The 57,671-nt window shown below is 44.6% G+C and carries 38 protein-coding genes, 4 tRNA genes, 6 rRNA genes and 1 riboswitch (2 of these 49 cut by a window edge); of the genes, 38 read left to right on the top strand and 10 right to left on the bottom strand.

All coding sequences use genetic code 11. The features are described from left to right. Positions 1–612 carry the 5' portion of a DUF481 domain-containing protein gene (locus tag OCV24_RS12655; RefSeq protein WP_077679893.1) on the bottom strand. The gene continues 330 nt to the left of window position 1, outside the view, so only the first 612 of its 942 coding nucleotides appear in the window; the start codon lies at positions 610–612; the stop codon falls past the left edge of the window. A gap of 106 nt (positions 613–718) precedes the next feature. On the opposite strand from OCV24_RS12655, the gene OCV24_RS12650 reads away from it, so the two are divergent. Beyond that, positions 719–2,110, top strand: a complete 1,392-nt coding sequence (locus OCV24_RS12650) for a replicative DNA helicase (RefSeq protein WP_017055716.1) — start codon at positions 719–721, stop codon at positions 2,108–2,110. 6 nt (positions 2,111–2,116) lie between these two features. Continuing rightward, positions 2,117–3,202 carry an alanine racemase gene (gene alr, locus OCV24_RS12645; RefSeq protein ID WP_150878986.1) on the top strand — a complete coding sequence of 362 codons (1,086 nt, stop codon included), beginning with the start codon at positions 2,117–2,119 and terminating at the stop codon, positions 3,200–3,202. A gap of 111 nt (positions 3,203–3,313) precedes the next feature. On the opposite strand, the gene OCV24_RS12640 is transcribed toward alr, so the two are convergent. Next, positions 3,314–3,733: a secondary thiamine-phosphate synthase enzyme YjbQ gene (locus OCV24_RS12640; RefSeq protein ID WP_102507964.1), complete on the bottom strand. Its 420-nt coding sequence runs from the start codon at positions 3,731–3,733 to the stop codon at positions 3,314–3,316. 326 nt (positions 3,734–4,059) lie between these two features. On the opposite strand from OCV24_RS12640, the gene pgi reads away from it, so the two are divergent. Beyond that, positions 4,060–5,712, top strand: coding sequence for a glucose-6-phosphate isomerase (gene pgi / locus OCV24_RS12635; protein ID WP_046225112.1), 1,653 nt, complete (start codon positions 4,060–4,062; stop codon positions 5,710–5,712). Between the two features lie 158 nt (positions 5,713–5,870). Here pgi and OCV24_RS12630 read toward each other — a convergent pair whose 3' ends face one another. Further along, positions 5,871–6,332, bottom strand: a complete 462-nt coding sequence (locus OCV24_RS12630; protein WP_017055720.1) for a chemotaxis protein CheX — start codon at positions 6,330–6,332, stop codon at positions 5,871–5,873. Positions 6,333–6,349: 17 nt separating this feature from the next. Then, on the bottom strand, positions 6,350–6,808 hold the full coding sequence (zur, locus tag OCV24_RS12625) for a zinc uptake transcriptional repressor Zur (protein ID WP_029626897.1): 459 nt from the start codon (positions 6,806–6,808) through the stop codon (positions 6,350–6,352). Between the two features lie 314 nt (positions 6,809–7,122). On the opposite strand from zur, the gene dusA reads away from it, so the two are divergent. The 18 genes from dusA (at position 7,123) to OCV24_RS12535 (ending at position 27,419) form a co-directional block, all read left to right on the top strand. Further along, positions 7,123–8,103: a tRNA dihydrouridine(20/20a) synthase DusA gene (gene dusA, locus OCV24_RS12620; protein WP_077679897.1), complete on the top strand. Its 981-nt coding sequence runs from the start codon at positions 7,123–7,125 to the stop codon at positions 8,101–8,103. Positions 8,104–8,351: 248 nt separating this feature from the next. After that, entirely contained in the window at positions 8,352–8,573 is a 222-nt protein-coding gene (gene pspG / locus OCV24_RS12615) for an envelope stress response protein PspG (RefSeq protein ID WP_046225110.1), read from the top strand. Positions 8,574–8,707: 134 nt separating this feature from the next. Next, positions 8,708–9,376, top strand: coding sequence for a TIGR04219 family outer membrane beta-barrel protein (locus OCV24_RS12610; RefSeq protein WP_150878984.1), 669 nt, complete (start codon positions 8,708–8,710; stop codon positions 9,374–9,376). A gap of 189 nt (positions 9,377–9,565) precedes the next feature. After that, the gene (locus OCV24_RS12605) at positions 9,566–9,796 is read left to right on the top strand and encodes a hypothetical protein (RefSeq protein WP_017055752.1); all 231 of its coding nucleotides are present in this window, start codon (positions 9,566–9,568) and stop codon (positions 9,794–9,796) included. 122 nt (positions 9,797–9,918) lie between these two features. Next, on the top strand, positions 9,919–11,784 hold the full coding sequence (locus tag OCV24_RS12600; RefSeq protein WP_150878982.1) for an assimilatory sulfite reductase (NADPH) flavoprotein subunit: 1,866 nt from the start codon (positions 9,919–9,921) through the stop codon (positions 11,782–11,784). Next, on the top strand, positions 11,784–13,511 hold the full coding sequence (cysI, locus tag OCV24_RS12595; RefSeq protein WP_150878980.1) for an assimilatory sulfite reductase (NADPH) hemoprotein subunit: 1,728 nt from the start codon (positions 11,784–11,786) through the stop codon (positions 13,509–13,511). Before OCV24_RS12600 ends, cysI begins: the two co-directional genes overlap by 1 nt. Further along, positions 13,504–14,280, top strand: a complete 777-nt coding sequence (locus OCV24_RS12590; RefSeq protein WP_150878978.1) for a phosphoadenylyl-sulfate reductase — start codon at positions 13,504–13,506, stop codon at positions 14,278–14,280. Before cysI ends, OCV24_RS12590 begins: the two co-directional genes overlap by 8 nt. Positions 14,281–14,956: 676 nt before the next feature. Then, a 16S ribosomal RNA gene (locus tag OCV24_RS12585) occupies positions 14,957–16,509 on the top strand. Positions 16,510–16,978: 469 nt separating this feature from the next. Continuing rightward, positions 16,979–19,871, top strand: a 23S ribosomal RNA gene (locus OCV24_RS12580). Between the two features lie 137 nt (positions 19,872–20,008). Beyond that, positions 20,009–20,124: ribosomal RNA gene (rrf, locus tag OCV24_RS12575) — 5S ribosomal RNA — on the top strand. 458 nt (positions 20,125–20,582) lie between these two features. Next, a 16S ribosomal RNA gene (locus OCV24_RS12570) occupies positions 20,583–22,135 on the top strand. A gap of 67 nt (positions 22,136–22,202) precedes the next feature. Next, a tRNA-Ile gene (locus OCV24_RS12565) sits at positions 22,203–22,279 on the top strand. Positions 22,280–22,293: 14 nt separating this feature from the next. Beyond that, positions 22,294–22,369, top strand: a tRNA-Ala gene (locus OCV24_RS12560). A 335-nt stretch (positions 22,370–22,704) separates the two neighbouring features. Beyond that, positions 22,705–25,597: ribosomal RNA gene (locus tag OCV24_RS12555) — 23S ribosomal RNA — on the top strand. 137 nt (positions 25,598–25,734) lie between these two features. Beyond that, positions 25,735–25,850, top strand: a 5S ribosomal RNA gene (rrf, locus tag OCV24_RS12550). Together the 16S, 23S and 5S rRNA genes with 4 tRNA genes alongside form the textbook arrangement of a ribosomal RNA operon. Positions 25,851–25,917: 67 nt before the next feature. After that, positions 25,918–25,994 (top strand) — tRNA-Asp (locus OCV24_RS12545). A 60-nt stretch (positions 25,995–26,054) separates the two neighbouring features. Next, positions 26,055–26,131: transfer RNA gene (locus OCV24_RS12540), tRNA-Trp, on the top strand. 264 nt (positions 26,132–26,395) lie between these two features. Continuing rightward, a protein-coding gene (locus OCV24_RS12535; protein ID WP_102505982.1) for an IS630 family transposase occupies positions 26,396–27,419 on the top strand; the annotation gives its coding sequence in 2 pieces (ribosomal slippage) (positions 26,396–26,842 and positions 26,844–27,419; 1,023 coding nt in all). Positions 27,420–28,030: 611 nt separating this feature from the next. Here OCV24_RS12535 and OCV24_RS12530 read toward each other — a convergent pair. Next, a complete protein-coding gene (locus OCV24_RS12530) occupies positions 28,031–29,311 on the bottom strand; it encodes a cation:proton antiporter (RefSeq protein WP_077679902.1) in 1,281 nt (426 codons plus the stop codon). 168 nt (positions 29,312–29,479) lie between these two features. Between OCV24_RS12530 and metH the strand changes: the two genes are divergently transcribed. Beyond that, complete coding sequence (gene metH, locus OCV24_RS12525) at positions 29,480–33,157, top strand: methionine synthase (RefSeq protein WP_150878712.1); 3,678 nt, start codon at positions 29,480–29,482, stop codon at positions 33,155–33,157. Positions 33,158–33,273: 116 nt separating this feature from the next. Here metH and lysC read toward each other — a convergent pair whose 3' ends face one another. Next, positions 33,274–34,641 carry a lysine-sensitive aspartokinase 3 gene (gene lysC, locus OCV24_RS12520; protein ID WP_136981040.1) on the bottom strand — a complete coding sequence of 456 codons (1,368 nt, stop codon included), beginning with the start codon at positions 34,639–34,641 and terminating at the stop codon, positions 33,274–33,276. Positions 34,642–34,750: 109 nt separating this feature from the next. Then, positions 34,751–34,928: riboswitch (Lysine riboswitch) on the bottom strand. A 176-nt stretch (positions 34,929–35,104) separates the two neighbouring features. Between lysC and OCV24_RS12515 the strand changes: the two genes are divergently transcribed. Beyond that, positions 35,105–36,250, top strand: coding sequence for a pyridoxal-phosphate-dependent aminotransferase family protein (locus OCV24_RS12515; RefSeq protein ID WP_136998448.1), 1,146 nt, complete (start codon positions 35,105–35,107; stop codon positions 36,248–36,250). 256 nt (positions 36,251–36,506) lie between these two features. Here the strand turns inward: OCV24_RS12515 and OCV24_RS12510 are convergent, their stop codons facing one another. From OCV24_RS12510 to OCV24_RS12495, 4 genes are all read right to left on the bottom strand, one after another. Beyond that, complete coding sequence (locus tag OCV24_RS12510) at positions 36,507–38,273, bottom strand: PglL family O-oligosaccharyltransferase (RefSeq protein ID WP_150878710.1); 1,767 nt, start codon at positions 38,271–38,273, stop codon at positions 36,507–36,509. 96 nt (positions 38,274–38,369) lie between these two features. Next, positions 38,370–41,201, bottom strand: coding sequence for an excinuclease ABC subunit UvrA (gene uvrA, locus OCV24_RS12505; RefSeq protein WP_150878708.1), 2,832 nt, complete (start codon positions 41,199–41,201; stop codon positions 38,370–38,372). A gap of 149 nt (positions 41,202–41,350) precedes the next feature. Continuing rightward, the gene (gene galU, locus OCV24_RS12500) at positions 41,351–42,223 is read right to left on the bottom strand and encodes a UTP--glucose-1-phosphate uridylyltransferase GalU (RefSeq protein WP_150878706.1); all 873 of its coding nucleotides are present in this window, start codon (positions 42,221–42,223) and stop codon (positions 41,351–41,353) included. Between the two features lie 157 nt (positions 42,224–42,380). Beyond that, positions 42,381–43,028 (bottom strand): LuxR C-terminal-related transcriptional regulator, encoded by a 648-nt coding sequence (locus OCV24_RS12495; protein ID WP_137025924.1) that lies wholly within the window; start codon positions 43,026–43,028, stop codon positions 42,381–42,383. Positions 43,029–43,306: 278 nt separating this feature from the next. Between OCV24_RS12495 and OCV24_RS12490 the strand changes: the two genes are divergently transcribed. The 15 genes from OCV24_RS12490 to OCV24_RS12420 form a co-directional block, all read left to right on the top strand. Continuing rightward, on the top strand, positions 43,307–43,870 hold the full coding sequence (locus OCV24_RS12490; protein WP_017055929.1) for a single-stranded DNA-binding protein: 564 nt from the start codon (positions 43,307–43,309) through the stop codon (positions 43,868–43,870). Positions 43,871–44,045: 175 nt separating this feature from the next. Further along, a complete protein-coding gene (gene csrD / locus OCV24_RS12485) occupies positions 44,046–46,061 on the top strand; it encodes an RNase E specificity factor CsrD (protein ID WP_046224489.1) in 2,016 nt (671 codons plus the stop codon). A 2-nt stretch (positions 46,062–46,063) separates the two neighbouring features. After that, entirely contained in the window at positions 46,064–47,506 is a 1,443-nt protein-coding gene (locus OCV24_RS12480; protein ID WP_150878704.1) for an MSHA biogenesis protein MshI, read from the top strand. Continuing rightward, the gene (gene pilO / locus OCV24_RS12475; protein WP_150878702.1) at positions 47,506–48,153 is read left to right on the top strand and encodes a type 4a pilus biogenesis protein PilO; all 648 of its coding nucleotides are present in this window, start codon (positions 47,506–47,508) and stop codon (positions 48,151–48,153) included. The genes OCV24_RS12480 and pilO overlap by 1 nt, the downstream gene beginning before the upstream one ends. Continuing rightward, a complete protein-coding gene (locus tag OCV24_RS12470) occupies positions 48,146–48,478 on the top strand; it encodes a hypothetical protein (protein ID WP_017055933.1) in 333 nt (110 codons plus the stop codon). Before pilO ends, OCV24_RS12470 begins: the two co-directional genes overlap by 8 nt. A 15-nt stretch (positions 48,479–48,493) precedes the next feature. Continuing rightward, positions 48,494–50,131 (top strand): pilus (MSHA type) biogenesis protein MshL, encoded by a 1,638-nt coding sequence (gene mshL, locus OCV24_RS12465; protein ID WP_046224491.1) that lies wholly within the window; start codon positions 48,494–48,496, stop codon positions 50,129–50,131. A 53-nt stretch (positions 50,132–50,184) separates the two neighbouring features. Then, entirely contained in the window at positions 50,185–51,024 is an 840-nt protein-coding gene (locus OCV24_RS12460; RefSeq protein WP_102507125.1) for an ExeA family protein, read from the top strand. Positions 51,025–51,026: 2 nt separating this feature from the next. Then, a complete protein-coding gene (locus OCV24_RS12455; protein WP_150878700.1) occupies positions 51,027–52,184 on the top strand; it encodes a tetratricopeptide repeat protein in 1,158 nt (385 codons plus the stop codon). Beyond that, entirely contained in the window at positions 52,174–53,898 is a 1,725-nt protein-coding gene (locus OCV24_RS12450; protein ID WP_017055937.1) for a GspE/PulE family protein, read from the top strand. The genes OCV24_RS12455 and OCV24_RS12450 overlap by 11 nt, the downstream gene beginning before the upstream one ends. A 12-nt stretch (positions 53,899–53,910) precedes the next feature. Continuing rightward, entirely contained in the window at positions 53,911–55,134 is a 1,224-nt protein-coding gene (locus OCV24_RS12445) for a type II secretion system F family protein (RefSeq protein ID WP_150878698.1), read from the top strand. A gap of 3 nt (positions 55,135–55,137) precedes the next feature. After that, positions 55,138–55,593, top strand: coding sequence for an MSHA biogenesis protein MshF (locus OCV24_RS12440; protein WP_150878696.1), 456 nt, complete (start codon positions 55,138–55,140; stop codon positions 55,591–55,593). A gap of 79 nt (positions 55,594–55,672) precedes the next feature. After that, positions 55,673–56,248 (top strand): prepilin-type N-terminal cleavage/methylation domain-containing protein, encoded by a 576-nt coding sequence (locus OCV24_RS12435; protein ID WP_150878694.1) that lies wholly within the window; start codon positions 55,673–55,675, stop codon positions 56,246–56,248. A 37-nt stretch (positions 56,249–56,285) separates the two neighbouring features. Next, complete coding sequence (locus tag OCV24_RS12430) at positions 56,286–56,759, top strand: type II secretion system protein (protein ID WP_150878692.1); 474 nt, start codon at positions 56,286–56,288, stop codon at positions 56,757–56,759. Between the two features lie 144 nt (positions 56,760–56,903). After that, on the top strand, positions 56,904–57,422 hold the full coding sequence (locus OCV24_RS12425) for a prepilin-type N-terminal cleavage/methylation domain-containing protein (RefSeq protein WP_150878690.1): 519 nt from the start codon (positions 56,904–56,906) through the stop codon (positions 57,420–57,422). After that, positions 57,419–57,671, top strand: partial view of a type IV pilus modification PilV family protein gene (locus OCV24_RS12420; protein WP_102507117.1) — the start only. 317 nt of this gene lie beyond the right edge of the window; only the first 253 of its 570 coding nucleotides appear in the window; its start codon is at positions 57,419–57,421; its stop codon lies beyond the right edge, outside the window. Before OCV24_RS12425 ends, OCV24_RS12420 begins: the two co-directional genes overlap by 4 nt.

Raw genomic sequence — 57,671 nt, 5'->3', positions numbered from 1 at the left:
TTCCACTTCTAATATAAATTCTTCTGTATTTGAAAATTGATAACCAAGGCCACTCGAAACGGTGTAGTCTTTAAAGTACGCGCTGTATCGAGAGTCGACGCCTTTAAAGCTGCCGTAAAGATAGGTTTTAGGGCTTAATTTGTAGTCGCTTTGAGCTGAGTACGTCGATTGCCTTTTATCCTCTTCACCATCTTTGTAGAGGTTGTAGTATTTCCATTCACCACTGGTTCTATGGCGCCCGGAGGTGTACTCACCATTAAGGCGAGCATTAAGCGAGCGGGATTCTGAGTTACCATTATGTGATTGGTAACCAAATTCAACTTCGGTTTTCAGTGGATTAGGCAGTTCTGTATCACTCGGTACGATATCCATATCTTCTTCGGGTGCCGGTGCAACGACAAGCGGTTCAGTGGTAGCTTCTGGTACTACTATAGAGTCGAGTATTGCATCAACAGAGGGTTTAGCATCATCAGCTAAAGCCAACGGAGTGCTCAAGAGACCTGTGCTCAGAAGGCCAGTGCTCAGAGCCAATAATTTGGACACGCATACCCCAGTTATACAGTGAATTAATGGAAAGATCGTAATGCTACCCTTGGTGGTTTCAGTCAGCAATAGGTAAATTTTTCTGGAAGAATAAAACAAACCTGTAGGATCGGATTACAAATGAATGTTCTTGGGTATAATGAGCGATCATTATTAGTTATTGAGTGTAGTCATAGTGGATAGCAAAAGTCAGAAATCAGCCAACGATCCGGTGGATGCCATCAAAGTCCCACCACATTCATTAGAAGCTGAGCAATCTGTTATTGGCGGCTTGTTACTGGACAACGAGCGCTGGGACACGGTTGCTGAAAAAGTGGTGAGTAAGGACTTTTATAGTCGTCCTCACCGTCTGATCTTTGAGGCAGTAAAAGATATCCTTGAAGAAAGTTCTCCTTTGGATCTTATTACACTCTCTGAACATTTAGAGTTGCGTGAGCAACTGGAAGATGTCGGTGGCTTCGCTTACTTAGCTGACCTTGCTAAAAATACACCAAGTGCAGCAAACATTAATGCTTATGCGGATATCGTGGCACAGCGTGCTCTGGTGCGCAGCCTGATTGGTGTGGCGAATGAGATTGCTGATTCAGGTTATGACCCACAAGGGCGTACATCAGAAGAGCTAGTAGATCTGGCTGAGAGTAAAGTTTTTGCTATTGCCGAAGGTCGTACAAGCGAAAATGAAGGCCCACAAAACGTTGATAACATTCTAGAGAAGACGCTAGAACGTATCGAGATTCTATATAAAACGCCACAAGATGGTGTGACGGGTGTCGATACAGGTTTTAACGACCTCAATAAGAAGACGGCAGGCCTACAGGGTTCTGACTTAATTATTGTCGCTGCACGTCCATCGATGGGTAAAACCACGTTTGCGATGAACTTGTGTGAAAACGCGGCGATGAAGCAAGACAAACCTGTTTTAATCTTCTCGCTAGAGATGCCAGCAGAACAGCTGATGATGCGTATGTTAGCGTCACTTTCTCGCGTAGACCAAACTAAGATCCGTACTGGTCAGTTAGATGATGAAGATTGGGCGCGTATTTCATCGAGTATGGGTATTCTGATGGACAAAAAGAATATGTATATCGATGATAGCTCGGGCCTAACCCCAACAGAAGTGCGTTCGCGTGCTCGACGTATCGCTCGTGAGCATGATGGTCTCTCTATGATCATGATAGATTACCTGCAATTAATGCGTGTACCTTCATTATCTGATAACCGTACTCTTGAAATCGCCGAGATTTCGCGTTCATTGAAAGCGCTCGCGAAGGAATTGAACGTTCCGGTTGTGGCTCTTTCTCAGCTTAACCGTTCCCTAGAGCAACGCGCTGATAAGCGCCCTGTAAACTCGGATTTGCGTGAATCAGGTTCGATTGAGCAAGATGCCGATTTAATCATGTTTATCTATCGTGATGAGGTTTATAACCCAGACAGTTCACTAAAAGGCATCGCTGAGATTATCCTTGGTAAGCAACGTAACGGTCCGATCGGTTCCGTGCGTCTGACCTTCCAAGGGCAACACTCTCGTTTTGATAACTATGCAGGCCCTGCATTTGATGATGAGTAATCGTTAATGACTTATATGAAAGCAGCGACAGCGAGTATTGACCTAGGTGCATTAGAGCACAATCTCCAACTGATTAAGTCTAAAGCACCTAACTGTAAAGTGATGTCAGTGGTAAAGGCTAATGGTTATGGGCATGGCTTATTGAACATCGCTAAACACTCTAAGAACTCTGATGCTTTCGGGGTCGCTCGTATTGAAGAAGCCTTACAACTTCGTGCTGGTGGTATTGTTCGGCCTGTGCTGTTACTTGAGGGCTTTTACTCTTCGGGTGATTTACCGGTATTGGTGGCCAATAACATCCAAACAGTGGTGCATTGTGAAGAGCAACTCAGCGCTTTAGAAAACACAGCGTTAGAATCACCTGTTGTGGTATGGCTTAAAGTCGATAGTGGTATGCATCGCTTGGGGGTTCGTTCTGAACAATATCAAGATTTCGTTGATCGCCTGCATCAATGTCCGAATGTGGCTAAGCCGTTGCGTTATATGAGCCACTTTGGTTGTGCTGACGAGTTAGACAAAGCCACGACACAGCAACAGACTCAATTATTCCTGTCTTTGACTGAAGGCTGTGAGGGCGAACGCTCTCTTGCGAACTCTGCAGGTTTATTAGCCTGGCCAGATAGCCACTTAGATTGGGTGCGTCCTGGAATAATCTCTTACGGCGTATCACCGTTCGCAGATAAGTCTGCACAAGAGCTTGGTTTTCAGCCTGTGATGACTCTGACGTCTCACTTGATCGCTGTTCGTGATGTTAAAACCGGGGAAAGTGTTGGTTATGGCGGCAACTGGATCAGTGAACGAGACACTAAAGTAGGGGTTATCGCGATAGGTTACGGTGATGGTTACCCTCGCACTGCACCTAACGGTACTCCGGTGTTTGTGAACGGTAGAAAAGTACCGATTGCAGGTCGAGTGTCAATGGACATGCTAACGGTTGATCTTGGCCCAGATGCTACTGATAAAGTGGGTGACGAAGTGACGCTATGGGGGAAAGGCTTACCTTCAGAAGAGGTGGCAGAACATATTGGTACCATTGCTTACGAGCTGGTCACAAAGCTGACCCCGCGTGTCGCAATGGAATACGTAAAGTAAAGATGTTCAAGCCTTTCTGATTATTTAAGGGTGGCACATAACTGTGCCACCCTTTTTATTTACTGGTGATTCTCTGGTTATCAATCGATCTTTATGGCTGAACGCTTACGGTTATTCGCCTTGGATTGTAGCAATGACAGTGCGGCTCCCACCACAATCTCGATGTTCACCTAAGTAAATACCCTGCCATATTCCTAAAGCTAAACGACCGTTGGTGATGGGAATTGTTACACTGGTGCCAAGTGTCGATGCTTTAATGTGGGCAGGCATATCATCATCGCCTTCATAAGTGTGTCTATAGTAGGGCGCGCGCTCGGGAACAAACTTATTGAAATGCGATTCCATATCGCCACGCACCGTTGGGTCTGCGTTTTCGTTTAGCGTGAGGCTGGCAGAGGTATGTTGAATAAAGAGATGTAATAAACCAACGGATAGAGAGCCAATATCGTGTATCTGTTGTTCAATTTCATCAGTAATGAGATGAAATCCACGCTTTCGCGCATTTAGGTGTATAGTCTTCTGAATCCACATACGCCATCCTTTATAATGTATTTGGAAAAAAAGTGGTTTAACGCTATCTTTTGAACTTGAATTTATCAGGTATCGCTCACATTTAATTATGTTAGAGCTAAAGTTTGTACCGATCTTTCTATCAGGAATTCGAATCCTGATTTATCTCAAGGTACCGCTCTTCATATACGGCATAATACGTCGTGAAAAAAAATTACAAAGAATCTTTCGGTGGTGATGCGGTTTGGTCATCACTGAAAAATATAAACTTTCGCCTAATCGGGGATTCTATTCATCACTTAAGTGACGTTTAGAATAAAACCTACAGTAACATCGGGATAGATACCATGTTGAAAAATATCAACCCAACGCAAACACAAGCGTGGAAAGCGCTAACGGCACATTTTGAGTCAGCTCAAGATATGGATATGAAAGAGCTGTTTGCTCAAGATGCAAAGCGTTTCGAGAACTTTTCTACTCGTTTCGGTTCTGACATCTTAGTGGACTACTCTAAGAACCTAATCGATGCTGAGACTATGCAGCACCTATTTGCTCTTGCAAACGAGACTGAAGTAAAGTCTGCAATTGAAGCGATGTTTGGCGGTGATGCAATCAACAAGACTGAAGGTCGTTCAGTACTTCACACTGCTCTACGTAACCGCAGTGATAAGCCAGTAATGGTTGATGGCAAAGACGTAATGCCAGCAGTGAACGCAGTACTAGCAAAAATGGAGCTGTTCACACACCGCATCGTTTCTGGTGAGTGGAAAGGTTACACAGGTAAAGAAATCACGGATGTAGTCAACATCGGTATCGGCGGTTCGGACCTTGGCCCGTACATGGTGACTGAAGCGCTAACGCCATACAAAACTCGTCTTAACATGCACTTTGTTTCTAACGTAGATGGCACTCACATTGTTGAGACGCTTAAGCCTCTAAACCCAGAAACAACGCTATTCCTAGTGGCATCTAAAACATTCACCACTCAAGAAACCATGACGAACGCGCACTCTGCACGTGATTGGTTCTTGGCTGAAGCGGGTGACAACGCACACGTTGCTAAACACTTCGCAGCACTATCAACAAACGCAACAGCGGTCGCTGAGTTTGGTATTGATACTGACAACATGTTCGAATTCTGGGACTGGGTTGGTGGTCGTTACTCACTATGGTCTGCAATCGGTCTTTCTATCTCACTGTCTGTTGGCTTCGATAACTTCGTTGAGCTACTAGAAGGTGCTCACGAGATGGATAACCACTTTGCTTCAACTGAGTTTGAAAGTAACATTCCAGTCATCCTTGCGCTTATCGGTATTTGGTACAACAACTTCCACGGCGCTGAGTCAGAAGCTATCCTACCTTACGATCAATACATGCACCGTTTTGCTGCTTACTTCCAGCAAGGTAACATGGAATCGAACGGTAAGTTTGTAGACCGTGAAGGTAACCCAGTAGAGTACCAAACCGGTCCTATCATCTGGGGTGAGCCGGGTACAAACGGCCAGCACGCGTTCTACCAACTGATTCACCAAGGCACTAAGCTGATCCCATCAGACTTTATTGCGCCTGCTATCAGCCACAACCCAGCCTCTGATCACCATCAGAAGCTGATGTCTAACTTCTTTGCTCAAACTGAAGCACTAGCATTCGGTAAGACAAAAGAGACAGTAGAAGCTGAATTCCTAGCGGCAGGCAAAACGGCTGAAGAAGTGGCAGAACTGGTACCTTTCAAAGTGTTTGAAGGTAACCGCCCAACAAACTCAATTCTTGTTAAGCAAATCAACCCTCGCTCTTTAGGTAACCTAATTGCGATGTACGAGCACAAGATCTTTGTTCAAGGCGTTATCTGGAACATCTTCAGCTTCGACCAATGGGGCGTAGAACTTGGTAAGCAACTAGCAAACCAAATTCTTCCAGAGCTTGCTGACGATGCTCAAGTAACGTCTCACGACAGCTCAACGAACGGCCTAATCAACGCATTTAAAGCGCTTAAAGCTTAATTGAGTTGATCGCCTAAAAAGAAACGCCAACCTTCGGGTTGGCGTTTTTGTATCTGTCGCTCTAACAATGGCTAAATCGCAGGTAACAAAAAAGGCTGCCATATCTGTCAGCCTTTTAAATACAGCGTCAGCCTTCTAAATATTTGCAGTGATTGTCTCTATTCGAAACAGATCTCGATGAAGGCATTACCCCATTGAGACGTGAAAGGCATGATGATGATTGCGCCTTCACATTTGTGACGAATAGTATGACCTTTACCTGCAACCACGATTGGCGTTGCCATGTCGAAGTCGAAGCCGCTTTCTGCAAGAATTCGTTTTGCGCCGCCAGTCACCATGTTAGTGATTTCACCGACCATATCGGTTACTTCTTCATTTAGGCCGTTTGGTCGTTCACCCAACATGTTTTCCATGATTTCTAGGGCAAGGCCTTCATCAAAGGTGATCGACATTGAGCCTCGAGATTGTGGGCCAACCATACCGATTAAACCAGAGACATCACCACGAGCGATTTCATCTTTTTTAACTCTTGGCTTTTGTGGTTTCAATTCTAGAGAAGCCATCGTTTTTAGTACATTCATTAGAGAAGCTAAAAACGGGTTTACAAATTCAGCGCGCATAATGTTCTTCTATAATCTTATTGTTTCATATCAGAGGAGCAAGTTTGGCAAATGCCATGAGATTCAATAACGTGATTCGTTAATTGAAAGCCATGCTTCTCAGCGTTATTAGCGAGTTGATTGATAAGAGCATCGTCTTGTAGCTCAATCACAGTGCCACATTTGTCGCAGATTAATAGCTGTGAGAAATGCTTGTTGGCATTACAAGAGCAACAACATATAAAGCTATTGGTAGACTCAACTCGGTGAATGAAACCTTGTTCCAACAAAAAATCTAAAGCGCGGTAAACTGTGGGCGGTTTGGCTTGTGGTTCGCTCACCTTTAATTGCTCTAACAATTCGTATGCACTGGAGGCTTTTTTATTAGAGAGGATGAGCTCAAACACTCGCTTTCTTTGCGGAGTTAATCTAACCCCTCGAGATGCGCATAGCCCTTCAACTTGCTCTATTAATGTGTGGTCCAAATTTTTCACCATTCAATCGGACATTCCTGTTCAAATTCTATTTCTAGATAACTTTACTTGGGAGCCAATGATTTCTATTAAAGTCAGGTACAGAGCGTATTGTGACCCACGACTTTGAATAAGACAAGGTAACTCAAAATGACTGTGTGACTCAAGGCATAACTGATTAGTGAGGCTGAATTAGAGGCCTGGTGAATAGGTTTAAATAAGAAAATGTGAAGTAAAGTTCATATAGCACAATTAGGACATAGCATTTACAATAGCCGACTTTGCTTTTTGCTGGGTGTTCCAGCAGATTTTTTGACTCGCTATCAGGTTACTTTGCCATGACACACTCATGTAAGTTGTCTGTCGCTCCAATGCTCGATTGGACCGACCGCCACTGCCGTTATTTTCACCGTTTGCTTTCTCAGCAGACTCTTTTGTACACGGAAATGGTAACAACGGGCGCGATCTTACATGGTAAGGGCGACTTTCTAGAATATAACGAGCAAGAACATCCCCTTGCACTTCAACTGGGTGGTTCAAACCCGGTTGATTTAGCGGCTTGTGCCAAGCTTGCTGGTGATCGCGGCTATGATGAGGTTAATCTCAACGTAGGTTGTCCTTCAGACCGAGTTCAAAATGGCCGCTTTGGTGCTTGCTTGATGGCTGAGCCAGAGCTGGTGGCAGATTGTGTGTCGGCGATGAAAGAAGTCACTGATATTCCAATCACGGTGAAAACGCGTATTGGTATCGATGACCAAGACTCTTATGAGTTTCTCGCTAAGTTTGTGTCGACCGTTTCTGAAAAAGGCGGCTGTGAGCAATTTACTATCCATGCACGTAAAGCGTGGTTGAGTGGTCTTAGCCCGAAAGAAAACCGTGAGATCCCACCTCTAGATTACGATCGTGCATACCAAATTAAGAAAGATTTCTCGGATCTAGTGATTGCTGTGAATGGTGGTATTACGACTCTTGAGCAAACGAAAGAGCACTTGCAGCACCTTGATGGTGTGATGATTGGCCGTGAGGCATACCATAGTCCGTTTATCTTGGCCGAAGTAGACCAACAGATCTTTGGTTTAGATACGCCAATTAAAAAGCGCTCACAAGTGGTTGAAGAGATGTATCCGTACATCGAGCGTGAACTTTCATACGGCGCAAGTCTAGGGCACATTTCTCGTCATATGCTTGGTTTGTTCCAAAGCATGCCGGGTGCAAGACAATGGCGTCGCTACATCAGTGAAAACGCACATAAGAAAGGTGCAGGTATCGAAGTGATGCAGACAGCATTGGCTAAGATCCCTAAAGAGCTAAACGTATAATCTCCCTCGAGGTTAAAAGTTCGAGCTTAAAAGCCCAAGGTTAGAAACTTAAGGTTAAAAACTTAAGGCTAAATTCGCCACTAGAGGCTAAATTTACCATTGATAGTTTCTTTAAAAGCCACGCATTTAGATGTGTGGCTTTTTATTTTATTGATTAATAAAGATTTTTTTGGTTTTTTAAACTTGGTATAGAAGCTGCAATATTCAAAAGTAAGAAAGATAGGTCATCAATTCAATAGGAGACCATTATGTTTGAATTAATCTTTGTTCTTATTTTTGTCGCAACATTACTCGTTACTGGTATTACGTTTATGACGGTCTTAGCGGCAACGGGGGTTGCATTACTCGTTATGTTGGTACTCGGTATGATAGGTGTCGTGTTTAAACTCTTGCCTTGGTTGATTGTGATTGCAATCGGTGTGTGGTTTTTCAAAAACTTTGTACACAGTTCTAGTCAAAGGCGTTACTAAAGTCATGGTGCCGTCAAACTTTTGCTCGCCAGCGGTTTATCGTTTTAGTCTTTAGGATGTGTGGTAAAATTTCTCCAATAATCGATGAATGTGCATACAATTAGCACAATGATATGAAATTGGAGCTACCTCAAATGAATAAAATGCCATTAATTGCTTTAGTGGGAATGCTACCTTTAAGTTCGGCAGTACTCGCTGAAGAAGGGTTTTCTTACACGGCTAAAGTCGGTGCCGATATGTGGTGGGGAAGTACCAAGCTAAACGAAGTTAGACAAAATGATGATGTTCATTCTCCTTCGTTATATTTCGCATTTGAGCACAATGCCCCAATGCTACCAAACGCGAGTGTCCGCTATACTTCTGTCGATGCGGATTTATTGGCCTTCGATAAGTACGACTATACCTTTTACTACACATTGTTAGATCACAAACTGATGAACTTTGATGCAGGTGTGACGTTTACTCAGTATTCAAACTCGAATTACATCGAACCGAAAACCGGTGGTGCTCAAACAAGCTTTGATGAGTTGACTTGGAGTTTCTACGGTAACGCAGAGATCAACGTTCCTGACACCAACTTCGATATCATTGGTACGATGGAGTTCGGTGATAGCAGTGGCATCAAGAGTACTGATTTGATGGCTGGCGGTCAGTACCGAATCTCAGTGGCAGAAACTGAGATAGCACTGCGTGGTGGTTACCGTGTTATCGATTTAGACTCGGATGAGTTCTTTAGCTCTCAACTAGGCAAGAGCTTTGTCATGGTCGATGGTTGGTTCGCTGGTGCAGAAGTACGCTTCTAGGTTATTTAAGCGCATTTAAAACAAATTTTAAGAACGTCACTTTATTAAGTGGCGTTTTTTATATCTATTGATTATATCTTTCTGGAATTAGTTAGCACATTCATCACTTTCGACCATCCTTATACAGAGACCTAATTAGCGTCTATTCTCATAAGGTCTATGTTGTGAGGTCAAAGCAAGGGATAGAATATGACACTCAATGAATTACGAAATTTATATCGAGAGAACCTGTTAGTCGAAGCGGTTATAGAGCCCTCGATTCAAGAGGGGGCTTGGGTTGTGGAGTTTCGCCATATGGGAGGTGGCTTTGTTTTGCTTACCGATGTTCATGGTGAGGAGTGCCATTATGCTGATTTAGATTTAGCATCAAAGTCGGCAATGGCCGTTGGTTTTCAGCAAGTTCGTATTGAAAACCAGTAGCGAATTTACGGTTCAATCGCTTTTTACTTCCAAAAAGTTATAAAACATACTTTTCTATTCTTTCTTGTTATTAAAGGGAGTGGTTAATCTATCGTCACGCAATGATTAGGGATGTCGTGACCATGTCTTTAAATAAGAAAGAGTCTTCACAAAATAATAATGCACAGTCTGGGGCTAATGAGCTACCTGGGCTAGCTGCACCACTTAATGACCAACAATTGGGTCATCTTCAGCAAACTGTTTCTGAACTGTCTTCACAGCAACTGGCATGGGTCAGTGGCTATCTTTGGGGGGTGAGCCAAGCACAGCCTGTGGGCGCCGCTGCACCTATTGCTCAAGCAGCCGCAGCTGTGGCCGCAAAACCTGCGGGTAAGTTAAGTGTTATCTTTGCTTCTCAAACGGGTAATGCGAAAGGTGTTGCTGAATCGCTTGAGGCTGAAGCGAAAGCGTTAGGTATTGCTGTCGAGCTTTTCGATGCCAGTGACTATAAAGGTAAAAACCTAGCCAAAGAGACACACGTGATTTTTGTGGCTTCCACTAATGGTGAAGGTGAAGCCCCTGATAACGCGATTGAGTTGCATGAATTCCTTCAATCGAAGAAAGCACCCAAATTATCGAATCTACAATACGGTGTGATTGGTTTAGGTGATTCAAGCTATGAGTTCTTCTGCCAAACCGGGAAAGATTTCGATAACTTCCTCGCTAAGCTTGGTGCTAAATCATTTGTTGACCGTCTTGATTGTGATGTTGATTACGAAGAGTCAGCAACGGAATGGCGAGCTAAAGCATTAGAGCAAGTAAAAGAGACATTATCGACAGGCACAGAAGCCGATGTCGTTCAATTACCAGTTGGTCAAGTAGCCGCGGGTCATTCGCAATACACCAAACAAAACCCATACACAGCGACATTACTGACGAGTCAAAAGATCACGGGTCGCGACTCGGGTAAAGATGTTCGTCATATCGAGATTGATCTTGATGAGTCAGGTATCACTTACCTGCCGGGTGATGCACTGGGAGTGTGGTACGAAAACAGTTCAGAGCTTGCGAATCAGATCCTTTCTAAGGTTGGGTTGTCGGGTATCGAAAGTGTTGATGTCGATGGTGAAAACTTATCTGTCCATAGCGCACTCGTCAGTAAATTCGAGATTACGACGTCAAACCCTCAACTTGTGACTCAGTTTGCTGAGCTGTCGGGTAGTAAGAAGTTAATCAAGCTGGTGGAAGATAAAGATAAGCTTCGCGAATACTCTGGTAACACTCAAATTGTCGATGTATTAGCAGAAAAAAGAACCAATCTATCAGCTAATGAGTTGATCGGCCTTTTACGTAAGTTAACGCCACGTCTCTATTCTATTGCATCAAGCCAAGCAGAAGTGGATGAAGAAGTTCACTTGACGGTTGGTCTGGTTGAATACCAAAAAGGTGAAGAGTCTCGTCTGGGGGGCGCCTCTAGTTTCCTAGCTCAGCGCTTGGAAGAAGGCGGTGAAGTGAAGGTGTTTGTTGAGAACAACAATAACTTTAAGCTGCCACAAGACGACAGCACACCTATTATCATGGTCGGCCCGGGTACTGGTATCGCGCCATTCCGCAGTTTCCTTCAAGAGCGTGAAAACAATGATGCTGAAGGCAAAAGCTGGTTGTTCTTCGGTGACCGTACTTTTACTCAAGATTTCTTATACCAAGTTGAATGGCAGAAGTACCTTAAATCTGGTGCGTTAACCAAATTGGATGTTGCTTTTAGCCGTGACCAAAAAGAAAAGGTTTACGTTCAAGACCGTTTAATCGAACAAGCAGAGCAGGTTTGGCAATGGCTTCAAGAGGGCGCATACCTTTATGTTTGTGGTGATGCGACCCGAATGGCGAAAGATGTTCATGAAGCACTAGTCACGATTGCTGAAAAACATGGCAACCAGAGCCGAGAACAAGCTGAACAATATATTAATGACTTACGTAAAGCGAAACGTTACCAAAGGGATGTGTACTAATGAGCAAGCAAGTAATAGAGCAAGAAGTGCTAGGTCAAGTACTTGGTCCTTTGGCTGACAATGAACGTCTGAAGCGTGAAAGTAATAATCTTCGCGGTACGATTGAACAAGATCTTCAAGACCGCATAACAGGTGGCTTTACTGCTGATAACTTTCAGTTGATTCGTTTCCACGGTATGTATCAACAAGACGACCGTGATATTCGTAACGAACGTACCAAGCAAAAGCTCGAACCGTTACATAACGTAATGCTTCGTGCTCGTATGCCTGGTGGCATCATTACCCCTAAGCAGTGGTTGGCGATTGATAAGTTCGCAGACGAAAGTACCTCTTACGGTTCAATTCGTCTAACAACTCGTCAAACGTTTCAGTTCCACGGTGTCTTGAAGCCGAACATTAAGTTGATGCACCAAACGCTAAACAGCATTGGTATTGATTCAATCGCTACCGCGGGTGATGTAAACCGAAATGTTCTGTGTACCACAAACCCTGTTGAATCTGAGTTGCACCAAGAAGCGTATGAATGGGCGAAAAAGATCAGTGAACATCTATTACCGAAGACTCGTGCTTATGCAGAAATATGGTTAGATGGTGAAAAACTAGAAACAACGGATGAAGAACCTATCCTAGGTAGTAACTACCTACCGCGTAAGTTCAAGACGACTGTTGTCATTCCTCCACAGAATGACGTAGATGTTCATGCTAACGATCTTAACTTTGTTGCTATTGCTGAAGACGGAAAGCTGGTGGGCTTTAACGTGTTAGTCGGTGGCGGCCTTGCTATGACACACGGCGATACCTCGACTTATGCACGTAAAGCTGACGATTTTGGTTTTGTGGCATTAGATAAAACGTTAGACGTAGCAGCGGCGGTGGTAACGACTCAGCGTGACTGGGGTAACCGTTCAAACCGTAAGAATGCCAAAACCAAATACACACTAGACCGTGTTGGTATTGATGTATTCAAAGCGGAAGTAGAAAAGCGTGCCGGCGTTGAGTTTTCTGAAAGCCGTCCTTATGAGTTTACTGGCCGTGGCGACCGTATCGGTTGGGCCGAAGGCATTGATGGTAAGCACCACTTAGCGTTATTCATCGAAAATGGTCGTTTACTTGATTTCCCTGGGAAAGCTCTGAAAACAGGTGTTGCTGAAATTGCGAAGATTCACAAAGGTGACTTCCGCATGACAGCGAATCAAAACTTGATTATTGCGGGTGTAGCGACTAACCAAAAAGCCAAGATTGAAAAACTGGCGCGTCAATATGGCTTGATGGATGATGCTGTTTCTGAGCAACGTAAAAACTCTATGGCGTGTGTGGCTTTCCCTACGTGTCCTTTAGCAATGGCGGAAGCTGAGCGCTTTCTTCCAGAGTTCGTGACAGATGTTGAAGATATTCTGAAGAAACATGGATTACCAGAAGAAGATAACATCATTCTTCGTGTCACTGGTTGTCCAAACGGCTGTGGTCGCGCGATGTTGGCTGAACTTGGTTTAGTGGGTAAAGCACCAGGTCGCTACAATATGCACTTAGGCGGCAACAAAGCCGGTACTCGTATTCCTAAGATGTATAAAGAGAACATCACATCAGCTCAGATCTTAGAAGAGATTGATGCGCTGGTGGGACGTTGGGCTACTGAACGTAAAGACAATGAAGGGTTCGGCGATTTTACAATCCGAACTGGTATCATCGAAGAGGTGATCATTTCAAAGAGGGATTTACATGCATAATTCTGTCGCTTCAAAAATGAAGTTAGCAGAGCTGCTCGCATTGACTAAGACGGAGCAGATACTTCGTCTTGGACAAATAAATGCTGAGTTAGAACAGCTAACCGCCTTAGAAAGAGTTAAGTGGGCTCTAGCAAATTTAGAAGGGACACATGTGGTGTCTTCTAGTTTCGGAATCCAAGCTGCGTTGATGCTGCACTTAGTCACTCAAGCAAAGCCAGATATTCCGGTTATTCTGACGGACACTGGCTATCTATTTCCTGAAACGTATCGCTTTATAGATGAGTTAAGCAAGAATTTGACACTAAACCTTCAAGTCTTTCGCGCACAACAGAGCCCTAATTGGCAAGAAGCGCAATATGGCAAACTTTGGGATCAAGGTATAGAAGGGATAGAGAAGTACAACAAACTTAATAAAGTTGAACCGATGAGGCGGGCGTTAGATGAGCTTGAGGCGGGGACTTGGTTTTCAGGGTTAAGAAGAGAGCAATCTCAATCGCGCGCAAACTTGCCAATCTTATCTATCCAAAATGGTGTGTTTAAATTCTTGCCAGTCATTGATTGGACAAATAAAGATGTTCACTATTACCTAGAACAAAATGGTCTCAGCTATCACCCGCTTCGAGAGCAGGGGTACCTTTCTGTTGGAGATACACATACGACTAAGAAATGGGAGCCGGGTATGACTGAAGAGGAAACCCGTTTTAATGGTCTAAAACGAGAATGTGGTCTTCATGAAGATGATGGAGAGCAATATGGCTCTGGGATTTAAACTCATTGTCATTTGAAAAGCTGCCATAAGGCAGCTTTTTTAGTTTCTAGGGGATGAAATTAGAGCGATTGTGGATAAGTCTGTGGTTATTGTGTAGTTATTTTGTAGTTAAAGTTATAAAAATAAGGGTTTGAGTGTTTATTCGTCATGTGATGGTTGTTTTTGCATTTTTCTTTAATAAACACTTGCCAATGTGATGAACATCTCTATAATGCCGCCTCACTGACACGGTAGACGCCACAAGGCTTCAACGAAGAATGTTAGTAAGGCAACTAGCTTTAAGTGATAATTCGCTCCTACTTTTAGAAAGTAGAAATTAATTTTTAAAAGTGTTTGACACTGAGAATTAAATCGCTAGAATAGCCGCCTCTTCCGAAGTGATGTAAGTCACAACGAAGAGAAGCTCTTTAACAATTTAAACCTATCAATCTGTGTGGGCACTCGTTGATGAATATCAAAACGTTTTATCTTCCCTTTTTATTAAGAGAAGTAAAACAGATTCCTCGGAATCAACTTTGGTTTCAATGAACTGAGTGACCAATACGAATAACGACTTTCTTTATAGAGAGGGGTTATTTGGCACAGTCAATTCATTATCTTTCTGTTGGAAAGATAATAGCTTTAGAATTACTTTTTGTAGTTTTGAAGTCAGTATTCATTGAGCCGACAAAATCTTAAATTGAAGAGTTTGATCATGGCTCAGATTGAACGCTGGCGGCAGGCCTAACACATGCAAGTCGAGCGGAAACGACACTAACAACCCTTCGGGTGCGTTAATGGGCGTCGAGCGGCGGACGGGTGAGTAATGCCTAGGAAATTGCCTTGATGTGGGGGATAACCATTGGAAACGATGGCTAATACCGCATGATGCCTACGGGCCAAAGAGGGGGACCTTCGGGCCTCTCGCGTCAAGATATGCCTAGGTGGGATTAGCTAGTTGGTGAGGTAATGGCTCACCAAGGCGACGATCCCTAGCTGGTCTGAGAGGATGATCAGCCACACTGGAACTGAGACACGGTCCAGACTCCTACGGGAGGCAGCAGTGGGGAATATTGCACAATGGGCGCAAGCCTGATGCAGCCATGCCGCGTGTATGAAGAAGGCCTTCGGGTTGTAAAGTACTTTCAGTTGTGAGGAAGGGGGTGTTGTTAATAGCAACATCTCTTGACGTTAGCAACAGAAGAAGCACCGGCTAACTCCGTGCCAGCAGCCGCGGTAATACGGAGGGTGCGAGCGTTAATCGGAATTACTGGGCGTAAAGCGCATGCAGGTGGTTCATTAAGTCAGATGTGAAAGCCCGGGGCTCAACCTCGGAACTGCATTTGAAACTGGTGAACTAGAGTACTGTAGAGGGGGGTAGAATTTCAGGTGTAGCGGTGAAATGCGTAGAGATCTGAAGGAATACCAGTGGCGAAGGCGGCCCCCTGGACAGATACTGACACTCAGATGCGAAAGCGTGGGGAGCAAACAGGATTAGATACCCTGGTAGTCCACGCCGTAAACGATGTCTACTTGGAGGTTGTGGCCTTGAGCCGTGGCTTTCGGAGCTAACGCGTTAAGTAGACCGCCTGGGGAGTACGGTCGCAAGATTAAAACTCAAATGAATTGACGGGGGCCCGCACAAGCGGTGGAGCATGTGGTTTAATTCGATGCAACGCGAAGAACCTTACCTACTCTTGACATCCAGAGAATCCAGCGGAGACGCAGGAGTGCCTTCGGGAGCTCTGAGACAGGTGCTGCATGGCTGTCGTCAGCTCGTGTTGTGAAATGTTGGGTTAAGTCCCGCAACGAGCGCAACCCTTATCCTTGTTTGCCAGCGAGTCATGTCGGGAACTCCAGGGAGACTGCCGGTGATAAACCGGAGGAAGGTGGGGACGACGTCAAGTCATCATGGCCCTTACGAGTAGGGCTACACACGTGCTACAATGGCGCATACAGAGGGCAGCGAGCCAGCGATGGTAAGCGAATCCCAAAAAGTGCGTCGTAGTCCGGATTGGAGTCTGCAACTCGACTCCATGAAGTCGGAATCGCTAGTAATCGTGAATCAGAATGTCACGGTGAATACGTTCCCGGGCCTTGTACACACCGCCCGTCACACCATGGGAGTGGGCTGCAAAAGAAGTAGGTAGTCTAACCTTCGGGAGGACGCTTACCACTTTGTGGTTCATGACTGGGGTGAAGTCGTAACAAGGTAGCCCTAGGGGAACCTGGGGCTGGATCACCTCCTTATACGAAGATATTGACGATGAGTGTCCACACAGATTGATGGTTTAGATTTAGTTAAAGCCAGAGCTTTAATTAATAACGTAAGTTATTGATTAAAGCTTTTTGCTTTATGCTCTTTAACAATTTGGAAAGCTGACTGATTACTTAATTGGTTTTCACTTTAAACAGTAAAATCAAACAGCTCAAGGCTGTGATTAAGTTAATCAAATTTAAAAGTTCTCAATGTTTATCTTTATTGATAAACACAACAAACACATTCAAGTGTCTTGTATTCGAATGATCAGAAATGATTGTTCATTTTTTGATTCTACTTTTTATTAAAAAGTGGAAACAAAAAGTAAATTGAGTCCGGCAAACAGTTATCAGGAATTAACCCTTCTTGATGACAACCAAAAACCTTGGTTAGTTGCCATACGCTTATTTGTCTTCACTTTTTAAAGTGAAAGCAAATAGAAACCCTTTCGGGTTGTATGGTTAAGTGACTAAGCGTACACGGTGGATGCCTTGGCAGTCAGAGGCGATGAAAGACGTAATAACTTGCGATAAGCCCAGATTAGGTAGTAATAACCTTTTGAGTCTGGGATTTCTGAATGGGGAAACCCACGTGCACAAGCACGTATCCTGTTGTGAATACATAGCAACAGGAGGCAAACCGGGGGAACTGAAACATCTAAGTACCCCGAGGAAGAGAAATCAACCGAGATTCCGAAAGTAGCGGCGAGCGAAATTGGATTAGCCCTTAAGCTTTTAATGATGCAGGTGAAGCCTCTGGAAAGTGGCGCAGTAAAGGGTGATAGCCCCGTAACCGACACATCATCATCAGTGAAATCGAGTAAGGCGGGACACGTGATATCCTGTCTGAATATGGGGGGACCATCCTCCAAGGCTAAATACTACTGACTGACCGATAGTGAACCAGTACCGTGAGGGAAAGGCGAAAAGAACCCCTGTGAGGGGAGTGAAATAGAACCTGAAACCGTGTACGTACAAGCAGTAGGAGCACCTTCGTGGTGTGACTGCGTACCTTTTGTATAATGGGTCAGCGACTTAATTTTAGTAGCAAGGTTAACCGTTTAGGGGAGCCGTAGGGAAACCGAGTCTTAACTGGGCGTACAGTTGCTAGGATTAGACCCGAAACCAGGTGATCTAGCCATGGGCAGGTTGAAGGTTGAGTAACATCAACTGGAGGACCGAACCGACTAATGTTGAAAAATTAGCGGATGACTTGTGGCTAGGGGTGAAAGGCCAATCAAACCTGGAGATAGCTGGTTCTCCCCGAAAGCTATTTAGGTAGCGCCTCGGACGAATACTACTGGGGGTAGAGCACTGTTAAGGCTAGGGGGTCATCCCGACTTACCAACCCTTTGCAAACTCCGAATACCAGTAAGTACTATCCGGGAGACACACGGCGGGTGCTAACGTCCGTCGTGGAGAGGGAAACAACCCAGACCGCCAGCTAAGGTCCCAAAGTATAGCTAAGTGGGAAACGATGTGGGAAGGCTCAGACAGCCAGGATGTTGGCTTAGAAGCAGCCATCATTTAAAGAAAGCGTAATAGCTCACTGGTCGAGTCGGCCTGCGCGGAAGATGTAACGGGGCTAAGCTATACACCGAAGCTGCGGCTACGTACCTTAGGGTATGTGGGGTAGGGGAGCGTTCTGTAAGCCGTTGAAGGTGGTCTGTAAGGGCTGCTGGAGGTATCAGAAGTGCGAATGCTGACATGAGTAACGATAAAGGGAGTGAAAAACTCCCTCGCCGGAAGACCAAGGGTTCCTGTCCAACGTTAATCGGGGCAGGGTAAGTCGACTCCTAAGGCGAGGCCGAAAGGCGTAGTCGATGGGAAACGGGTTAATATTCCCGTACTTCTTACAATTGCGATGGGGGGACGGAGAAGGCTAGGTGGGCCTGGCGACGGTTGTCCAGGTTCAAGTATGTAGGCGGAAAGTTTAGGTAAATCCGGACTTTCTTAACGCTGAGATACGATGTCGAGCACCTACGGGTGTGAAGTCATTGATGCCATGCTTCCAGGAAAAGCCTCTAAGCTTCAGATTGTAAGGAATCGTACCCCAAACCGACACAGGTGGTCGGGTAGAGAATACCAAGGCGCTTGAGAGAACTCGGGTGAAGGAACTAGGCAAAATGGTACCGTAACTTCGGGAGAAGGTACGCTCTTATCAGTGAAGTCCCTTGCGGATGGAGCAGACGAGAGTCGCAGATACCAGGTGGCTGCAACTGTTTATTAAAAACACAGCACTGTGCAAAATCGTAAGATGACGTATACGGTGTGACGCCTGCCCGGTGCCGGAAGGTTAATTGATGGGGTTAGACTTCGGTCGAAGCTCTTGATCGAAGCCCCGGTAAACGGCGGCCGTAACTATAACGGTCCTAAGGTAGCGAAATTCCTTGTCGGGTAAGTTCCGACCTGCACGAATGGCGTAATGATGGCCACGCTGTCTCCACCCGAGACTCAGTGAAATTGAAATCGCTGTGAAGATGCAGTGTACCCGCGGCTAGACGGAAAGACCCCGTGAACCTTTACTACAGCTTGGCACTGAACATTGAACCTACATGTGTAGGATAGGTGGGAGACTATGAAATTGCGTCGCTAGATGTGATGGAGTCGTCCTTGAAATACCACCCTTGTAGTTTTGATGTTCTAACGTTGGTCCCTGAATCGGGATTACGGACAGTGCCTGGTGGGTAGTTTGACTGGGGCGGTCTCCTCCCAAAGAGTAACGGAGGAGCACGAAGGTGGGCTAAACACGGTTGGACATCGTGTGGTTAGTGCAATGGCATAAGCCCGCTTGACTGCGAGAATGACAATTCGAGCAGGTGCGAAAGCAGGTCATAGTGATCCGGTGGTTCTGAATGGAAGGGCCATCGCTCAACGGATAAAAGGTACTCCGGGGATAACAGGCTGATACCGCCCAAGAGTTCATATCGACGGCGGTGTTTGGCACCTCGATGTCGGCTCATCACATCCTGGGGCTGAAGTCGGTCCCAAGGGTATGGCTGTTCGCCATTTAAAGTGGTACGCGAGCTGGGTTTAGAACGTCGTGAGACAGTTCGGTCCCTATCTGCCGTGGGCGTTGGAAAATTGAAAGGGGCTGCTCCTAGTACGAGAGGACCGGAGTGGACGAACCTCTGGTGTTCGGGTTGTCATGCCAATGGCATTGCCCGGTAGCTACGTTCGGAATCGATAAGCGCTGAAAGCATCTAAGCGCGAAGCGAGCCTTGAGATGAGTTTTCCCTGGCACTATAAGTGTCCTAAAGGGTTGTCGTAGACTACGACGTTGATAGGCAGGGTGTGTAAGTGCTGCGAGGCATTGAGCTAACCTGTACTAATTGCCCGTGAGGCTTAACCATACAACACCCAAGGGGTTTTGTGGACTCAAAGAGACAGACCTTGAATGCGTTTGAAGAGACTTTTATTGCTCTATTGAATAGAGTAACAGCTTTCCGAATTATTAATTGTCGCAGAGGCGTCAATTAAACAGAATTTGCTTGGCGACCATAGCATTGTGGACCCACCTGACTCCATGCCGAACTCAGTAGTGAAACACAATAGCGCCGATGGTAGTGTGGGGCTTCCCCATGTGAGAGTAGGACATCGCCAGGCTCTTATTTATTTTCACTTTTTTGAAAGTGAAGACAAAAAGTTCGACTTTGTCTATGTAATAGACAAGTCACCATAGGGTTCTAAGTTTTCTTAGTATTTTATGTTGACTTTCAAAGTGGAAAGCGTATTATACGCGTCCTGCTTAAGTGCTAAGGCACTGAAAGCGTTCTCTTTTTAGAGAACACGCTCTTTAACAATTTAAACCTATCAATCTGTGTGGGCACTCGTTGATGAATATCAAAACGTTATTACTTAGGTAATAGCAGTTACTTCGGTAACACAATGATTTCAATGAACTGAGTGACCAATACGAATAACTACTTTCTTTATAGAGAGGGGTTATTTGGCACAGTCAATTCATTACCATTCTGTTGGAATGGTAATAGCTTTAGAATTACATGTTCATTTTCGAATGAATATTAGTTTTGAAGTCAGTATTCGTTGAGTCACAAAATCTTAAATTGAAGAGTTTGATCATGGCTCAGATTGAACGCTGGCGGCAGGCCTAACACATGCAAGTCGAGCGGAAACGACACTAACAATCCTTCGGGTGCGTTAATGGGCGTCGAGCGGCGGACGGGTGAGTAATGCCTAGGAAATTGCCTTGATGTGGGGGATAACCATTGGAAACGATGGCTAATACCGCATGATGCCTACGGGCCAAAGAGGGGGACCTTCGGGCCTCTCGCGTCAAGATATGCCTAGGTGGGATTAGCTAGTTGGTGAGGTAATGGCTCACCAAGGCGACGATCCCTAGCTGGTCTGAGAGGATGATCAGCCACACTGGAACTGAGACACGGTCCAGACTCCTACGGGAGGCAGCAGTGGGGAATATTGCACAATGGGCGCAAGCCTGATGCAGCCATGCCGCGTGTATGAAGAAGGCCTTCGGGTTGTAAAGTACTTTCAGTTGTGAGGAAGGGGGTGTTGTTAATAGCAACATCTCTTGACGTTAGCAACAGAAGAAGCACCGGCTAACTCCGTGCCAGCAGCCGCGGTAATACGGAGGGTGCGAGCGTTAATCGGAATTACTGGGCGTAAAGCGCATGCAGGTGGTTCATTAAGTCAGATGTGAAAGCCCGGGGCTCAACCTCGGAACTGCATTTGAAACTGGTGAACTAGAGTACTGTAGAGGGGGGTAGAATTTCAGGTGTAGCGGTGAAATGCGTAGAGATCTGAAGGAATACCAGTGGCGAAGGCGGCCCCCTGGACAGATACTGACACTCAGATGCGAAAGCGTGGGGAGCAAACAGGATTAGATACCCTGGTAGTCCACGCCGTAAACGATGTCTACTTGGAGGTTGTGGCCTTGAGCCGTGGCTTTCGGAGCTAACGCGTTAAGTAGACCGCCTGGGGAGTACGGTCGCAAGATTAAAACTCAAATGAATTGACGGGGGCCCGCACAAGCGGTGGAGCATGTGGTTTAATTCGATGCAACGCGAAGAACCTTACCTACTCTTGACATCCAGAGAATCCAGCGGAGACGCAGGAGTGCCTTCGGGAGCTCTGAGACAGGTGCTGCATGGCTGTCGTCAGCTCGTGTTGTGAAATGTTGGGTTAAGTCCCGCAACGAGCGCAACCCTTATCCTTGTTTGCCAGCGAGTCATGTCGGGAACTCCAGGGAGACTGCCGGTGATAAACCGGAGGAAGGTGGGGACGACGTCAAGTCATCATGGCCCTTACGAGTAGGGCTACACACGTGCTACAATGGCGCATACAGAGGGCAGCGAGCCAGCGATGGTAAGCGAATCCCAAAAAGTGCGTCGTAGTCCGGATTGGAGTCTGCAACTCGACTCCATGAAGTCGGAATCGCTAGTAATCGTGAATCAGAATGTCACGGTGAATACGTTCCCGGGCCTTGTACACACCGCCCGTCACACCATGGGAGTGGGCTGCAAAAGAAGTAGGTAGTCTAACCTTCGGGAGGACGCTTACCACTTTGTGGTTCATGACTGGGGTGAAGTCGTAACAAGGTAGCCCTAGGGGAACCTGGGGCTGGATCACCTCCTTATACGAAGATATTGACGATGAGTGTCCACACAGATTGATTAGGTTTAGAAAAGTTAAGAGACGATATTGGGTCTGTAGCTCAGCTGGTTAGAGCGCTCGCCTGATAAGCGGGAGGTCGGTGGTTCAAGTCCACTCAGACCCACCAATATCGACCTAGATGGGGCTATAGCTCAGCTGGGAGAGCGCCTGCCTTGCACGCAGGAGGTCTGCGGTTCGATCCCGCATAGCTCCACCATCTTTAAGTATTCTCTTAAGAGAGTCTTTAAAAATGGTTTAATTTATTGAATCAAGCTCTTTAACAATTTGGAAAGCTGACTGATTGATTACTTACGAGTAATTCAATCAAATTTAAAAGTTCTCAATGTTTATCTTTCATTAGATAAACACAACAAACACATTCAAGTGTCTTGTATTCGATTCAAACTTAGTTTGAATCACAATTGAGTCCGGCAAACAGTCATTGAGAATTAACCCTTCTTGATGACAACCAAAAACCTTGGTTAGTTGCCATACGCTTATTTGTCTTTACTTTTTAAAGTGAAAGCAAATAGAAACCCTTTCGGGTTGTATGGTTAAGTGACTAAGCGTACACGGTGGATGCCTTGGCAGTCAGAGGCGATGAAAGACGTAATAACTTGCGATAAGCCCAGATTAGGTAGTAATAACCTTTTGAGTCTGGGATTTCTGAATGGGGAAACCCACGTGCACAAGCACGTATCCTGTTGTGAATACATAGCAGCAGGAGGCAAACCGGGGGAACTGAAACATCTAAGTACCCCGAGGAAGAGAAATCAACCGAGATTCCGAAAGTAGCGGCGAGCGAAATTGGATTAGCCCTTAAGCTTTTAATGATGCAGGTGAAGCCTCTGGAAAGTGGCGCAGTAAAGGGTGATAGCCCCGTAACCGACACATCATCATCAGTGAAATCGAGTAAGGCGGGACACGTGATATCCTGTCTGAATATGGGGGGACCATCCTCCAAGGCTAAATACTACTGACTGACCGATAGTGAACCAGTACCGTGAGGGAAAGGCGAAAAGAACCCCTGTGAGGGGAGTGAAATAGAACCTGAAACCGTGTACGTACAAGCAGTAGGAGCACCTTCGTGGTGTGACTGCGTACCTTTTGTATAATGGGTCAGCGACTTAATTTTAGTAGCAAGGTTAACCGTTTAGGGGAGCCGTAGGGAAACCGAGTCTTAACTGGGCGTACAGTTGCTAGGATTAGACCCGAAACCAGGTGATCTAGCCATGGGCAGGTTGAAGGTTGAGTAACATCAACTGGAGGACCGAACCGACTAATGTTGAAAAATTAGCGGATGACTTGTGGCTAGGGGTGAAAGGCCAATCAAACCTGGAGATAGCTGGTTCTCCCCGAAAGCTATTTAGGTAGCGCCTCGGACGAATACTACTGGGGGTAGAGCACTGTTAAGGCTAGGGGGTCATCCCGACTTACCAACCCTTTGCAAACTCCGAATACCAGTAAGTACTATCCGGGAGACACACGGCGGGTGCTAACGTCCGTCGTGGAGAGGGAAACAACCCAGACCGCCAGCTAAGGTCCCAAAGTATAGCTAAGTGGGAAACGATGTGGGAAGGCTCAGACAGCCAGGATGTTGGCTTAGAAGCAGCCATCATTTAAAGAAAGCGTAATAGCTCACTGGTCGAGTCGGCCTGCGCGGAAGATGTAACGGGGCTAAGCTATACACCGAAGCTGCGGCTACGTACCTTAGGGTATGTGGGGTAGGGGAGCGTTCTGTAAGCCGTTGAAGGTGGTCTGTAAGGGCTGCTGGAGGTATCAGAAGTGCGAATGCTGACATGAGTAACGATAAAGGGAGTGAAAAACTCCCTCGCCGGAAGACCAAGGGTTCCTGTCCAACGTTAATCGGGGCAGGGTAAGTCGACTCCTAAGGCGAGGCCGAAAGGCGTAGTCGATGGGAAACGGGTTAATATTCCCGTACTTCTTACAATTGCGATGGGGGGACGGAGAAGGCTAGGTGGGCCTGGCGACGGTTGTCCAGGTTCAAGTATGTAGGCGGAAAGTTTAGGTAAATCCGGACTTTCTTAACGCTGAGATACGATGTCGAGCACCTACGGGTGTGAAGTCATTGATGCCATGCTTCCAGGAAAAGCCTCTAAGCTTCAGATTGTAAGGAATCGTACCCCAAACCGACACAGGTGGTCGGGTAGAGAATACCAAGGCGCTTGAGAGAACTCGGGTGAAGGAACTAGGCAAAATGGTACCGTAACTTCGGGAGAAGGTACGCTCTTATCAGTGAAGTCCCTTGCGGATGGAGCAGACGAGAGTCGCAGATACCAGGTGGCTGCAACTGTTTATTAAAAACACAGCACTGTGCAAAATCGTAAGATGACGTATACGGTGTGACGCCTGCCCGGTGCCGGAAGGTTAATTGATGGGGTTAGACTTCGGTCGAAGCTCTTGATCGAAGCCCCGGTAAACGGCGGCCGTAACTATAACGGTCCTAAGGTAGCGAAATTCCTTGTCGGGTAAGTTCCGACCTGCACGAATGGCGTAATGATGGCCACGCTGTCTCCACCCGAGACTCAGTGAAATTGAAATCGCTGTGAAGATGCAGTGTACCCGCGGCTAGACGGAAAGACCCCGTGAACCTTTACTACAGCTTGGCACTGAACATTGAACCTACATGTGTAGGATAGGTGGGAGACTATGAAATTGCGTCGCTAGATGTGATGGAGTCGTCCTTGAAATACCACCCTTGTAGTTTTGATGTTCTAACGTTGGTCCCTGAATCGGGATTACGGACAGTGCCTGGTGGGTAGTTTGACTGGGGCGGTCTCCTCCCAAAGAGTAACGGAGGAGCACGAAGGTGGGCTAAACACGGTTGGACATCGTGTGGTTAGTGCAATGGCATAAGCCCGCTTGACTGCGAGAATGACAATTCGAGCAGGTGCGAAAGCAGGTCATAGTGATCCGGTGGTTCTGAATGGAAGGGCCATCGCTCAACGGATAAAAGGTACTCCGGGGATAACAGGCTGATACCGCCCAAGAGTTCATATCGACGGCGGTGTTTGGCACCTCGATGTCGGCTCATCACATCCTGGGGCTGAAGTCGGTCCCAAGGGTATGGCTGTTCGCCATTTAAAGTGGTACGCGAGCTGGGTTTAGAACGTCGTGAGACAGTTCGGTCCCTATCTGCCGTGGGCGTTGGAAAATTGAAAGGGGCTGCTCCTAGTACGAGAGGACCGGAGTGGACGAACCTCTGGTGTTCGGGTTGTCATGCCAATGGCATTGCCCGGTAGCTACGTTCGGAATCGATAAGCGCTGAAAGCATCTAAGCGCGAAGCGAGCCTTGAGATGAGTTTTCCCTGGCACTATAAGTGTCCTAAAGGGTTGTCGTAGACTACGACGTTGATAGGCAGGGTGTGTAAGTGCTGCGAGGCATTGAGCTAACCTGTACTAATTGCCCGTGAGGCTTAACCATACAACACCCAAGGGGTTTTGTGGACTCAAAGAGACAGACCTTGAATGCGTTTGAAGAGACTTTTATTGCTCTATTGAATAGAGAAACAGCTTTCCGAATTATTAATTGTCGCAGAGGCGTCAATTAAACAGAATTTGCTTGGCGACCATAGCATTGTGGACCCACCTGATTCCATGCCGAACTCAGTAGTGAAACACAATAGCGCCGATGGTAGTGTGGGGCTTCCCCATGTGAGAGTAGGACATCGCCAGGCTTTAAATTAAATCTTTAGGTTGACCGACCTGGAGATATGGACGCTCACTTGGTGAGTTGACCACTGCGGAGTGGTAGTTCAGTTGGTTAGAATACCGGCCTGTCACGCCGGGGGTCGCGGGTTCGAGTCCCGTCCACTCCGCCACTTATTCGAACACCTCGCCTAGTGCGAGGTTTTTTCGAATTTGAAGTAAGATAAAGTTTTAGGGGTGTAGCTCCAATTGGCAGAGCAGCGGATTCCAAATCCGCGTGTTGGGAGTTCGAATCTCTCCACCCCTGCCATATTTAAGGCTCTAGTCGCAAGACTGGAGCCTTTTTACTTTTTGGTGTAGCTCCAATTAGCAGATCAGCGGATTCCCCGATTTACCAAAACAGCGCGTGTTGGGAGTTCGAATCTCTCCACCCCTACCATATTTAAGGCTCTAGTCGTAAGACTGGAGCCTTTTTACTTTTTGGTGTAGCTTCAATTAGCAGATCAGCGGATTCCCCGATTTATACCAATTCCATTAAATTAATGATCTAATATAGACTCTGAAAGGAGCCTATATGAACTCAGATTTATCAAAGCTTATCGGCACAACCTCCAACGCGAGGTTGAGGCTAAGATTACTCGCAGTCTCTCACTTTATCGATGGTAAAAATCGAACTGAAATCGCGTCATTCCTTAAAGTCAGTCGTCTCAGTGTGAATAAATGGATCAAGGCCTATCTTGATTTTGGTGTTGAAGGGTTAGTAGAAAAACCTCATACAGGAAGACCTTCCAGACTCACTATTGAGCAAAAAAAACATCTTAAAGAATACGTCACTTCAAATGCAATAAAACCTGAGGGTGGGCGCTTACAAGGGAGTGATATCACACAATTCATCCTTGATGAATTTGATATATCTTACCAACCATCCGGTGTATACCGCTTACTGCATGAACTTAATTTGAGTTGGATAACAACACGTTCAAAGCACCCAAAACAATCAGAAGAAGCTCAAGAATCTTTTAAAAAAATTCCCAATAGAAACGATCCTTAAGATCCCTGGGCATATCCACTTAAAAGAAGTGCTTGTTTGGTTTCAAGATGAAGCTAGATTTGGTCAACGCAATACCACAACCAAGATTTGGGCAGAAAAAGGAACTCGACCTAGAGCCGTTCAACAGCAACAATTTGAGTATGCTTATTTGTTTGGAGCCGTTTGTATCAATACAGGCGAAGCTGAAGCTATTGTTTCACCGTTAAGCAACATGGAAGCAATGACGAAGCATCTTGAATTAATCTCAACGGCGACCCCTAGAGGTAAACATTCCGTGGTTATTATGGATCAAGCGAGCTGGCATCAAACACATTTAGCCAATCATTTTAAGAACATCACGATAATCCATATCCCGCCATATTCACCTGAATTAAACCCGATAGAACAAGTTTGGCAATGGCTTCGACAATACAAGTTAGCGAATAGGTGTTTTGAAAACTATAACGATATAGTGAACTCAGTATGCAATGCTTGGAACAGTTTTTGTGAAGATAAACGAAGAGTCCAATCCCTCTGCTTTAGAGATTGGACTCGATTGGTAAGTTAATTAATGGAATTGGTATTACTAAAACAGCGCGTGTTGGGAGTTCGAATCTCTCCACCCCTACCATATTTAAGGCTCTAGTCGTAAGACTGGAGCCTTTTTACTTTTTGGTGTAGCTCCAATTAGCAGAGCAGCGGATTCCCCGATTTACCAAAACAGCGCGTGTTGGGAGTTCGAATCTCTCCACCCCTGCCATATTTAAGGCTCTAGTCGCAAGACTGGAGCCTTTTTACTTTTTGGTGTTGAAACATGTCATTAGCAGAGCAGCGGATTCCCCGACTTACCAAAACAGCGCGTGTTGGGAGTTCGAATCTCTCCACCCCTGCCATATTTAAGGCTCTAGTCGAAAGACTGAAGCCTTTTTACTTTTTGGTGTTGAACATGTCATTCGTAGAGCAGCGGATTCCCCGATTTACCAAAACAGCGCGTGTGGGAGTTCTAGCGTTTAGCCCACATAGGCGCCTTTGATTGTTCTAATCATCCCCGTATATCTTTCATCTTGAGTTTTTACACATATATTTTGTTTTGATTGTGGAAAAATTGGAGTGGTTAGTTTTTAGCAGGTACAAAAAAGGCCACCTAAATTAGGCAGCCTGATTTAATATTTTTAGATGTTAATCTAGCTCTTTCTCAGCTTGTTTCGCCTTCTCTATCATTGGAGTAATGGTTGAGCCTTGAACTAGAATAGAGAACACAACAACTGCATAGGTCATGACGAGTATGATTTCTTTTACATCGATGAGCTTCTCTTCAACTACCCAAATACCAGAAGGGATTGAAAGTGCCATTGCTAGAGCCAAGCCACCACGAAGCCCACCCCAAGTGAGAATGTTAATTGACCATGGGTTATAAATTCTAAATCGTTTAAATCCGACATAGGATAAGAAAACACTTAGGTAGCGAGCGCTTAATACGAGGGGGACAGCGAATGCCATTAAGATCCAATCCTCTTGATGGAACTTAAATAGCAACATCGACATACCTATTAATAAGAATAATACGCCGTTTAAGAATTCATCTATCAGCTCCCAGAAATGGTCTAGATGATCCTCACTCTCTTTTGAAAAGCCAATGAACCTCGTCCAGTTTCCAATCATGATTCCAGAGACTACCATTGCTAATGGCCCAGATACGTGTAGAACCTCAGCGAAGGCATAGCCCGCAGTTGGTATGCCGAGCGTTAGCAGTAATTCCATTGAGTGATCATCGGTATTGCTGATTAGGTAGTGGAACAGTAAACCTAAAGCAAAGCCATAGACGATCCCCCCAATAGCTTCTTGGACGAATAGCATAGTTACACTACCAACTGTTGGAGCCTCTGTCCCGAATGCAATGGTAAATAGAGTAACGAATATAACTAAGCCAAAACCATCATTAAATAGAGATTCTCCCTCAATTTGAGTTGAGATCCGTTTTGGAGCATCGAGTTTTTTTACGATAGCTAAGACGGCGATTGGATCGGTTGGAGAGATTAAAGACCCAAAGAGTAAGCAATAAATCAGGTCAAATTGAATACCAATGAACTGACAGAACCCGTAGAGAACAAAGCCGATAAAGAATGTTGAAAACAGCGTTGCACCAAGAGCGAGTACTGTTATTTCCCACTTCTGGTCTTTTAGATTCGGTAATTTAATCCCCAGGCCGCCAGCAAAAAGTAAAAATCCTAGTATTCCTTTGAGTAGGAAGTCTTCAAAGTTGATACTGTCAACGGTTTCTGAGGCGATGTCAGCCAATTGGAACCAATTGTTTTGTCCTGCAATGATAATTAATAGAGATAACATCATCGAGCCAGCAGTGATGGCGATAGTTGTCTGCATTTTACCAATTTTACTATTGACGAAAGCAATCAGCATGGCTGCTGCAGACAAGAAACATAAGGTGTAGTAAACCGACATTGGGATTCCAATATGTAACAAAGTATAAACGTGAATTTTCGTTGTCTCATGCTCAAATAGCAAACACTTTTTGTTATTAGTCGGTAATCAATTTCCTGTTTTAGACGTCTAGACTCCTTTTTAATGTGTGATAGGATGGAGAGATAATTAAAGGAATGAGGTTGTACCGTGGGAAGTAATGTAAGGCAAAAGATTGAAGCTTTGTTGAAGCAACGAATTTTACTGATTGATGGTGGCATGGGTACCATGATTCAGGACTATAAATTGGAAGAACACGACTATCGTGGTGAACGTTTCGCTGAATGGCATAGTGATTTAAAAGGCAACAACGACCTATTGGTACTTACACAGCCCAATCTTATCAAAGATATCCATGAAAAATACCTGGAAGCAGGGGCGGATATCCTTGAGACCAATACCTTTAATGCTACAACCATCGCTATGGCTGACTACGATATGGAAGGTCTTAGTGAAGAGATTAACTTTGCTGCTGCTAAGCTAGCTCGTGAAGCCGCTGATAAATGGACAGCAAAAACCCCAGAAAAACCTCGTTTTGTCGCGGGTGTACTAGGTCCAACCAACCGAACTTGTTCTATCTCCCCAGATGTGAATGACCCCGGTTACCGTAATGTTAGCTTTGATGAACTTGTTGAAGCTTATTCTGAGTCCACTCGTGCTCTTATCAAAGGCGGCTCAGATCTTATTCTTATCGAAACCATCTTCGATACGTTAAACGCTAAAGCTTGTTCTTTTGCTGTTGAATCTGTTTTTGAAGAAGTAGGCATCACGCTTCCTGTGATGATTTCCGGAACCATAACTGATGCATCAGGCCGAACGCTTTCAGGACAAACGACGGAAGCATTCTACAACGCCCTTCGTCACGTTAAGCCTATTTCATTTGGTTTGAACTGTGCATTGGGCCCGGATGAGCTACGAGAATATGTCAGCGAGATGTCTCGTATCTCTGAATGTCATGTTTCTGCTCATCCTAACGCTGGTTTACCTAATGCCTTTGGTGAGTATGATCTTTCACCAGAAGAGATGGCAGAGCATGTTAAAGAGTGGGCTGAAAGTGGCTTCTTGAACTTAATTGGTGGCTGTTGTGGTACCACGCCCGAACATATTCGCCAGATGGCTGAGGCTGTAGAGGGGGTAACACCACGTCAGTTGCCTAACCTATCTGTGTCGTGTCGCTTATCCGGTTTGGAACCTCTGACAATCACGAAAGAGTCTTTATTTGTAAACGTGGGTGAACGTACTAATGTTACTGGTTCTGCACGCTTCAAACGCTTGATCAAAGATGAGCTTTACGATGAAGCGTTGAGTGTAGCCCGAGAGCAAGTTGAGAATGGCGCTCAAATTATCGATATCAACATGGATGAAGGGATGCTAGACGCCGAGGCGTGCATGGTTAAATTCCTGAACCTATGTGCCTCTGAACCAGAGATCTCGAAAGTACCTGTCATGGTCGACTCTTCTAAGTGGGAAGTTATCGAAGCTGGCCTGAAATGTATTCAAGGCAAAGGTATTGTTAACTCAATATCTTTGAAAGAAGGCAAAGAGAAGTTTGTCGAGCAAGCTAAATTAGTTCGTCGTTATGGTGCAGCTGTCATCGTGATGGCGTTCGATGAAGTCGGGCAGGCTGATACTCGAGAGCGTAAAGTTGAGATCTGTACCAATGCCTACCATATTCTTGTTGATGAAGTCGGTTTCCCGCCAGAAGATATTATTTTTGACCCGAACATCTTCGCGGTTGCGACTGGTATTGATGAGCATAACAACTACGCGGTTGATTTCATTGAAGCGGTAGGAGACATCAAACGCGATCTCCCGCATGCGATGATCTCTGGTGGTGTGTCGAATGTGTCGTTCTCATTCCGTGGCAACAACTACGTTCGTGAAGCTATCCACGCTGTATTTCTATATCACTGTTTTAAAAACGGTATGGATATGGGCATCGTTAACGCTGGTCAGCTAGAGATTTACGATAACGTTCCAGAAGATCTGCGTGATGCCGTTGAAGATGTAGTATTGAACCGTCGCGATGATTCGACGGAGCGCTTGCTTGATATGGCAACCGAGTACCTAGAGCGAGCGGTGGGTAAAGTCGAAGATAAATCGGCGCTAGAGTGGAGAACATGGCCTGTAGAGAAGCGCTTGGAGCATTCTCTGGTTAAAGGTATTACAGACTTTATTGTCGAGGATACTGAAGAGGCTCGTGTTAATGCTTCGCGTCCTATCGAGGTGATTGAAGGCCCTCTAATGGACGGTATGAACGTTGTTGGTGACCTATTTGGTGAAGGTAAGATGTTCTTACCACAGGTTGTAAAGTCTGCGCGTGTGATGAAACAGGCGGTTGCCCATTTAGAACCTTTCATCAATGCATCCAAAGAAGTGGGCGCAACTAACGGGAAAATTTTGTTAGCGACCGTTAAAGGTGATGTACATGATATTGGTAAAAACATCGTTGGTGTGGTTTTACAATGTAATAACTACGAGATTATCGACCTGGGTGTCATGGTTTCTTGCGAGAAGATTCTTAAGGTAGCCAAAGAAGAGAATGTCGACATCATTGGCCTGTCTGGACTGATTACACCGTCTCTTGATGAAATGGTACATGTTGCTAAAGAGATGGAGAGACAGGGTTTCAAGCTGCCTCTTCTGATTGGTGGCGCAACCACCTCTAAAGCGCACACCGCGGTTAAGATTGAACAGAACTATTCTGAGCCAGTGGTTTACGTAAACAACGCTTCTCGTGCTGTAGGTGTTTGTACTTCACTACTTTCTGATGAATTGAAGCCTGCTTTCGTCGAAAAATTGGATATCGATTATGATCGCGTTCGTGATCAACATAATCGTAAGAAGCCTCGCACTAAGCCTGTCACGCTTGAAAAAGCTCGTGCTAATAAAGTGGCCATTGATTGGGATACTTATACTCCACCAGCACCGGCGAAGCCAGGAGTGCACATATTCAATGACTTTGATGTGGCTACGTTACGTAACTACATTGACTGGACACCATTCTTTATGACGTGGTCTTTAGTTGGTAAGTACCCTGCGATTCTCGATCATGAGGAAGTGGGCGAAGAAGCAAAACGTTTATTCAAAGATGCCAATGATTTACTGGATCGCGTAGAGAAAGAGAAGTTACTTGAAGCACGTGGTATGTGTGCGATGTTCCCTGCAAACAGTGTCGGTGATGATATCGAAGTGTACACTGATGAATCTCGTACCGAAGTTCTAAAAGTTGTGCACAATCTTCGTCAGCAAACTGAGAAGCCAAAAGGCTTTAACTACTGTTTGTCTGATTACATCGCTCCAAAAGAGAGCGGTAAAGCGGACTGGATTGGCGGTTTTGCAGTGACCGGCGGTATTGGTGAGCGTGAATTGGCTGATGAATATAAAGCCAATGGCGATGATTACAATGCAATCATGATTCAAGCCGTTGCAGACCGATTGGCTGAGGCGTTCGCTGAGTATCTACACAAAGAGGTGCGAAAGGACATTTGGGGCTACTCGCCAGATGAAGACTTATCGAACGATGATTTGATTCGTGAGAAATACCAAGGTATTCGTCCTGCTCCAGGTTACCCGGCTTGCCCTGAACATACCGAGAAAGGTACGTTGTGGGAGTTAATGGATGTTGAGAAAGCGATTGATATGTCTTTAACGACGAGCTACGCGATGTGGCCCGGCGCTTCGGTATCCGGGATGTACTTCTCACACCCAGATACTCGATACTTTGCTATTGCACAGATTCAACAGGATCAGGTGGAGAGCTATGCTGAGCGGAAAGGTTGGGATATGTTGGAAGCTGAGAAATGGCTAGGTCCAAACATTAACTAGCTTCTAATCTATGACGAGTTTTGATTCGTAAAGTAAAAGAGAAAGGGTTGCTTATTATAGCAACCCTTTTTGTATTTGTGATTTAGTCATCTATCAGTCGGTGATAAACGGACGATCTATTCAAATAACTCTTGATGAAGTTTTTGAATTGCCAGTTTAGACACTGACTCATTCAGCAGGAAGCACAGGTTGTGAGGGCTTGCTCCGTAACAAATCATACGTAGGTTGAAATCTTCAAGAGTACCGAATACCTGCTTTGCATAGCCTTTGCTTTCACTCATGTTATTACCAATAAGAGCAACGAGACAAAGATCGTGCTCAATATCGACAGAACACAGTTCTTCAAGCTCAATACGCGCTGCTTCTGGTAATTCAGGAGCACCACCTGATGTGTCAGTTTGATCTAACGTCAGTGAAACACTGATCTCTGATGTGGTGATCAGATCAACAGAGATCTTATGTTTAGCAAGGATCTCGAACACTTTCGCAAGGAAACCGTAAGCATGGAACATGTTAGCGCTACGGAGCGTCACCATGGTTTGGTTGCAGCGTAGGGCAAGGGCTCTGAATAGAGGAGAGCTTTCCACCTGTTGACGAATCCATGTACCACCTAATTCTGGCGCTTTTGAAGAACCTACAAAGACAGGAATTTGATGGCGTAGTGCAGGAACCAGAGTCGAAGGGTGTAATATCTTCGCACCAAAGTTTGCCATTTCCGATGCTTCACTGAAGCTGATCTCCGGGATAGGCGAAGCTTTAGGTGCAATACGAGGGTCTGTAGTGTAGATACCCGGAACATCAGTCCAGATCTCTAAACCAATCGCTTGTACTGATTCTGCAATGAGTGCAGCTGAATAATCACTGCCACCGCGACCTAAAGTCGTGGTATTGCCTTCGTTATCAGCACCGATAAAACCTTGAGTAACGACAACTTGTTGTTGGCAAAGTGGAATCAGTTTCTGTTTTGCTAAGTCTGCAATATCTTCTAGTTGTGGTTCGGCTTTACCAAATTCATTATTGGTGCGCATGACTTCTCGAATATCAAAGCGAACCGCTGGTGTGCCACGTTCGCAGATAATCTGAGTAAGGATATGTGTCGACATCAATTCACCACACGCAACAAGGTGATCGGTTAACTTGGCACTCGTTTGGAAAGATGCCGCTTCGGCTGCGTTTGCAACATCATCGAGAATGCAGTGTATATCTTTTTCAATACTGATTGGGTCGGCGAGTTGGTCAAGAATGGCATTATGGATATCAGCTAATTGCGTCATCAATTGTTGGCGACGAGCTTTGTCTTGAACTCCATTTGCGAGTTCTACCAGCAAGTTAGTCACGCCAGAGCATGCACTGCTTACGACCAGTTTTGTATTTGAGTTGTTTTCAATAATGGCAGCACAACGGCTCATTGCTTCAAAGTTAGCAACACTTGTGCCACCAAACTTAGCGACATTAAAAGAACCAGCTACATTAGATGCACTCACGATATATCTCCCACGACTTCCTAAAATAAAATTACGGTTGGGTAATCCAACGTCCGATGTTTTTCGAAGAGAGTATTTAGAGCAAAAAGAGAGGAATTATTAGAATAGTAACCTCAGAAGCTCTTCACCATATAAAAATGGCGACAGTTGACGGGATTCAGCCCGCTCAACCGATAATAAAAGTCCGGCATGCTTTTATTATCTCGGCACTGCTCCCCATAAATGCTTTGTATTGGAAATGCGGTTCCACAAAACATCTGCCTGGGCAGTGCTCCTCTTCTGCTAGATAGCCATTTCATTGAACGTGTTTGCGATAACAATGTCAATCCGTAACTGGAGGTAATTGAAAAATAATTTTAACAATTATGTGACAGTGGTTTGACCTCAATACTTATGGCTAATTGCTGAGGTTATCGATTTGCTTTAGGGTGGAATGTTCACACCATTAACGTAAGGGATGTACATGTCTAATTTAACACTCAATACTGCTATCGATAGCTTTTATCCGCCACACCGAACGTTAATGGGGCCAGGGCCTTCTGATATCTCGCCGCAAGTGCTGCAGGCTTTGAGCCGTCCGACAATTGGTCATCTAGACCCGTTGTTTATTGCGATGATGGATGAGCTTAAACAACTTCTTAAGTATGCATTCCAAACTGAAAATGAATTTACGATTGCCGTTTCTGCACCGGGCAGTGCGGGTATGGAAACCTGTTTTGTTAACTTGATTGAGCCCGGTGAAAAGGTGATTGTTTGTCGTAACGGTGTTTTCGGTGAGCGTATGCGAGAAAACGTGGTGCGTTGTGGTGGCGAAGCGATCCTTGTTGACGACGAGTGGGGCAAGCCAGTTTCTGTCGACAAGATAGAACAAGCATTGGCGGAAAATCCAGAGGCGGTGGCGGTAGCATTTGTGCATGCAGAGACATCAACCGGAGCGCTATCTGATGCTCAAGCGATTTCTGCGGTTGCTCGACAGTTTGATGCACTCACAATTGTGGACGCGGTGACATCACTAGGTGGTGTGCCATTGCTGGTTGATGAGTGGCAGCTTGATGCGGTTTATTCTGGTAGCCAAAAGTGTCTGTCTTGTGTGCCAGGGCTATCTCCGGTGACTTTCTCTCAGCGTGCCGTTGATAAAATGAAAGCCCGCCAAGCTCCCGTACAAAGTTGGTTCCTAGACCAGAGCTTAGTATTAGGCTATTGGAGTGGCGAAGGGAAGCGTAGCTATCACCATACTGCACCTGTAAACAGTCTTTATGCGCTACATGAGTCTCTTGTACTATTGAAAAATGAAGGCTTAGATAATGCGTGGTCTCGTCACCATGCGATGCATCAAGAGTTGAAAGAGGGTGTCGAAGCATTAGGACTCAAGTTCGTCGTTGATGAAGAGAGCCGCTTGCCGCAACTTAATACACTTTATTTCCCTGAAGGGATTGATGAAGCTAAGGTAAGAACACAGCTGTTGGAAGAATATAATCTTGAGATTGGTGCGGGGCTTGGTTCATTGGCTGGTAAGGCTTGGCGTATTGGTCTGATGGGTTATGGTGCTCGAAAAGAGAACGTTGCCTTATGCTTAAAAGCGCTCAAAGATGTCTTATACCAATCGTAGTAAATAACTGGTCATCCTAGCTTGCTAAAATACTCGATAACATCGTTAGATATTTTGATTGTAGAATAACTACTTATCGAAAATTTCTGCCTTGTTCTCAAGCCTCTTTCCTACGCTATTTATGACCATCTACTTACTGTGATTGGTATTAAAATAACCTTTCTCTATATGGATTAAAAAAGCGCACGATAGAACGTGCGCTTTTTTTGTGTCGCCTAAACCTCAATCCATGAAATTGGTTTTAGGTACTTTGAAATCATTGAGCAGAAGAGATGTTATTTTTAGCTTCTGAAATTTTATTATAATGTACCTTTGAGAAATCTCTATTTGGAAATAAGAACTTTGCTTCGCTACGAATCTGCTCAGCTTTACTTTCCTCCCCAATCCCTTGATACGCCAGAATTAGGTTGCTATAGAAAGCCGGTCTTGGCTTACTCTGGATGATTTCTAACGACCAATCGATATAAGGCTGAATAAGGCTCGGCTCGGCTTTGTAGAGACCAATGTTTAGATAAGTGCTGTATATGTCCCAGTCATATCGATCCTTCCAAACCACAGGATTTGTCACTTGTTTGAGGATATCAGGATTTTTAGGCTTAGACAGTTCGAACTTAGTCAGTACATAGTTGGTGTGCAACGCACTCAACATATAAAAGCTTACCAAGATTGGTATCACTAAACTCGACACTCTAAATAGAGTTTTACTGATGAGACTAAACGGCTGTTGATAGTAGTGTCGGGAAGATCGTTGGTCGATCCAGTAAATCAAAATAATGAAAGTGATCCAGTGAATCGCTGAATGATAAAAAGGGTATTCAAGCTGTGAGTGTAACAATATTGGAATGAACAGTGCGAACAGTGCTAGACGCGTTCCTTTCGCTGCACTCATGATGCGTAACACCACCAATGCCGCGGCCGTTAAGAGCCCAAGGATCGGAACAATTCCACCTTCAACGCCCCAATACAAAATTTCATTGTGCGGGTGGTCCATCGAAGGAAGGCCTGGATGGTAATTTGAGTTGAGTTGGTGCTGGCGAGCGGTATACAGCGTATATTCGGATTCGAACTTTCCGTAGCCATAACCTGTAAAGGGTTTTTCTACCATCATGTCCAGTGCTTGTGGGAAGGTATAAGCTCGTGGGCTTTCTAAGTGAGTTCTTTTACTCGCTAAACTATCAGTGGCACTGAGATTAATCACTGAAAAAGCGACAACGATACCGACCAAAACCGATCCACACCAACCGTAAAACCGCTTCTTAGTCGAGAACTTGTAGAGATAAGGCAGAATACATATAAACCCTATTACAGCAGCTAACCAACCAGTACGTGATGCGATGATAATTAATAACGGCACGGTTAAGGTTGGGGTCAAATACAGTAGAATCGACTTGCTAATTTTATGATTATATTTAGCCGGCTGCCTGGCTAACAGATAAGCGGAAAGTACAAACCCAGTCGCTAGGAAGCTGGCCATAACGTTGGGTTGTTGGAAGATCCCGTAAGGCCTATTGGTCGCAGTGTTATAACCAAACAGGTTGCCTGGTTCTAATAAAAAATATTGCACATACCCAAATAAGGCTTGTAGGACGGTGGCTAACACAATGAACCACAGCATGCGCTGCTTATGCTCATTGCTGAATTTGAATTGCTGAAGCATTACGAATAAGGCAAAGCCTGCCCATAATCCAAGTAAACGCCCTGATGCCCCTTGAGGAGCGGCATTGCTGTATAAAATTGGTAGCGTGAGTATGATACAGCTTATCAACAAGCCAATCGTTAATTTGGAATACTTGAGTACTCGGTTTGTAGCGAGTTGGTAAAAACCAATGGTTAGCGTGAAGCTAAGAGCTAACCAAGTTGTTGGGTTAAAGGATAAAGCAAGGCCTGAACCACCAGGGTTAGGCATGAAAAAGTGCATGGCCAACAAGAATACGACAGCTAAAGAAGCAATAAATGCTCTGTTAAGCGGTAGCTGGTTTATCTGATTTTCTAGCTGGGTGCCGCTAGTATGTATTGTTGCCATAGATCCCTAACCTTATAAAAACAGAGCTTGTTCCTTATGAAACAAGCTCTGTTACTTTAACATTTTTATGTCTGTTCGTTGGGGGCTATTTTACACCTAGTTTAAATTTAACATAGGCTTAAGGAAGTGGGCAGTATGCGAACTTTCGACTAACGCCACATCTTCAGGTGTACCTTCTGCAACGATTTCACCACCGCCTTGACCACCTTCAGGACCTAAATCTAAGATCCAATCTGCGGTTTTGATTACGTCAAGATTGTGCTCAATCACCACAACAGTATTACCGTGATCTCGCAGTCTATGCAGTACCGTTAATAGCTGCTGTATATCGTGGAAATGAAGACCTGTTGTTGGCTCATCGAGAATGTATAAGGTTTTTCCTGTATCGCGTTTAGACAGCTCACGCGCTAATTTAACTCGCTGTGCTTCACCGCCTGATAAGGTGGTTGCTGCTTGACCCAAGCGAATGTAAGAAAGACCCACATCCATTAGCGTTTGCAGTTTACGCGCAATCACAGGCACTGGATTGAAGAACTCGCGAGCATCCTCAACAGTCATCTCTAGAACTTCGTCTATGGTTTTGCCTTTGTAGCGAACCTCTAGAGTTTCACGGTTATAGCGCTTACCTTTACACACATCACAAGGCACATACACATCGGGTAAGAAGTGCATCTCTACCTTGATTACGCCATCGCCCTGACAAGCCTCACAACGACCACCTCGAACGTTAAAACTGAATCGCCCCGGCTTATAACCACGAGAGCGTGATTCCTGAGTGCCTGCGAACAACTCCCGAATTGGAGTGAAGATTCCAGTGTAGGTCGCTGGGTTTGATCTTGGCGTACGACCGATAGGGCTTTGGTCAATATCGATCACCTTATCAAAGTGTTCTAACCCTTTAATTTTCTTATGTGGCGCAGCTACCGCTGTGGTTGCACCATTGAGTAGGGTGTGAGCGACTTTAAAGAAGGTATCGTTGATCAGTGTCGATTTACCTGAACCAGATACTCCTGTAATACAGCTAAATAAGCCTACCGGAATGGTGGCAGTGATATTTTTTAGGTTGTTACCTGTTGCGCCTATGATCTCTACGACTTTCTTTCTATCGATTGGCGTTCTTTCTTTTGGTACGGCAATTTCTTTAACGCCGCTTAGGTATTGGCCTGTTAAAGAATTCGGGTTGTCGATGATATCTTGCATAGTACCTTCGGCAACCACGTGACCACCATGAACACCGGCACCTGGGCCGATATCGATCACATGGTCGGCACAACGGATAGCATCTTCATCGTGCTCAACGACAAGTACGGTATTACCTAAGTCTCTCAGATGTACTAAGGTTTGAAGGAGGCGTTCGTTGTCGCGCTGGTGGAGGCCGATAGACGGTTCATCGAGTACATACATCACGCCAACTAAGCCCGCACCTATTTGACTTGCTAAGCGAATTCGTTGTGCTTCGCCACCTGATAGCGTTTCAGCACTGCGCGATAGGTTGAGATAATTCAAACCAACGTTAACTAAGAAGTGCAGGCGGTCATTGATTTCTTTCATCACCTTTTCGGCGATCTGTCCACGCTGACCGCTGAGCGACAAGGTTTGAAAAAATTGCAATGCGTCGGCAATACTGAGATCAACGATCTCTGGCAATGTAGTGTCACCAATAAATACATTTCTAGCTTCTAGCCTCAAGCGAGTGCCACTACAACTAGAGCAAGACTTGGTCGAAATGTATTTCGCTAAGTCTTCACGCACCGCGCTAGACTCGGTGTCATGATAACGACGCTCTAAAGTATTGAGTATACCTTCAAATGGATGACGCTTGACTCGAATATCACCACGATCATTGATGTATTTGAATTCCACTTCGGTGCGGCCTGAGCCTTTAAGAATGATCTCTTGAGTCTTTTTAGGAAGGGAATTAAACGGTGCATAAAGATCAAAACCATAATGTTCTGATAGTGATGTTAGCATCTGAAAATAGTAATAATTCTTTTGATCCCAACCTTTAATTGCGCCTTCTGCAATGCTTAGGTTTTCATCTAAAATCACTCGGCTTGGGTCAAAATATTGTTGAATGCCAAGGCCATCACAAGTGCCACATGCACCGGCAGGGTTGTTAAATGAAAATAGACGCGGCTCAAGCTCTTGCATACTGTAACCACACTTAGGGCAGGCAAAGTTTGCAGAGAACACGATCTCTTCTTGTTCTAGGTCATCCATCCAACCAACCACGGCAATGCCACCAGAAAGCTCTAGTGTTGTCTCAAATGATTCCGCTAAACGTTGCTGAAGGTCTGGACGAACTTTGAATCTATCTACCACGACTTCAATGGTGTGCTTTTTATGAAGCTCAAGGGTGGGCGGATCGGATAAATCACAAGTTTCACCATCAATTCGAGCACGGATAAAACCTTGAGCTGCTAGGTTTTCCAATGTTTTTACATGCTCACCTTTGCGCTCTTTGACGATAGGTGCCATTAGCATCATCTTTGAACCTTCAGGGAGATCCAACACTTTATCGACCATTTGACTGATGGTTTGCGCTGCTAGAGGTGTGTTGTGGTCAGGACAACGTGGTTCACCAACTCGTGCATAAAGTAATCTGAGGTAGTCATAAACTTCAGTGATGGTGCCGACAGTGGAACGAGGATTGTGAGAGGTCGATTTTTGCTCTATTGAGATGGCTGGAGATAACCCTTCGATGTGATCGACATCGGGCTTTTCCATAAGAGAAAGAAACTGACGAGCGTAAGCTGACAGGGATTCAACATAACGACGTTGTCCTTCTGCATAAAGGGTGTCAAACGCAAGTGACGATTTTCCCGACCCTGATAGTCCTGTGATAACAATTAATTTGTCACGAGGAATGGTTAGGTTGACGTCTTTTAGGTTGTGCGTACGAGCGCCCCTTATTTCTATTTTATCCATCTCAATAGACCGTGTAATTTTCAGTGGCTAAAGTATTACATAGAGTGAGATTTGTGCAAAGTTTTACTGGATAAAAAAACAGTAAACAAAAAGGGTGACTCAAAGAGTCACCCTTTTATAATTCGAAACGCTATGTATTACACCAGTAGTTATGATTCTTTCTTTGTTGAGTGTTTACCTAACTCGATTTGCTTCTGGTCTTTCTTGTATAGGTTCTCAAAGCAGTAGTTGGTTGCTTCTATGTAGCCTTCAACGCTGCCGCAGTCAAAACGTTGACCTTTAAATTTGTAAGCCAATACACAACCAGCTTTTGCTTGTTTTAGCAATGCGTCGGTAATTTGAATCTCGCCGCCTTTACCTGGTTCTGTTTGTTCGATTAACTCAAAGATATCTGGAGTGAGAATATAGCGGCCAATGATCGCTAGGTTACTTGGCGCCGTTCCTTTTTCTGGCTTTTCTACCATGTCATCGACACGGAATAGATTGTCTTTGATCATCTCACCAGAAATCACACCGTATTTGTGTGTCTCTTCTTCTGGAACTTCTTGTACTGCAACAATTGAGCAGCGGAATTGCTTGTATAAAGCAACCATTTGAGCCAACACGCCTTGTTGCTCATTGACACAAAGGTCATCGGCAAGCACAACTGCAAATGGTTCATCACCAACGAGTTCGCGACCGGTTAATATAGCGTGACCAAGGCCTTTCATTTCACGTTGGCGAATATACGTGAAGTTTGCAGCTTCAATTGTCTCACGAATATTGATCAGCAGGTCTTCTTTATTGGTACCACTAATTTGGTGTTCAAGCTCGTAGTTCTTGTCAAAGTGATCCATCAATGAATGCTTACCACGGCCGGTAACAATACACATTCCATCCATACCCGCTTCGATCGCTTCTTCAACACCGTATTCAATCAGAGGTTTGTTTACTACAGGCATCATCTCTTTCGGCATTGACTTAGTTGCAGGTAAAAAACGTGTACCGTAGCCAGCTGCCGGGAAAAGGCACTTTTTGATCATGGTAAGACCCTTTATCTATAATAATTATTAACTCAACTTGAGTAGTTGATATTTATGAGGGCAACTCTAGCATAAGTTCTGTATGCAATTCAGCAACAAAACGTATGGTTTACTAGAATCTACCTCTAAATTATCATCAGTTTAAGTGCTCGCTTCATTATGCAAGTAAGTTCTGATTTGCCCAAGCAATTGCTTGGACTCTATTTTTAACCGCTAACTTGCGAAATATCTGATAGAGATGAGATTTGACGGTGAACTCGCTAATAAATAAATCATCGGCTATCTGAGTGTTTGATGAACCTGATTGAAGACAGCGAATAACTTGGATCTCTCGGATGGTTAAATCGACATTCGTGGGTGTAGTGTTGGTGTTGACCATGTTGCGGTAATAAAACAGCAGTTGGTTTGTTACCTTTCTCGGTAACCAGTTATCACCATCAATGACCTCTCGAAGCCCTTTTGCTATTTTGATTTTTTTCTCGGAATCATAAAATAACCCTTTTAGTACGCCATAATTAAGGAGCTCCGAGGTAGGAAGCGGCTGCGGAACATTAAATAAAATGATCTCATTATTTTTCCATATAACGTACAAGTTAGGGAATGCAGCAAGTAATTGTGGAACCGCTTTGTAATCGACGAGTAGAATACGGTTGCTCTGTTTCCTATCTACCAGCATCAAATCGTCCGTTGTCATTTTGTAGAGAGGAATAGACAAATGCTTTTCTATCGCTTTTATGTGTAGGTGAGTGTCGCTGGGATCGATGCACAGAAAGTGTAAAGTGCGAGCATATCGAGATTTTCTCATTGAAATACCTTGTATTAATGGAATGAGATTTCACGTTGTCATGCACGCATGGGCTTCTCTAGCGACATCGTTGTGTCTTGCGTTGAATATCAATTCTAAAAGTAAATGAGTGGTTTGTAAGTGGAGAAAAAAGCAACATCGCTCTGAATATCATGATTTGTTACGTTTTTATTCTTTGTTGTCGCGTGAGAATAGGAATGCGATTTATCACTGCAGAAAAGCATGCTATTCTTGTGCGCTAAAAATTTCTGATACTATGAATTTAGACGGAGCAAATCATGGCTAGCCGTGGAGTTAACAAAGTTATATTAGTGGGTAACCTAGGTAATGACCCTGAAATTCGTTACATGCCAAGTGGCAGTGCTGTAGCGAACATTACCATTGCAACGTCAGAGTCATGGCGTGACAAAGCAACTGGCGAACAGCGTGAAAAAACAGAATGGCACCGTGTTGCTCTGTTTGGAAAGCTGGCGGAAGTTGCTGGTGAATACCTGCGCAAAGGGTCTCAAGTTTACATTGAAGGTCAACTTCAGACTCGTAAATGGCAAGATCAAAGCGGTCAAGATCGCTACACGACTGAAGTGGTTGTTCAAGGGTTCAACGGTGTCATGCAAATGCTTGGTGGCCGTGCTCAAGGCGGTGCTCCTGCTCAAGGTGGTATGGGTAACCAACAGCAAGGTGGTTGGGGTCAACCACAGCAGCCACAACAACAGCAACAATCACAACAACAGTACAGTGCTCCTGCTCAACAGCAGCCTAAAGCACCCCAACAAGCTCCTCAGCAGGCTCAACCTCAATATAATGAGCCGCCAATGGATTTTGATGATGACATCCCATTTTAGTCAACGTTTTTAATATATTATAAAGACAGTACTGAATTGGAAAAAGCCGCGTTTATCGCGGTTTTTTATTACCTGCTTTTTATTAACTATAATTATCAATGCTTTATTTAGAACTTCAATTTATAGTATAAGTAGCAATACGGTATAATATGAGTTGAAAAGGATTTCGTTATTCATGAGATATACCCCCACACTAAAATTGAGCACCCGACTGGTCGCATTTGTCACAGTGATAGTAATCAGTGCGATGTTCATTCTTTTTATAGGTGGCACCCTTTCGTTTAAGCGTCTTGGGCAGGACTATCTAGACCATTATTTGGTGGGTATTGTCGACGTTGTCGATCGAGAGATGGAAGAACCAGACGCCGCGTATTCGATGCAACGTTGGATGCCTAAGATGTTGCAAGCCAGTAATATTGTTGAGATGAAACTCTCGAATAAGAGCGGCATCGTCTATCGTTTCAAAGATACCTCCCCACAAATTGATCCTAATCGCCTGTATGAGAAAACCTTTGTTTTAGAAAGGAATGAAGGCTATCGAATCGAATTTAAATCCCTGCCTCCTTACATCGGTTATAGCTACTCAATGGAGGCGATGTGGTCGATTACTTTAGCGGTTGTTTTGATTATTTTCTGCTTGGCTCGTGGTGTTCGATGGTTGAAAGAGCAGTTAATGGGTTCTGAAATGTTGGAAGAGCGAGGAAGAATGATCCTCGCAGGGCAGGTTGAAGCTCATGCAAAAGGAGATGAACGTGAATGGCCTTATACGGCAAGTGAAGCTTTAGATGTATTGATAGAAGAGTTGCAAGATGCTCGTCAAGAAAGAAGCCGTTTTGATACCTTTATTCGTACGCATACCTTTTTAGATAAACTCACAGGAACGGCAAACCGAGTCTTATTTGACAATAAGCTGGAATCAGCACTGCATGAAAGCGGTGCTCGAGGAGGGGTTTTATTGATTCGTATCGACGAATGGGAACAGGTATGTGATGTTAATGACAAGCAAGTGACTGACGGCTTTATTATTGAGGTTGGCCAGGTACTGTCTAATATTGTTCAACGCTATCCTGATGTCATTTTTTCTCGCTATTATGAAGCGGACTTCGCTGTGTTTATCCCTCATCAAGGAACAAAAGACATCGCTACACTCGCAGCTCAATGTTTGAGGCAGTTAAGCAAGCTAACTCCCCCCGAGCCTCTTGAGCCTGATAATTGGTGTCATATTGGTGTAACCATGTACGTAGAAGGTGAGCGACATAGTCAGGTTATGGATGAAACGGAAACAGCACTAAAAAGTGCCCAGTTGGAGCGTATTAACAACTGGAGTCGCTACCCTAAGTTAAATAAAAATGAACTTGATAGAGGCAGTGTTCGTTGGAGAACATTACTTGATAAAGCTCTGCTTCCTGAAAATTTAGTAATCTTTGTTCAGCGATGTTATCTTATGTCAGAACGTGGTCAAGCTAATGAATTGCATAGAGAAATATTTACTAGAATTCAGGACCCAGATAAAGGCTTATTGAAATCCTCTCGATTTATGCCTGCGGTTGAGCAAGTGGGTTATCAAGCTCTAATGGATCAATCGGTTCTGAAGGTTGTGTTGACCTCGTTGAAAGAATCAACCCAACCTATCAATTATTCGGTTAACTTGAGTGTCCCTCCCTTTGCTAACAAACAGCATTTTAAGTGGTTCAGGAGCGAACTATTACAGCTTTCCACTCAGCATCGGGCTCAGCTTGCTTTTGAGTTTTCAGAAGGGCATCTCATTGCTCATCTTGATTATATGAGACCAGTAGCAAAGATGTTGAGGGGGTTAGGGTGTAAAGTTATTGCTGGTCAAGCTGGGCGAACCATCGTTAGCACTCACTACATCAAAGATTTAAAGGTTAATTATATTAAGCTTCATCGAAGTTTGATTAAGAAAATAGATCAACGGCATGAGAATCAATTGTTTGTCCGCAGTTTAATTGGGGCATGTGGTGACTCACCAACTCAAGTGATTGCGGTGGGAGTCGAAACAAAACAAGAAAAGAATACCTTGATAGAGTTAGGCATAAACGGCTATCAAGGGCGATATTTCGACGAAGAACAACAAATTATCCCTTTACCTGATCAAAAAGCAAAGGCAGTGAAAACTGAATCTGTTGTGAAAGTTGGTCGAAGAAACCGATGGCGCAAGAGTAATAGCTAAGCATGAATTTTAAAGCGATTTTAGACAAGATTAAGCCAACGAATAACAAAGGCAGCTCTCAAGTTGTCATGTTAGGTAATGATGCTGTTTATGTTTCAGTGACAGGGCAAGCACCGCAAGTAACTAGCATCCCTCTGGTGAATGGAGATTGGGAAAGTGCGCTGAAAGAATCGCTTAGCAGTAAAGTCTTTGATAGTAATAGCGTCCAATTAATTGTTTGTGCTAATTATTATCAAACTTATCAGATTGATAAACCGGATATTCCAGAGAGCGAATGGTCGGTTGCACTGCCTTTTTTACTGAAAGATCTTGTCTCTGAAAGAGTGACAGAGATTACGGCGAGTGCGGTTGCGCTGCCCACGTCGAACAAGTTACAAGTCTATGTTTTGCCCAAAAAACTGTTAGACAAGCTAGTGAAGATTACTCTTTCAGCACAAGTTGAGCTGAAAGGTGTTGTTCCTGAAGATGAAATCTGGGGTGACAGTGCCGGTGAACTTTCTAATTTTCTTCTTTTGCAGCGTAGTGCTAACACGCATTTTAAGCTGGGCGCATTTGTTGAAAATACCGTTTGTTTCCAAAGAACAATCCGTAGTGTAGTCCCACCTTTAACCGGTGTGGCATCAAGTGCCCTGCAGTTAGATGGGCTTGCTTTAGAGCTTCAACGCTCGATTGATTACCTTTCTTCTCAAATTAAAGGTACCCAACTTCATCAGCTAAAAATTTGCTGTGATGAAGAGGATGAAGCGGAACTACGAGACGCGTTAAACAATACACTAAGTTCGACGGTTTCTTTATTAGTTGAAGAAGAACGCGAAAATTCAGAAAGCTTACTGGTTAAACTCGCGGCTGAAAAAGAGGCCTTTAATGTCAATCTTTACCCTGAACACCTCAAGCCTAAGAAAGAATACTTTACGCTGACGAATGTTGTTGCGAGTTGGGGACTTGTTTTTGTATTGCTGCTTGGTGGTTATTTTGTGATGCAATATAAAACGTCAAATTTAGATAAAGAGCTTACGGTTTTACAGCATCAATCGAAGCAACTTAACCAACAAGTTAAGCAATTGAATAGTAAGTTGATTCAGCATAAACCGTCTCCTGAGAAAGTGGCGGCCGTCGCGCGTCTCAAACGTGAGACTCAGGCAAAGAAAGAAGCGTTGAAGGCGGTTGGGCAATACGACCAATCACAACAAGTCGGGTATTCTGGCGTCATGAATGCCTTAGCCAAATTGGGCCGAGATGACATCTCGCTTTCGCAGATCTACATGACTCACAATACTTTAGATCTTAGTGGTTTTGCTCGTAACGCAAAGGTTGTTCCTAACTGGATTGGTCAGTTTAAAAGTGAACTGAATCTTGTTGGGCGTGCTTTTGAAAAGTTAAAGATAGGCCGCAATGACCAAGATGTTGTTACGTTTGAATTAAATACTCGCAGGGAGAGTAAATAGTGCAACAGTGGAATCAGCTTAGCAATAAGTTTCTTGCATTAAGTCAGAGAGAGAAATGGCTACTTTTTGTGTGTGGTTTTGTTGGCTTATTCATGTTGCTATTTAGCTTAGTGGTTGAGCCAGCTTATAACGAGTTGCAAGCTAAAGAGAATCAATTAATGAGCCTTAGCCAGTCGAATCAAAGACAGCAAGGTGAGTTGCTTGTGCTACAAGCGAAACTCAATAGAGATCCCGACAAAGACATTAATCTTGAGTTAGAAAAGCTGCAGGCGGAGAGTGAACAGCTTTCACTTGAGTTAGCAGAGGTAGTGGATGGACTGATCTCTCCCTCTCAAATGTCGCAGTTGCTGGAAAGTGTTCTCAATGCAGGCAATGGGCTTAAGCTAGAATCTTTAGAATCGTTAAAACCAGAAGCAATTTCAAACAATCAAGAAACCAGTGAATACTCTGGTTACTTTCTTCATCCTGTGAGAATGGAACTGACGGGCAGCTATTTTGATATTTCAGCTTACCTTCAATCGCTTGAGTCTCTCCCTGTGAGCTATTACTGGCGCACATTTCAGTATTCGGTCGAAGAATACCCTAAAGCTCGACTGGTGTTTGAGGTTTACACGCTAGGCACAAGGCAGGAGTTTATCGGTGGTTAGAACGTTATTGTTGTCCTTACTTTTTAGTAGCCCAATGGCTTGGGCCGAACAGGATCCTACAGCGCCATTAGGTTGGCTAACGCCACAGCAAAAAACAACGCCAACTAAAAAGGCGCCAACTCATTACCGCTTGCCATCATTGGAAAGTATTGTTTGCAAAGGGGATACGCCTTGCTATGCGGTTCTGAATGGTCAGATTCTCGGCCAAGGGGAAACGATCACAGGGTATCGAGTTAAGAATATAGATCCAGAATACGTCACTCTGCAGAGAAGCTCTAAGCAGTGGAAATTAGAGATGTTCTCTTTAGATATTAAGAATAATTAAGGTTTGAGTGAAGACATGCGTAAACTTGTAGTAGCAATCTTAGTGTCCTCTTTAGTTGGTTGTTCGATGGGGCACCGTGATCCTGTTGAGATAAAAGAATCTTTGAACGAATCGATCAATGCAGCGAATAGTAAAGCGCTTCATGATCTTCCTTCGTCGGTACAAGATGACCTGATGCCTCAGCTTAACTCTGATGCTATGTCACCGGGAATGGAAACGGCTAAACGTTTCCGTATTCAGGCGAAAGGGGTTGAGGCGAGAACCTTTTTTGCTAGCTTAGTCAAAGGCACCGAATACAGCGCGGCTATTCACCCAAGCGTTACCGGGAGTCTCACTTTAAACCTGACAGATGTGACGTTAGATGAAGTACTGTCTGTTGCTCAGGATATGTATGGTTACGATATTGAAAAGCGTGGCAAGGTGATTCAGGTATACCCTGCCGGCCTTCGCACTGTGACTATTCCTGTTGATTACTTACAAGTGAAGCGTTCTGGTCGATCATTGACGACCATCACTACCGGCACGATCTCCAACTCGGACAACAGCTCGTCGAACTCTTCAAGCTCCGACTCTAACTCGTCGAATTCATCAAACTCTTCTAACACATCAAACTCGACATCGAACGGTGGTACAGAGATTGAAACGACCTCTGAAAGTGATTTTTGGCCGCAACTTGAAGCGGCGGTTGCTCATTTGATTGGTTCGGGTAATGGGCAAAGCGTTGTCGTGACCCCGCAAGCGAGTGTGATTACGGTACGCGCTTACCCTGACGAGATTCGTGAGGTTCGTGAGTTCCTAGGTATTTCTCAGAAACGTCTGCAACGCCAAGTTATCTTGGAAGCTAAAATCATGGAAGTCACCCTGAGTGATGGTTATCAACAAGGTATTAGCTGGTCGAATTTATCTAAGTCGATTGGTAGTGGTGGTGTGGTTATAGACCGACCAGGAGGAACATTACCTCCATTGGATGCCATCAGCTCTTTGTTAGGTGGACAAACCAACGTAACGATATCAGACGGTAGCTTCGAAGCGGTATTGAGCTTTATGGATACACAGGGTGACTTGAACGTGCTATCGAGCCCACGAGTCACGGCTGCAAACAATCAGAAAGCGGTGATCAAGGTGGGTACAGACGAATACTACGTGACGGATTTATCAAGCGCGGTAGGCAGTGGTGATAATGCTAATGTTGCTCCCGAAGTTGAGTTAACGCCGTTCTTCTCTGGCATCTCTTTAGATGTGACCCCTCAGATAGACGATAAAGGCAGTGTCTTTTTACATGTTCACCCAGCCGTTATTGAGGTAGAGGAAGAAGTGAAAGAGCTCAACCTAGGTTCAACAACGGGCGTGGTTCAACTTCCGCTGGCGAAAAGCTCTATTCGTGAATCAGATTCCGTGATTCGAGCGCGAGACGGCGACGTGGTTGTTATTGGTGGGTTGATGAAATCCAACACCAGTGATGTGACGTCTAAAGTTCCATTCCTCGGTGATATTCCTGCATTAGGCCATTTGTTCCGAAATACCAACCAGTTGACGCAAAAAACGGAGCTCGTGATTTTGCTTAAACCAACGATCGTAGGTGTGAATACTTGGCAAACAGAGTTAGAGCGTTCTCGAGATCTTTTACAGCAGTGGTTCCCTGATGAAGAGTAATTGCTTACTTTCTCAATATAGAGTGGCAGTGTCTCACTAAGCTGGAGCGTCGAATGTATCAAGCTCACTTTGGTTTTGAACAACTGCCATTTACACTAACGCCGAATACCGATTTTTTTTATGGTTTAGCGCCTCATTTCGAGGCCATTCAAACGGTAATCTCGGCGTTAGAAATGGGGGAGGGCGTGATTAAGGTGACGGGCGAAGTGGGTACTGGTAAAACCATGGTTTGCCGGATGTTAGTCAATCACTTACACGACTGTACCGCCTTAATTTACCTGCCAAATCCGGTACTCTCTGGTGGAGACTTACGTCAAGCTGTTGCTAAAGAGCTTGGTTTGACCATCGATAATGAGGCCACTTTAGTCGATAACATTCAACATAAGTTGATTGAGTTGCACAACGCCGGGTTAAGAGTGGTCGCGATTCTCGATGAGGCTCAAGCGCTATCGGATGAAGCTCTCGAAACATTAAGGTTGTTCGGCAATCTTGAAACTGAAGACAAAAAACTGCTACAGATTGTTCTACTAGGGCAGCCAGAGCTGGATATTCGGTTAGAGGCTTATCACCTCAGGCAATTTCGCCAGAGAATCACGTTCAGTTCGACATTGAGAGCGCTTACGCTCGATGAAACCGTTGCGTATATTGATAATCGGATCGTTAAGTCTGGCGGTAACCCTGGGCTATTCAGTTTGAATCAAAAAAAGGCGATTTGTCGCTCATCGTTAGGTATTCCTAGATTGATAAACCAACTTTGTCACAAGGCTCTATTGCTTTCGTTCAGCGAAGATAAGAAAAGTATCGACAACCAACATCTGTTTTCAGCTATGCATGAAACGTACGATGTGTGTAAGCCTAAATTTAAAACGCCAATACTGTGGGGTTGGAATTAATTATGAGCGTCATTAACAACGCCTTGTCTGAATTGGCAAAGAAGAAATCAACAACTTCGATTGAAGCGGCCGTGGTACCTAAAGTCCGCTCGCGCTCCCCTTTGGTGTGGATAGCCGCGGGTTTTACTCTCAGTTTAGCGATGGGCGGTTGGGCTATCTCGCAAGGCCCTAGCGTCGACAGGTCAATATCGACTCGAGATTCACAAATCCAAGTGGCGCTTTCTGATAGCTCGGTAGACGTACAGAATGTGGCTACTCAAGCGATATTACCTCCCACCAAAAAGTTGGTGACGCTAGAATTAGTTAACCATTCTGTAGAAAAGGCAGCGACGGTAAATAGTGTTCAAGCTAAGGCTGTTTCATTTGATGTGGCAGATACTCATCAAGCAACACAGCGACAAACGGCACTTAAACCTTTGAATGCGTCAAAAGCAAATAATCCAGCAATTCCCAAGCCGGTGTATGTTGCGAGTGTGACAAAAAACAACTCGACGTCTATCCCTAGTGAGCACGAAGGTTCTGATGGATCCGAAAATAGTGGCATGCTGATTGAACAAGTGAACCTGACGCATGAACAATTATCACACAATGCACAAGGGCGCGCTCAAAAAGCCCTTGATGCAAACGATCTTACTGGTGCCTTGAAAGGTTATGCCGAGGCGCTGCGTTATACTCCTCAAAATGAGGACGTTCGCCAGAAACTCGCTATTCTCTATTTTGGTAAAGGCGATACTCGTAAAGCCTACGAACTTTTCCAGTCGGGTATTAAGCTTAATACTAACAGCGAGAAATTACGCTTAGGTTTATCTAAATTGTTAGTTAAAGCGAATCAAGCTGAAGCCGCATTGAGCCCATTAGTCCATCTGCCGCCGAACCCTACCCAAGATTATTTAGCAATGCGTGCGGCATTGAGTCAAAAATCTCAACAAGAAGAGATTGCATTAGAGAGTTATCAAAAGTTGGTTGAGATTAATTCGGATAATGCTCGCTGGTGGCTAGGTTTAGCCATCCAGCAAGAGCGTCAACTAGATTTGACCGCTGCAAAACAATCATATCAAGGTGCCTTAACCAGAGTCGGAATCTCATCTCAATCGCAAAACTTTGTCCGCGACAGATTAAAAATAATCGATGCCTTAGAGGAGAACGACGATGCAAATTAGATTAAGAAAAAGGCTTGGTGATTTGCTCGTAGAAGAAGGCATTATTACCGAAGATCAAGTTGCACAAGCCCTTGTCGCTCAGAAAAGTACTGGTCGCAAGCTTGGCGATACACTTATTGAACTTGGTTTTTTGTCTGAGCAACAGATGCTGAGCTTTTTGTCGCAACAGCTTGCCATTCCTCTTATTGATCTTAGCCGTGCAAATATAGATGTAGAAGCGGTTCAGCTTTTACCCGAAGTGCATGCTCGCCGCCTTCGAGCATTAGTTATTGGGCGCCAAGGCGATACGTTACGTATTGCAATGAGTGATCCTGCGGATCTATTTGCACAAGAGTCACTGCTTGGCCAGTTAGGTGATTACGCTTTAGAGTTTGTTGTCGCTCCTGAAAGGCAGCTTGTTGATGGTTTTGACCGTTATTATCGAAGAACCAAAGAGATCGCGTCTTTCGCCGAGCAGCTTGATGCTGAACACCAAGTCCATGATGCCTTCGATTTTGATATAGCCGAAGAGGACAGCGACGAAGTCACCGTCGTTAAGTTAATTAATTCGTTATTTGAAGATGCAATCCAAGTGGGCGCGTCAGATATCCATATCGAACCCGATTCTAACGTCCTACGTCTTCGTCAACGTATCGACGGTGTATTGCATGAAACTTTATTAAACGAAGTCAATATCGGTTCTGCACTGGTACTGCGTCTAAAACTGATGGCAAACCTCGATATCTCAGAGAAACGTCTTCCTCAAGACGGCCGCTTTAATATTCGCGCGAAAGGTCAATCTGTCGATATTCGTATGTCGACTATGCCAGTTCAACATGGTGAATCGGTGGTGATGCGTCTGCTTAATCAATCTGCAGGTTTGCGTAAATTAGAAGCATCAGGCATACCAAGTGATCTACTGGTTCGCCTTCGTCATCAACTACGTCGTCCTCATGGCATGATTTTAGTGACCGGGCCAACTGGCTCAGGTAAAACGACGACCTTATACGGTGCGTTAAGTGAATTGAATGAACCAGGTAAAAAGATCATTACCGCAGAAGATCCGGTAGAGTATCGTCTTCCTCGTGTAAACCAAGTTCAGGTAAACCCTAAAATTAACCTCGATTTCTCAACTGTTTTGAGAACTTTTTTGCGTCAGGACCCAGACATCATTCTTATTGGTGAGATGCGTGACCATGAAACCGTTGAGATTGGTTTAAGGGCCGCATTAACAGGTCACTTAGTCTTAAGTACGCTGCATACTAATGATGCCGTAGACAGTGCGCTGCGCATGATGGATATGGGAGCGCCGGGTTACCTAGTGGCGAGTGCGGTTCGAGCCGTGGTCGCTCAGCGATTGGTTCGTAAAGTGTGCACCGATTGTCAGGTTGAGGATGAATTAGATGAACCTCGCAAGCAATGGCTAAGCGTACGCTTTCCGAATCAAGTGGGTGTGCCATTTATGAAAGGGCGTGGCTGTCAAAACTGTAACCTAACGGGGTACCGTGGGCGTATTGGTGTCTTTGAAATGTTAGAGCTAGAACAGAATATGATGGATGCCCTTAGAGCCAATGATGCGGTTGGTTTTGCTCAAACTGCAAGACAGTCCAAAAATTACAAACCACTATTGGCTTCAGCTATGGAGCTGGCTCTGCAAGGTGTGGTGAGTCTTGATGAGATAATGCATCTTGGCGAGGGTGATGCGTCCGGTGCCACTGACCCAATTTATCTGTAGAGGTAGAATGATATGCCAACGTATCGTTATGTAGGTCGCAGCTCTGATGGCAGCCAAGTAAGTGGGCAATTAGACGCGAATAGCGAAGATCTTGCTGCTGAAAGCTTGATGAACAAAGGGATCATTCCAACCTCTATCAAGCTAGGTAAAAGTGGCGGCTCTGTATTGGATATGGATGTATCTAGCCTGTTTTCGCCCAATGTCCCTCTTGAGGTGTTGGTTCTGTTCTGTCGACAGTTATACAGCCTGACGAAAGCCGGTGTACCACTATTAAGGTCGATGAAAGGTTTGACCCAAAATTGCGAAAATAAACAGTTGAAAGCAGCGCTAGAGGAAGTCGTCGCTGAGCTCACCAATGGTCGTGGATTAGCGGCGTCGATGCAGATGCACCCCAAGGTATTCAGTCCATTGTTTGTATCGATGATTGGTGTTGGTGAAAACACGGGTCGTTTAGATCAGGCTCTGTTACAACTCGCTGGGTATTATGAACAAGAGGTAGAGACTCGTAAGCGAATCAAGACCGCGATGCGTTATCCCACCTTCGTGATCAGCTTTATCTTGATCGCAATGTTCATTCTTAACATCAAAGTTATTCCACAGTTCTCTAGTATGTTCGCCCGTTTCGGGGTCGATCTTCCGCTGCCTACTCGTATCTTAATTGGTATGTCGGAGTTTTTTGTCAATTACTGGGGCCTAATGCTCGGCTTGATCTTTGGTCTTATCTTTGCTTTTAAAGCCTGGGTTAAGACAGATAAAGGGCTAGAGAAGTGGGACAAAATGCGCCTAAGAATACCGGTAATCGGCGGTGTCGTTAATCGAGCATTGCTGTCGCGATTTTCACGTACTTTTGCATTGATGCTCAAAGCGGGTGTACCACTAAACCAATCGTTAGCTTTGTCGGCTGAAGCCTTAGATAACCGTTTCCTTGAGCTTCGAGTTCAAGCCATGAAATCGGCCATAGAGGCGGGTAGCACGGTCTCGTCTACTGCGATTAATAGTGAGATTTTTACACCTTTGGTGATACAAATGATTTCAGTGGGTGAAGAAACCGGTCGTATCGATGAGTTGTTGCTTGAAGTGTCCGATTACTATGATCGAGAAGTCGATTATGACTTAAAAACATTAACCGCTCGAATCGAACCCATTCTGTTGGTCATCGTTGCCGGTATGGTGTTGGTTTTAGCTCTGGGTATCTTCCTACCAATGTGGGGAATGTTGGATGCAATCAAAGGCTAATCAATGATAAATAACCTACAGCGCTCACGTTTTGCTGTCTGGAGTGTGGTTATTCTTTTTCTGATTGTAGGGTTGCTCTCTGCGTGGGAGGCGGTGGAAGAAGAGGCGGCCAATACTGCATTGATCGTGGCGAGTAAACGAATTGTAGAGCAAGCAAATTTGTACAAACAACAGTATTTGTTAAAGGGAAATAAGCAACAAAACAGCTCCGAACAATCAAAGGCTTATAGTCAGACGGGATGGCTTATGCCGATTCAAGGCGAGTCGCGAGATTGCCGTTATTGGTTGAGTCAATTATATCCCCAAGAGAGCATTTTAGGGCTAAGCTCTCCAAGTATTGAAGATAAAAGTGATAACATACAGTTTCATTGTCGTTATCATTATAGTGAACAGTATCAGATAGATATATTGCTTAAAAAAGAACGGTTTAGTGTTAAAGCCAATATTTTGGCTTTGTGAATATATTGACACTGTTTTTATGGTTTTATACGTGTGCAAATGTATAATGCGCGTTAATAATTAGATGAGTAGGTAGAAAATGCTTAAAAATCAAAAGGGTTTCTCCCTTGTCGAATTAGTTGTCGTAATTGTCGTTGTTGGTTTATTGGCAGTGGCTGCTTTACCTCGCTTCTTAGATGTGACTGATGAGGCTAAAAAATCAAGTATTGAGGGCGTTGCGGGTGGTTTTGCAACCGCAGTGTTATCAGCAAGAGCGCAATGGGAAGCCGAAGCAAGACCCTCAGAGAAGATCGGTGCTGAAACATACAATACTGTAGATTATGATGGTGTTGATTTTTGGTTAACAAGATCAAAGAACAGTAGCAATGAAGATACTGACTTTCGAGACGGCTACCCATGGACTTTGAATAGCGATTCTTCAGTCGCACCTGGAGATATTACTTCTGAAACTTGTGCGGAATTGATGAGAAACTTGTTGCAGAACCCGCCAGAAGTTGGCACGGTTGATGAAATTGATGACGATTCAAATTACAAATATTCAGCGCAAGCGAATTCTGGTGATGCAACCTGTACTTACATTCAATTAGAAGGTAATACCGAGCACCAATTTGTTTACGAAATTAAAACTGGTCGTGTGACCGTAACTTTGCAGTAAGTCTGCGTAAAATTAAACATAGAGAGAGAGCTAAACTATGAAAAGACAAGGCGGTTTCACCCTAATCGAACTAGTGGTTGTAATTGTTATTCTGGGTATTCTTGCTGTAACAGCGGCGCCACGTTTCCTAAACCTGCAAGATGATGCGCGTGAGTCTTCTCTGCAAGGTCTTGCTGGAGCAATGCAGGGGTCTGCTGGCATTGTATTTGGTAAAGCTGCGATAGAAGGTAAAGAGTCTAAGCCTGATGAAGCAATTTCCGATGGTGCTAAGACTATTGAGATTGTTTATGGGTACCCAGAAGCAACATCTGCGGGTATTGGTGCTGCAACAACAATCGATGGTTTTGTTCAGTTAGATAGCGATACTACTAAGAATACAATTAACTACGGTTTTGATAACTATTCAGTTCAGTGTGTGCAATATACTCAAGCAACATCGGCAGCAGAAGCTTCAGTTAAAGTTATCACAAGCGCAACTACAGATGGTAGTACTTGCCTAGAAGCACCTTAACCTAGGTTATTTTTTATAAAGGCCAGCACCTGCTGGCCTTTTTTCTATCTACAACACATAAATATCAAAACGATTCATATACATAACATCGTAAGCTTCGTTATCTTGTATAATCAGTATTCGCTAAGCAGTTAGAGGCTCATTATGGATAGCAGCCCCACATCCAAAGGTTTTACTCTGGTAGAGCTGATCATTGTTATCATTATCCTCGGTATTGTTTCCACTTTTGCCGCGAGCCGCTTCATTGGTACTTCTAGCTTTTCAGCTTTTACAGCACAAGAGCAAATTATCTCGGTGATTCGTCAGGTTCAAGTAAATCGAATTCAGACAAATATTCCCAACTTATACAGTTACTGTAGTGACGCGAGCCGCCCTAAGTTTCAAAAACTTTGCCTGCGGAGCCGCATAACGATCAATGCTCGTTGTATTGGTAGCTCAAGCGGTTGCAGTGTCAGTGACTCTAATGCCCGAAGTGATGTAGTTGTAGCTGATCAAGTCTCGTTCAGTACTACACCGTCAGTGTCACACATTACGTTTGATCTGCTCGGTAACCCACTTGATACTGCAAGTCGTGGCGTGAGCATTTTGATTACCGCAGGGCAAAGCCAAGCTAATGTTTGTATTAACTCTCAAGGTTATGTACGTGAAGGGGCGTGCCTATGATTCGCTCACGTGGCTTTACTCTGATTGAAAGCATTGTTGTAATTATCGTGTTAGGCGTTGCGATGGTTACGATTACCAGCTTTTTAGTGCCTCAAGTGGCAAGTTCGGCCAACCCACAATATCAAAACCGCTCCGTAGCCTTAGGCCAGAGTTTGATGAATCAAATTTTGGCTCGTGGTTTTGATCACAATAGTGATTTTGATGGTGGTTTGATTCGTTGTGGCGATGCGGGTGCGACCGCTTGTTCAG

The organism is Vibrio kanaloae (assembly GCF_024347535.1).
Lineage (GTDB): Bacteria > Pseudomonadota > Gammaproteobacteria > Enterobacterales > Vibrionaceae > Vibrio > Vibrio kanaloae.
This window is presented reverse-complemented; position numbering and strand designations above follow the sequence as displayed.

Excerpts from the sequence above, each read along its gene's own strand:
- OCV24_RS12425 (WP_150878690.1), top strand. The coding sequence starts at position 56,904 with ATGGATAGCAGCCCCACATCCAAAGGTTTTACTCTGGTAGAGCTGATC.
- alr (WP_150878986.1), top strand. The coding sequence starts at position 2,117 with ATGACTTATATGAAAGCAGCGACAGCGAGTATTGACCTAGGTGCATTA.
- OCV24_RS12460 (WP_102507125.1), top strand. The coding sequence starts at position 50,185 with ATGTATCAAGCTCACTTTGGTTTTGAACAACTGCCATTTACACTAACG.
- pspG (WP_046225110.1), top strand. The coding sequence starts at position 8,352 with ATGTTTGAATTAATCTTTGTTCTTATTTTTGTCGCAACATTACTCGTT.
- OCV24_RS12445 (WP_150878698.1), top strand. The coding sequence starts at position 53,911 with ATGCCAACGTATCGTTATGTAGGTCGCAGCTCTGATGGCAGCCAAGTA.
- mshL (WP_046224491.1), top strand. The coding sequence starts at position 48,494 with ATGCGTAAACTTGTAGTAGCAATCTTAGTGTCCTCTTTAGTTGGTTGT.
- OCV24_RS12605 (WP_017055752.1), top strand. The coding sequence starts at position 9,566 with ATGACACTCAATGAATTACGAAATTTATATCGAGAGAACCTGTTAGTC.
- OCV24_RS12515 (WP_136998448.1), top strand. The coding sequence starts at position 35,105 with ATGTCTAATTTAACACTCAATACTGCTATCGATAGCTTTTATCCGCCA.
- OCV24_RS12450 (WP_017055937.1), top strand. The coding sequence starts at position 52,174 with ATGCAAATTAGATTAAGAAAAAGGCTTGGTGATTTGCTCGTAGAAGAA.
- dusA (WP_077679897.1), top strand. The coding sequence starts at position 7,123 with ATGACACACTCATGTAAGTTGTCTGTCGCTCCAATGCTCGATTGGACC.
- OCV24_RS12455 (WP_150878700.1), top strand. The coding sequence starts at position 51,027 with ATGAGCGTCATTAACAACGCCTTGTCTGAATTGGCAAAGAAGAAATCA.
- cysI (WP_150878980.1), top strand. The coding sequence starts at position 11,784 with ATGAGCAAGCAAGTAATAGAGCAAGAAGTGCTAGGTCAAGTACTTGGT.
- uvrA (WP_150878708.1), bottom strand. The coding sequence starts at position 41,201 with ATGGATAAAATAGAAATAAGGGGCGCTCGTACGCACAACCTAAAAGAC.
- OCV24_RS12590 (WP_150878978.1), top strand. The coding sequence starts at position 13,504 with ATGCATAATTCTGTCGCTTCAAAAATGAAGTTAGCAGAGCTGCTCGCA.
- zur (WP_029626897.1), bottom strand. The coding sequence starts at position 6,808 with ATGGTGAAAAATTTGGACCACACATTAATAGAGCAAGTTGAAGGGCTA.
- OCV24_RS12435 (WP_150878694.1), top strand. The coding sequence starts at position 55,673 with ATGCTTAAAAATCAAAAGGGTTTCTCCCTTGTCGAATTAGTTGTCGTA.
- OCV24_RS12510 (WP_150878710.1), bottom strand. The coding sequence starts at position 38,273 with ATGGCAACAATACATACTAGCGGCACCCAGCTAGAAAATCAGATAAAC.
- OCV24_RS12610 (WP_150878984.1), top strand. The coding sequence starts at position 8,708 with ATGAATAAAATGCCATTAATTGCTTTAGTGGGAATGCTACCTTTAAGT.
- OCV24_RS12490 (WP_017055929.1), top strand. The coding sequence starts at position 43,307 with ATGGCTAGCCGTGGAGTTAACAAAGTTATATTAGTGGGTAACCTAGGT.
- pgi (WP_046225112.1), top strand. The coding sequence starts at position 4,060 with ATGTTGAAAAATATCAACCCAACGCAAACACAAGCGTGGAAAGCGCTA.
- OCV24_RS12530 (WP_077679902.1), bottom strand. The coding sequence starts at position 29,311 with ATGTCGGTTTACTACACCTTATGTTTCTTGTCTGCAGCAGCCATGCTG.
- OCV24_RS12440 (WP_150878696.1), top strand. The coding sequence starts at position 55,138 with ATGATAAATAACCTACAGCGCTCACGTTTTGCTGTCTGGAGTGTGGTT.
- OCV24_RS12600 (WP_150878982.1), top strand. The coding sequence starts at position 9,919 with ATGTCTTTAAATAAGAAAGAGTCTTCACAAAATAATAATGCACAGTCT.
- OCV24_RS12480 (WP_150878704.1), top strand. The coding sequence starts at position 46,064 with ATGAATTTTAAAGCGATTTTAGACAAGATTAAGCCAACGAATAACAAA.
- OCV24_RS12495 (WP_137025924.1), bottom strand. The coding sequence starts at position 43,028 with ATGAGAAAATCTCGATATGCTCGCACTTTACACTTTCTGTGCATCGAT.
- galU (WP_150878706.1), bottom strand. The coding sequence starts at position 42,223 with ATGATCAAAAAGTGCCTTTTCCCGGCAGCTGGCTACGGTACACGTTTT.
- OCV24_RS12630 (WP_017055720.1), bottom strand. The coding sequence starts at position 6,332 with ATGCGCGCTGAATTTGTAAACCCGTTTTTAGCTTCTCTAATGAATGTA.
- OCV24_RS12430 (WP_150878692.1), top strand. The coding sequence starts at position 56,286 with ATGAAAAGACAAGGCGGTTTCACCCTAATCGAACTAGTGGTTGTAATT.
- csrD (WP_046224489.1), top strand. The coding sequence starts at position 44,046 with ATGAGATATACCCCCACACTAAAATTGAGCACCCGACTGGTCGCATTT.
- OCV24_RS12640 (WP_102507964.1), bottom strand. The coding sequence starts at position 3,733 with ATGTGGATTCAGAAGACTATACACCTAAATGCGCGAAAGCGTGGATTT.